The 57,671-nt window shown below is 62.0% G+C and carries 48 protein-coding genes and 6 pseudogenes (1 of these 54 running past the window's edge); 20 read left to right on the forward strand and 34 right to left on the reverse strand.

Translation table 11 applies throughout. The annotated features are described in order from the left end of the window. Positions 1-403 precede the first annotated feature (403 nt). From MHJ63_RS06490 to MHJ63_RS06495, 3 genes and pseudogenes are all read right to left on the reverse strand, one after another. Positions 404-805 (reverse strand): annotated as a pseudogene (locus tag MHJ63_RS06490) (GNAT family N-acetyltransferase); the annotation flags it as partial. A gap of 21 nt (positions 806-826) precedes the next feature. Then, on the reverse strand, positions 827-955 hold the full coding sequence (locus MHJ63_RS09950) for a hypothetical protein (protein ID WP_275436061.1): 129 nt from the start codon (positions 953-955) through the stop codon (positions 827-829). Between the two features lie 49 nt (positions 956-1,004). Next, complete coding sequence (locus tag MHJ63_RS06495; RefSeq protein ID WP_070507745.1) at positions 1,005-1,238, reverse strand: FitA-like ribbon-helix-helix domain-containing protein; 234 nt, start codon at positions 1,236-1,238, stop codon at positions 1,005-1,007. Between the two features lie 135 nt (positions 1,239-1,373). Here MHJ63_RS06495 and MHJ63_RS06500 point away from each other — a divergent pair, with 135 nt between their 5' ends. Next, entirely contained in the window at positions 1,374-1,619 is a 246-nt protein-coding gene (locus MHJ63_RS06500) for a ribbon-helix-helix domain-containing protein (RefSeq protein WP_035755593.1), read from the forward strand. Positions 1,620-1,724: 105 nt separating this feature from the next. On the opposite strand, the gene MHJ63_RS06505 is transcribed toward MHJ63_RS06500, so the two are convergent. The 8 genes and pseudogenes from MHJ63_RS06505 to MHJ63_RS06540 all read right to left on the reverse strand — a co-directional run bounded on the left by MHJ63_RS06505 (position 1,725) and on the right by MHJ63_RS06540 (position 7,908). Continuing rightward, complete coding sequence (locus MHJ63_RS06505) at positions 1,725-2,012, reverse strand: HigA family addiction module antitoxin (RefSeq protein ID WP_070507747.1); 288 nt, start codon at positions 2,010-2,012, stop codon at positions 1,725-1,727. Then, positions 2,009-2,308: a HigA family addiction module antitoxin gene (locus tag MHJ63_RS06510; protein WP_035755514.1), complete on the reverse strand. Its 300-nt coding sequence runs from the start codon at positions 2,306-2,308 to the stop codon at positions 2,009-2,011. The genes MHJ63_RS06505 and MHJ63_RS06510 overlap by 4 nt, the downstream gene beginning before the upstream one ends. Positions 2,309-2,316: 8 nt before the next feature. After that, positions 2,317-2,598 (reverse strand): type II toxin-antitoxin system RelE/ParE family toxin, encoded by a 282-nt coding sequence (locus MHJ63_RS06515; protein ID WP_239446555.1) that lies wholly within the window; start codon positions 2,596-2,598, stop codon positions 2,317-2,319. Positions 2,599-3,099: 501 nt separating this feature from the next. Further along, positions 3,100-3,716: pseudogene (locus tag MHJ63_RS06520) on the reverse strand (DUF305 domain-containing protein). A gap of 48 nt (positions 3,717-3,764) precedes the next feature. Further along, positions 3,765-5,987 carry a copper-translocating P-type ATPase gene (locus tag MHJ63_RS06525; protein WP_420876140.1) on the reverse strand — a complete coding sequence of 741 codons (2,223 nt, stop codon included), beginning with the start codon at positions 5,985-5,987 and terminating at the stop codon, positions 3,765-3,767. A gap of 51 nt (positions 5,988-6,038) precedes the next feature. Then, on the reverse strand, positions 6,039-6,365 hold the full coding sequence (locus MHJ63_RS06530; RefSeq protein WP_070507752.1) for a heavy-metal-associated domain-containing protein: 327 nt from the start codon (positions 6,363-6,365) through the stop codon (positions 6,039-6,041). Positions 6,366-6,479: 114 nt separating this feature from the next. Continuing rightward, positions 6,480-7,190, reverse strand: a pseudogene (locus MHJ63_RS06535) (sensor histidine kinase). Beyond that, a pseudogene (locus MHJ63_RS06540) lies at positions 7,187-7,908 on the reverse strand (response regulator transcription factor). Before MHJ63_RS06540 ends, MHJ63_RS06535 begins: the two co-directional pseudogenes overlap by 4 nt. A 403-nt stretch (positions 7,909-8,311) precedes the next feature. Here MHJ63_RS06540 and MHJ63_RS06545 point away from each other — a divergent pair. Together MHJ63_RS06545 and MHJ63_RS06550 are read left to right on the forward strand one after the other, a co-directional pair. Continuing rightward, entirely contained in the window at positions 8,312-8,887 is a 576-nt protein-coding gene (locus MHJ63_RS06545; protein ID WP_239446556.1) for a CueP family metal-binding protein, read from the forward strand. A gap of 70 nt (positions 8,888-8,957) precedes the next feature. Next, positions 8,958-10,439: a multicopper oxidase family protein gene (locus MHJ63_RS06550; RefSeq protein ID WP_239446557.1), complete on the forward strand. Its 1,482-nt coding sequence runs from the start codon at positions 8,958-8,960 to the stop codon at positions 10,437-10,439. A 457-nt stretch (positions 10,440-10,896) separates the two neighbouring features. Here the strand turns inward: MHJ63_RS06550 and MHJ63_RS10130 are convergent. Both MHJ63_RS10130 and MHJ63_RS06560 read right to left on the reverse strand, forming a co-directional pair. Beyond that, a pseudogene (locus MHJ63_RS10130) lies at positions 10,897-11,376 on the reverse strand (recombinase family protein). A 20-nt stretch (positions 11,377-11,396) separates the two neighbouring features. After that, positions 11,397-11,849: pseudogene (locus tag MHJ63_RS06560) on the reverse strand (DUF933 domain-containing protein); the annotation flags it as partial. Positions 11,850-11,918: 69 nt separating this feature from the next. Here MHJ63_RS06560 and MHJ63_RS10110 point away from each other — a divergent pair. Continuing rightward, positions 11,919-12,047: a monooxygenase gene (locus tag MHJ63_RS10110; RefSeq protein WP_239446558.1), complete on the forward strand. Its 129-nt coding sequence runs from the start codon at positions 11,919-11,921 to the stop codon at positions 12,045-12,047. 42 nt (positions 12,048-12,089) lie between these two features. Here the strand turns inward: MHJ63_RS10110 and MHJ63_RS06570 are convergent, their stop codons facing one another. Beyond that, on the reverse strand, positions 12,090-12,479 hold the full coding sequence (locus tag MHJ63_RS06570) for a heavy metal-responsive transcriptional regulator (RefSeq protein WP_070514614.1): 390 nt from the start codon (positions 12,477-12,479) through the stop codon (positions 12,090-12,092). Positions 12,480-12,586: 107 nt separating this feature from the next. On the opposite strand from MHJ63_RS06570, the gene merA reads away from it, so the two are divergent. Both merA and MHJ63_RS06580 read left to right on the forward strand, forming a co-directional pair. Then, complete coding sequence (merA, locus tag MHJ63_RS06575) at positions 12,587-14,011, forward strand: mercury(II) reductase (RefSeq protein ID WP_239446559.1); 1,425 nt, start codon at positions 12,587-12,589, stop codon at positions 14,009-14,011. After that, positions 14,008-14,358, forward strand: coding sequence for a hypothetical protein (locus MHJ63_RS06580; RefSeq protein WP_239446560.1), 351 nt, complete (start codon positions 14,008-14,010; stop codon positions 14,356-14,358). The genes merA and MHJ63_RS06580 overlap by 4 nt, the downstream gene beginning before the upstream one ends. An 803-nt stretch (positions 14,359-15,161) precedes the next feature. On the opposite strand, the gene MHJ63_RS06585 is transcribed toward MHJ63_RS06580, so the two are convergent. Then, positions 15,162-15,896, reverse strand: a complete 735-nt coding sequence (locus tag MHJ63_RS06585; protein ID WP_070507791.1) for a TIGR02391 family protein — start codon at positions 15,894-15,896, stop codon at positions 15,162-15,164. A gap of 105 nt (positions 15,897-16,001) precedes the next feature. Here MHJ63_RS06585 and MHJ63_RS06590 point away from each other — a divergent pair, with 105 nt between their 5' ends. Further along, positions 16,002-16,352 (forward strand): VOC family protein, encoded by a 351-nt coding sequence (locus MHJ63_RS06590; protein ID WP_035757359.1) that lies wholly within the window; start codon positions 16,002-16,004, stop codon positions 16,350-16,352. On the opposite strand, the gene ychF is transcribed toward MHJ63_RS06590, so the two are convergent. Then, on the reverse strand, positions 16,353-17,432 hold the full coding sequence (gene ychF / locus MHJ63_RS06595) for a redox-regulated ATPase YchF (protein ID WP_239446572.1): 1,080 nt from the start codon (positions 17,430-17,432) through the stop codon (positions 16,353-16,355). A gap of 249 nt (positions 17,433-17,681) precedes the next feature. Here ychF and MHJ63_RS06605 point away from each other — a divergent pair, with 249 nt between their 5' ends. Both MHJ63_RS06605 and MHJ63_RS06610 read left to right on the forward strand, forming a co-directional pair. Further along, a complete protein-coding gene (locus MHJ63_RS06605; RefSeq protein ID WP_275436068.1) occupies positions 17,682-22,418 on the forward strand; it encodes a lamin tail domain-containing protein in 4,737 nt (1,578 codons plus the stop codon). A gap of 187 nt (positions 22,419-22,605) precedes the next feature. Beyond that, positions 22,606-23,817, forward strand: a complete 1,212-nt coding sequence (locus tag MHJ63_RS06610) for a DNA recombination protein RmuC (RefSeq protein WP_239446587.1) — start codon at positions 22,606-22,608, stop codon at positions 23,815-23,817. An 80-nt stretch (positions 23,818-23,897) separates the two neighbouring features. Here the strand turns inward: MHJ63_RS06610 and MHJ63_RS06615 are convergent, their stop codons facing one another. Both MHJ63_RS06615 and MHJ63_RS06620 read right to left on the reverse strand, forming a co-directional pair. Next, a complete protein-coding gene (locus MHJ63_RS06615) occupies positions 23,898-24,983 on the reverse strand; it encodes a 4-hydroxy-3-methylbut-2-enyl diphosphate reductase (protein WP_239446588.1) in 1,086 nt (361 codons plus the stop codon). A gap of 3 nt (positions 24,984-24,986) precedes the next feature. Further along, positions 24,987-25,886: a hypothetical protein gene (locus tag MHJ63_RS06620; RefSeq protein ID WP_239446590.1), complete on the reverse strand. Its 900-nt coding sequence runs from the start codon at positions 25,884-25,886 to the stop codon at positions 24,987-24,989. A 126-nt stretch (positions 25,887-26,012) separates the two neighbouring features. On the opposite strand from MHJ63_RS06620, the gene xseA reads away from it, so the two are divergent. Together xseA and MHJ63_RS06630 are read left to right on the forward strand one after the other, a co-directional pair. Next, entirely contained in the window at positions 26,013-27,386 is a 1,374-nt protein-coding gene (gene xseA, locus MHJ63_RS06625) for an exodeoxyribonuclease VII large subunit (RefSeq protein ID WP_083285525.1), read from the forward strand. Between the two features lie 34 nt (positions 27,387-27,420). After that, positions 27,421-27,699, forward strand: a complete 279-nt coding sequence (locus MHJ63_RS06630; protein ID WP_035754326.1) for an exodeoxyribonuclease VII small subunit — start codon at positions 27,421-27,423, stop codon at positions 27,697-27,699. A gap of 9 nt (positions 27,700-27,708) precedes the next feature. Here MHJ63_RS06630 and MHJ63_RS06635 read toward each other — a convergent pair whose 3' ends face one another. Both MHJ63_RS06635 and MHJ63_RS06640 read right to left on the reverse strand, forming a co-directional pair. After that, positions 27,709-28,938, reverse strand: coding sequence for a pyridoxal phosphate-dependent aminotransferase (locus MHJ63_RS06635; protein ID WP_239446592.1), 1,230 nt, complete (start codon positions 28,936-28,938; stop codon positions 27,709-27,711). A gap of 112 nt (positions 28,939-29,050) precedes the next feature. Then, positions 29,051-30,028, reverse strand: a complete 978-nt coding sequence (locus tag MHJ63_RS06640; RefSeq protein ID WP_239446594.1) for a UbiA family prenyltransferase — start codon at positions 30,026-30,028, stop codon at positions 29,051-29,053. A 203-nt stretch (positions 30,029-30,231) separates the two neighbouring features. Here MHJ63_RS06640 and MHJ63_RS06645 point away from each other — a divergent pair, with 203 nt between their 5' ends. Both MHJ63_RS06645 and cpaB read left to right on the forward strand, forming a co-directional pair. Further along, complete coding sequence (locus tag MHJ63_RS06645) at positions 30,232-30,813, forward strand: 5-formyltetrahydrofolate cyclo-ligase (protein ID WP_239446603.1); 582 nt, start codon at positions 30,232-30,234, stop codon at positions 30,811-30,813. Between the two features lie 170 nt (positions 30,814-30,983). Next, positions 30,984-31,721: a Flp pilus assembly protein CpaB gene (gene cpaB, locus MHJ63_RS06650; RefSeq protein WP_239446604.1), complete on the forward strand. Its 738-nt coding sequence runs from the start codon at positions 30,984-30,986 to the stop codon at positions 31,719-31,721. 292 nt (positions 31,722-32,013) lie between these two features. Here the strand turns inward: cpaB and MHJ63_RS06655 are convergent, their stop codons facing one another. From MHJ63_RS06655 to MHJ63_RS06670, 4 genes are all read right to left on the reverse strand, one after another. Further along, positions 32,014-35,961 (reverse strand): DUF4011 domain-containing protein, encoded by a 3,948-nt coding sequence (locus MHJ63_RS06655; RefSeq protein WP_239446612.1) that lies wholly within the window; start codon positions 35,959-35,961, stop codon positions 32,014-32,016. Between the two features lie 171 nt (positions 35,962-36,132). Next, complete coding sequence (gene guaA, locus MHJ63_RS06660; protein WP_420876141.1) at positions 36,133-37,722, reverse strand: glutamine-hydrolyzing GMP synthase; 1,590 nt, start codon at positions 37,720-37,722, stop codon at positions 36,133-36,135. 34 nt (positions 37,723-37,756) lie between these two features. Next, on the reverse strand, positions 37,757-38,269 hold the full coding sequence (locus tag MHJ63_RS06665) for a DUF3817 domain-containing protein (protein WP_083285529.1): 513 nt from the start codon (positions 38,267-38,269) through the stop codon (positions 37,757-37,759). Between the two features lie 2 nt (positions 38,270-38,271). Further along, positions 38,272-39,180 (reverse strand): SURF1 family protein, encoded by a 909-nt coding sequence (locus MHJ63_RS06670; RefSeq protein ID WP_239446614.1) that lies wholly within the window; start codon positions 39,178-39,180, stop codon positions 38,272-38,274. A 113-nt stretch (positions 39,181-39,293) separates the two neighbouring features. On the opposite strand from MHJ63_RS06670, the gene MHJ63_RS06675 reads away from it, so the two are divergent. Next, on the forward strand, positions 39,294-39,530 hold the full coding sequence (locus MHJ63_RS06675) for a DUF1275 family protein (protein ID WP_035754336.1): 237 nt from the start codon (positions 39,294-39,296) through the stop codon (positions 39,528-39,530). 106 nt (positions 39,531-39,636) lie between these two features. Here MHJ63_RS06675 and MHJ63_RS06680 read toward each other — a convergent pair whose 3' ends face one another. The 4 genes from MHJ63_RS06680 to groES all read right to left on the reverse strand — a co-directional run bounded on the left by MHJ63_RS06680 (position 39,637) and on the right by groES (position 44,589). After that, the gene (locus MHJ63_RS06680; protein WP_070491053.1) at positions 39,637-40,779 is read right to left on the reverse strand and encodes a GuaB3 family IMP dehydrogenase-related protein; all 1,143 of its coding nucleotides are present in this window, start codon (positions 40,777-40,779) and stop codon (positions 39,637-39,639) included. Positions 40,780-40,901: 122 nt separating this feature from the next. Continuing rightward, positions 40,902-42,416 (reverse strand): IMP dehydrogenase, encoded by a 1,515-nt coding sequence (gene guaB, locus MHJ63_RS06685; protein ID WP_370977523.1) that lies wholly within the window; start codon positions 42,414-42,416, stop codon positions 40,902-40,904. Positions 42,417-42,621: 205 nt separating this feature from the next. After that, entirely contained in the window at positions 42,622-44,217 is a 1,596-nt protein-coding gene (groL, locus tag MHJ63_RS06690; protein ID WP_070508137.1) for a chaperonin GroEL, read from the reverse strand. A gap of 75 nt (positions 44,218-44,292) precedes the next feature. Continuing rightward, complete coding sequence (groES, locus tag MHJ63_RS06695; protein WP_070508138.1) at positions 44,293-44,589, reverse strand: co-chaperone GroES; 297 nt, start codon at positions 44,587-44,589, stop codon at positions 44,293-44,295. Between the two features lie 329 nt (positions 44,590-44,918). Here groES and MHJ63_RS06700 point away from each other — a divergent pair, with 329 nt between their 5' ends. Next, entirely contained in the window at positions 44,919-46,250 is a 1,332-nt protein-coding gene (locus tag MHJ63_RS06700) for a class I SAM-dependent methyltransferase (RefSeq protein ID WP_070508139.1), read from the forward strand. A gap of 35 nt (positions 46,251-46,285) precedes the next feature. Continuing rightward, positions 46,286-47,434 (forward strand): glutamate--cysteine ligase, encoded by a 1,149-nt coding sequence (locus tag MHJ63_RS06705; protein WP_035754344.1) that lies wholly within the window; start codon positions 46,286-46,288, stop codon positions 47,432-47,434. A 31-nt stretch (positions 47,435-47,465) separates the two neighbouring features. Here MHJ63_RS06705 and tsaD read toward each other — a convergent pair whose 3' ends face one another. From tsaD to alr, 4 genes are read right to left on the reverse strand one after another with little or no spacing between them, the layout of a single operon-like run. Next, positions 47,466-48,638, reverse strand: coding sequence for a tRNA (adenosine(37)-N6)-threonylcarbamoyltransferase complex transferase subunit TsaD (tsaD, locus tag MHJ63_RS06710; RefSeq protein ID WP_239446622.1), 1,173 nt, complete (start codon positions 48,636-48,638; stop codon positions 47,466-47,468). After that, complete coding sequence (rimI, locus tag MHJ63_RS06715; RefSeq protein WP_239446650.1) at positions 48,635-49,189, reverse strand: ribosomal protein S18-alanine N-acetyltransferase; 555 nt, start codon at positions 49,187-49,189, stop codon at positions 48,635-48,637. Before rimI ends, tsaD begins: the two co-directional genes overlap by 4 nt. Then, the gene (gene tsaB / locus MHJ63_RS06720) at positions 49,186-50,013 is read right to left on the reverse strand and encodes a tRNA (adenosine(37)-N6)-threonylcarbamoyltransferase complex dimerization subunit type 1 TsaB (protein WP_239446662.1); all 828 of its coding nucleotides are present in this window, start codon (positions 50,011-50,013) and stop codon (positions 49,186-49,188) included. The genes rimI and tsaB overlap by 4 nt, the downstream gene beginning before the upstream one ends. 1 nt (position 50,014) lies before the next feature. Then, positions 50,015-51,868, reverse strand: coding sequence for an alanine racemase (gene alr / locus MHJ63_RS06725; protein WP_239446664.1), 1,854 nt, complete (start codon positions 51,866-51,868; stop codon positions 50,015-50,017). A gap of 89 nt (positions 51,869-51,957) precedes the next feature. On the opposite strand from alr, the gene MHJ63_RS06730 reads away from it, so the two are divergent. The 3 genes from MHJ63_RS06730 to sufU are packed head-to-tail and all read left to right on the forward strand — an operon-like array spanning position 51,958 to position 55,150. After that, positions 51,958-53,316 carry a UDP-glucose dehydrogenase family protein gene (locus MHJ63_RS06730; protein WP_338110382.1) on the forward strand — a complete coding sequence of 453 codons (1,359 nt, stop codon included), beginning with the start codon at positions 51,958-51,960 and terminating at the stop codon, positions 53,314-53,316. 17 nt (positions 53,317-53,333) lie between these two features. Next, positions 53,334-54,695: an aminotransferase class V-fold PLP-dependent enzyme gene (locus MHJ63_RS06735; protein WP_239446672.1), complete on the forward strand. Its 1,362-nt coding sequence runs from the start codon at positions 53,334-53,336 to the stop codon at positions 54,693-54,695. Between the two features lie 2 nt (positions 54,696-54,697). Further along, complete coding sequence (gene sufU, locus MHJ63_RS06740; RefSeq protein WP_035754349.1) at positions 54,698-55,150, forward strand: Fe-S cluster assembly sulfur transfer protein SufU; 453 nt, start codon at positions 54,698-54,700, stop codon at positions 55,148-55,150. 53 nt (positions 55,151-55,203) lie between these two features. Here sufU and MHJ63_RS06745 read toward each other — a convergent pair whose 3' ends face one another. Beyond that, entirely contained in the window at positions 55,204-56,889 is a 1,686-nt protein-coding gene (locus tag MHJ63_RS06745) for a bifunctional ADP-dependent NAD(P)H-hydrate dehydratase/NAD(P)H-hydrate epimerase (protein WP_239446674.1), read from the reverse strand. Positions 56,890-56,947: 58 nt separating this feature from the next. Then, a complete protein-coding gene (locus tag MHJ63_RS06750; RefSeq protein ID WP_035754353.1) occupies positions 56,948-57,298 on the reverse strand; it encodes a holo-ACP synthase in 351 nt (116 codons plus the stop codon). Positions 57,299-57,459: 161 nt separating this feature from the next. Between MHJ63_RS06750 and galU the strand changes: the two genes are divergently transcribed. Next, positions 57,460-57,671, forward strand: partial view of a UTP--glucose-1-phosphate uridylyltransferase GalU gene (gene galU / locus MHJ63_RS06755; protein WP_141742476.1) — the 5' portion only. The gene runs 682 nt beyond the window's last position; the window shows 212 of its 894 coding nt (coding positions 1-212); it begins with the start codon at positions 57,460-57,462; its stop codon lies off the right edge, out of view.

Here is a 57,671-nt window from a genome sequence, read left to right on the forward strand (position 1 = left end):
GAACCGACGGAAACGACAAACCGGTGGGGTGAAACTCCATACTGCCTAAGCAGGGCTACGCGATCAATCTCTGTGAGGCACGATTAAGGCTACGCGATCAACTTGACATGAGGCACTACGGCCCCCCGAACAGCTGGAACCCAGCGACGGCGGAGCGTCTGGCGTCGGGTTGACTACGACATCGTGCTCCGCTTGATACAGGCAGCTGTAAACCTGCTCTCCTCCCTTGTTCGCCGTATTACCTGACCTACCTGACGCAGGAAGGCCACACACGCCGCAAAACTTGTTATGTGACTCCGGTCGATGGCACTAAGAACCACAGTTCATCTCTTGCCTCCAGCAACTACACGTTAAACCGGAAGTCCACCGTGCTCCGGCACTGAGAACCACCTGCAGTCAGCGGCTACCAAGCCCGCCCGCGCAGGTCGATGTCTCCATCGGGCCACATCTCGAATGGGGCGATGGGCAGGACAAGGATCGGCGGGCCTGGCTCTTGCTCGACGGGTTCGCCATCACACCCGACCGACCTCTCGCGCGCACGGATCTTTTTCCACCCGCATGACGCGTAGAACGGGACGACCTGATCTCGACACCCCAAGTAACCGAACGCGACGCGGCCGCCATCGCGCATCGACTGCGCTGCCCAGCTCATGAGTTCGCTCCCGAGACGCGTCCCTCGTGCGTCAGCGGAGATCAGAACACCGCCGACTCCCGCGATCGCGAGGATCTGGGTGCCGACAGCGATCTCGCGGCGCGCCCATCCCACATGGCCGATGACGCGACCTTCGTTCCACGCCATGATGTGGACATCATGTGGCGCATAGCCTTAGGGCTGCTGTGGATCCCACTCCCCGAACTCCTCGAGATATTCGCTGTCGAAGAGTTGCCGAAGCCCACGCAGATCGGCTTCAGTGAGCTCTTGGTGGGCGATGATCTCGATCGAATGACGCTTCACACTTCCACCTTCCACAGGTCTACGAGTTTGCCGCTGGTGTCGAGGACGATCATTCGAAGTCCACAGCTCGTGCGATACCATCTCGCGCAGGAACCGGAAGCTCATCCACTCCACCTACGTCCCGCGCCATGCTCAGAAGGGCCATGTCGATGGTGGGCCTCAGCGCCGCTTTGGTCAGAATGTCACGAACCTCGGCTTCCATGGAGCGTCCGTTCGCTTTCGCCTGAGAGGCGAGCTGTTGCTTCACGTGGTCATCGAGACCACGCCCGATAATAGATGCCATCAGTGCCACCCCCTTTTACTATCAACAGTCCTGGCGTGAATGGGGCACCATGGAAAGAAAGAAGCGAGGCGACTGATGCTGAAGAAGCGACGTCTCGCTGGCCGCCACACTCAATTCCGTATTACGATTAAGGGTATGAGGACGATTAATGGGCAACAGGTTAGCGAAGAACAAATCGATGAGTGGGTAGCGGAAGCCGAGGACGGCTACGATGTGGAGACGCTTCGCCGTCGAGGCAGGAAACCTCGCCACGAAAATGCGGCTAAAGTTATCTCCATTCGCCTTTCACCCAGCGAAATTTCAGACCTGGATAAATACGCGGCCACTCACGGATGGTCGAGGTCCCAGGCAATCCGAGAAGCTTTACGGAATGCCGTCTAAATGGAAGTTCGCTCAAGCGCCACAAAACACGGGATCAAACCAGAACTGAACCAAGGTCAGCTACCACGCTCGAGATACCATCGGGGCAATGGACCCTGCGGTTGGTCACGCAACCTGCAACGGAGAAATACTAGCGACAGTGTTCTTCAGAGCGCGACGCTGCAACCGTAGCTCGTAGTTCGACTGAAGATTCATCCAAAACTCCTCGGACGTCCCGAAATACCGCGCCAGCCGTATCGCCATATCTGCAGTGATACCTCGCTTGCCATGCACGATCTCGTTGATCCGCCTCGGAGGAACACCGATAGACACAGCGACCTTATGCTGCGTGATCCCGAAACCTTGGATGAAGTCCTCCATCAGGATCTCTCCTGGGTGGATCGGCTTGATCACGCAACTTGCAGTGGCGTGATCTTAGTTATCTGATCGGCCACACGCTCCTGCGCCATCTCAAGCTCATAACGGCTCTGAAGATTGAGCCAGAACTGCGGTTCCACTCCGAAATACCGCCCCAGACGCAACGCCGTGTCGGCAGTGATGGCGCGCTTGCCGTGCACGATCTCGTTGATCCTCCGCGGAGGGACACCGATAGACACAGCGAGCTTGTGCTGCGTGATGCCGAATCCCTCAATGAAGTCCTCCATCAGAACCTCGCCAGGGTGAATCGGCTCGTAGAGCTTCTCAGTCATCATGCACCTCAGTGGTAATCCTCGATAATCACGTTCTCCGGGCCAGCTTCAGTCCACACGAAGCAGATCCGCCACTGACTGTTGATACGAATGCTGTGCTGACCCTTACGGTCACCCTTCAACGCTTCAAGCCGGTTCCCCGGTGGAATGCGAAGAGAGTTAAGCGACACCGCAGCATCGAGCAGATGCAGCTTCCTGTTCGCGGACTTATGAATCCGCGGATCTATCCGAGGCGCCGCTTCACGCAACCACACAAGCTCCGTGTCACGGTCACCGAAAGATCTGATCACGAAGTCAGTTTATAACGCAAAGCGTCAATAACGCTACACGTTAAACCGGAAGTCCACGACGTGTCGTTGCTAAATACCCTTACCCTATGGACATACAGCAGAAGCTGCTAGAGATTGAGTAGATACAAGAAGTAAAAAGCGATAGCTAGGATCACAGTACGGTCTTCGAGACCGCGACGACGGCTGCTACCGCAGGCCTCGTTGCCTAACTGACACCAACGCCGTGTCCATTACTCGGGGAACGCCCCCAACATTAATGCTGCCCTGCCGGCAAACCAGGGCGGCCGCGTGAGTATCGGACAATAATGCGTAGTCCTCCAAGGGTCTGGACACAAGAGCTTTCCCCTTTCCTCAGTGGCGCGACCAGAGGGAGAAGAAACATCCATCCCGGTGCACCCGCTGCGGTGATAACGACCCATCGCCCGCAGCAGGTGACAATCGTCACGGTTATCCCTCTTTTTCAGATTCCTGTCCTCGGGATCAGAAAAAGACGAGGACCTGTCATAGGTCAGTGAGCATCTGCTGCATCTGGGCGATCTCGGCCTCCTGGTCGTTGATAATTTGTTCGGCCAGGGTGATCGCATGCGGGTTCTGGCCGTCAGCAACCTCGTCACGGGCCATATCGACCGCACCCTCATGGTGGGCGGTCATCTGCTCAAGGTAGAGCCAGCAGCCTCGGTGCCCTTGGCGTCCTCGAGGGCTGTCATGTCCTCCTCGCTCATCATTCCACTCATCCCGCCATGGTCCATCTCACCCATATCACCGGTGACCGGTTGCTGACCCCAGGCCTCGAGCATGGCGTTCATCCGGTCAATCTCCGGTCCTTGGGCGTCAATAACCCTCTGGGCAAACTCCACGACCTCGGCCGGGATATCGTCCTTGGCCAGGAGGATTTCACTCATCTCCACGGCCTGCTGGTGATGGGGGATCATCATCTGGGCAAACATGATGTCCGCGTCGTTGTGATCGGCGGAGATCTCCCTGTCCGCCTCAGTCGTCGCAGTGCTGGTGGCCGAGGTGGTGGCGTCGGTGTTGCCTGACTCGGTGGCCTCACCGCAGGCGGCCAGCGCCAGGGTGGAGGCCACGGCGAGAGCGGAAAGAACAAGGGTACGCTTCATCGTGGAGCCTTTCAGGGTATATGGGGGGCAGTCGAGAGAAGTAGTGGATCAGTGGACGGCGGTGGATGCCGGAGTGGGCGTGGTGTGTTCCTCCTTCGACTCAGTCGGAGCCAGGTGAGCCGGATCCAGATCAATGCGGCGCAACAGTTGGGCGTTCAGGGCCACCACGATGGTCGAGGCAGACATCAAGATCGCGCCCACGCCCGGGGACAGCACGAACCCGATCGAGGCGAGCACTCCGGCGGCCAGCGGCACGGCGAGGATGTTGTAGCCAGAGGCCCAGATCAGGTTCTGGATCATCTTGCGGTAGCTGGCCCGGGACAGCTCAATCATCGACAGCACTGCCCGCGGGTCATCACTGGCTAGGACCACCCCGGCAGATTCCATGGCCACATCCGTGCCGGCACCGATGGCGATACCGACCTCCGCGCGGGTCAGAGCGGGTGCGTCATTGACACCGTCACCGACCATGGCCACGCTCAAACCTCGGTCCTGCAACTGCGTGACCTTGGTGTCTTTGTCCTGTGGCAGGACCTCGGCGAAGACCTCATCAATGCCTAAGACCTGACCGACCGCGTGGGCCACCTGCTGGGCGTCGCCGGTGATCATTGCAACTTTCACCCCGCGGTCCTGCAAGGCTTTCACGGCGGCGTGGGATTCGGGGCGGATCTTGTCCTCGACGGCCACCGCACCGATGATCTGACCGTCGCGGACAATATGGAGCACACCAGCCCCACGCCCGGTCCAGGCGCTGGTGGTGTCGGTGAGCTCGGCCGGGATGGTGAGGTTGAACTCGCGCAGCATGTTCGGCCCGCCCACGAGGATCTCAGCGCCATCGACAGTGGCCCGGACCCCTCGACCGGAGGCGGCGCTGAAACCAGTTGCACGGATTCGCCGACGGGAGGCCTCGGGGTGGGCGGCCGCGGCCTCCACGATGGCGCGGGCCACGGGGTGCTCGCTGTCGGCCTCCGCGGCGGCGGCCAGGGCCAGCAACTCGCCCTCGGTGACGCCGACAGCTGCCGCGACACCGGTGACCGCGTGCGCACCCTCGGTCAGGGTGCCGGTTTTGTCGAAGAGCACCACGTCGATGGTGCGCATCCGCTCGAGCGTCATTCGGTCCTTGATGAGCACCCCGGCTTTCGCGGCCCGCTCGCTGGAGATCGCAATGACCAGCGGAATCGCCAGGCCCAGGGCGTGCGGACAAGCGATGACCAGCACCGTGACCGTGCGCACCACGGCATCGTCCGGGCTGCCGATGATAGTCCACACCACCGCGGTGATCAGAGCGGAGATCAGCGCGAACCAGAACAACAACGCCGCCGCCCGATCCGCCAGGGCCTGGGCCCGGGAGGAGGACTCCTGGGCATCGGCAACCATGCGTTGGATCCCGGCCAGGGCGGTGTCCCCGCCGGTAGCCTCCACCCGGATGCGGACGGTGTTGTCGGTGGCCACGGTACCGGCGACCACCTTGTCACCGGTGTCGCGGAAGACGGGACGGGATTCGCCGGTGATCATCGCCTCATCGAATTCGGCGGCTCCGTCGAGGATGGTTCCGTCGGCCGGCACCCGTGCACCGGCCCTCACCAACACGACGTCGTCGACGACCAGCTCGGAGATGGCCACGGTGCGGGTGGTCCCGTCGATGACTTTCTCGGCCTCATCCGGCAGCAGAGCAGCCAGCGCGTCAAGCGCTGAGGACGCGGCCCCGAGAGCGCGCATCTCCAGCCAGTGGCCCAGCAGCATGATGGTCACCAGCAGAGCCAGCTCCCACCAGAAGTCCAGCTCAAAACCGCCCAGCCCCAGAGTGGTGACCCAGGAGGCAACAAACGCCACGGTGATGGCCATGGCGATCAGAAGCATCATCCCGGGTTGGCGGGATTTCAGTTCTTTCCATCCGCCCTTGAGGAAAGGCGTTCCGCCGTAGACGAAGATGATCGTGCCCAGCACCGGGGGGATCCAAATGGATCCGGGGAATGCCGGGAGGTGGTAGCCGAGCAGGTGGGCGACCATGGGGCTGAAAATAACGACGGGAATGGACAGAAACAGCGACCACCAGAAGCGGTCCCGAAACATTGCGGTGCTGTGTCCGGCGTGTTCGCCGTGACCATGAACGTGGTGGTCTTCATCCAGGGCAGAGTGCGGGTGATCGTGGGGCATCGACTGGCTGTGGGTGTCGGCATCTGCGTGGTGTTCGTGCCTGGCATGATCCGGGTGGTGGGTGTGGTCTATTTCCGGAGCGGGGTGATCACCGGAATGGTGGGGAGTGCTCATGACGTTCCTTCCGCTCAACCCGGTCAGGGTCGAGATGATGGGTAAAACCGATCAGGATAAGACGGTGTAGCCGGCCTCCTCGATGGTCCGGCGAACCATCTCCGGAGGTACGACACCGGTGACCGTGACGGTGGAAACACCACCAGCAGCGAGATCAACCTGGACGTCGTCAACCTGGGGGAGGGCCTGAAGGGCCTGGGTCACGCTTTTCGCGCAGTGCCCGCAGGTCAGGCCAGTGACCTGGTAGCTAGGGGAGGCCCCTCCTGCTGACGAGTCGCTGGCGGCAGGGATGGAGGCGGTGCCGGCATCTGAGGCAGGTCCGCAACAGCTGCAGCCGTGGTTGGCCATCGGCAAGAGGCGGGGCGGGGAGGTGATCATGGGAAAGCTCCTACGGGTCGGTGGGATGCGACGATGTCACTCCCTAGCGTATACCCCCCTGGGGTATTTTTTCAAGGGGTGGAGGGCACGACCCTAAGGCGGGGCAGGGTGTGGTCACCGAGCAGCCCCCTCACTGTCGGGAGCGGACAGCGGGAGGCGGAGGGCAAACACCGCTCCGCGACCGGGTCCGGGGGAGGTGGCAGTGAGAGTGCCGCCGTGGGCCTCGATCAATGCCCTGGAGACGGTCAGACCGATACCGGACCCGCCGTTGTCCCGGCTGCGGGCGGCATCCCCCCCGGTAGAAGCGTTCGAAGATGTGTCCGAGCTGGCCAGGTGGGATGCCCTCGCCGTCATCGGCGACGTGGATGAGCGCGGTGGACGCCCCCTGGCGGTGGACGCTGATCCGGACCTGCCCGCCGGCCGGGGTGTGCCGTAGCGCGTTCGACAGGAGATTGCTCATCACCTGGCCGAAGCGTTGCCGGTCCACGACCCCGTCCTGGAGACCATCGAGGTAGACCGTGAGCACCGATAAGGGGGTGCCCATTTCGTGGGCCAGATCAGAGAGCATCTGGCGGCGGACCTGTTCGGTGTGTTCCAGCCGGTCGGCCATGGTGTTGAAGGCATGCGCCAGGGTGGCGACCTCGGGGCCTGCTCGGCATGGAATAGCTCCAGCGAGGGGTCCTCCCGGCCGGCCATCAACATATGATCATGGAACAGGGTCGGGCCCACCGTCGTGGCCACGGCCGCGGCCACCAGCAGGCTAATCACCACGACCAACACCTGGGCGACCAGGAAGCGGAAGGTCAGGCCGGGTCCGTGATTCATGCCTGCCCCACCCGGTAGCCCACGCCACGCACGGTGTCGATAAACCCCCGACCCCGGGTGTCGGTGCCGAGCTTGCGACGCAAGTTGCCGATGTGGACATCGACGATGCGTTCATCACCGACCCAGGTGGTGTCCCAGACCTCGGTGACCAGATCGTGGCGGGTCAGCGCCTGGCCGGGGCGCAGGGCCAGGGCAACCAGCAGCTCGAACTCCGTGCGGGTGAGCTCCACGGTCCTCTCCCCCACCCGCACCTGATGGGCAACGGGGTCAAGGATGAGGTCACCAACGATCAAGGGGGTGGTCACCTGCGGTGGGGTGGTGCTGGTGCGCGGGCGGCGCTACACCGCATGCACCCGGGTCACCAGTTCCCGGATGCTAAAAGGTTTGGTGATGTAGTCATCCGCCCCCAGGGTCAAAGCGCTGATCTTGTCGTCCTCGCTGCCACGCGCGATGAGCATGAGGATGTAGCAGTCCGAGAAGGTGCGGATCCGTCGGCATACCTCCAGACCGTCGAGTTCGGGCAGCCCCAGATCCAGCACCACAACATCGGGGGAAAGCGACGGGCCTCGTCCACGGCCTGGGTGCCGGTGTGCGCCTGGCGGGTATCGAAGCCGGCCCGGATGAGGTAGGAGGCCACCATCTGAGCCAGGGGTTGTTCATCATCGACGACCAGCACCCGCCCCAGGGGCGTGGCGGTGGTCGGTGTGCGGTCAGCCATAGACCCCAGTATCGCTCGGGGCAGGGGAATACCACCCTCGCTCAGTGCCCGGCGGGGAAATCTTCAATCAAATCTTCAAACATCACCCTTCAACCGCCGTCACCCCTGTGCCCCACCCCGGGCCGGCGGCATCGCCTCTCCTCGTCGGTTCAGCAGGCGCCACCAGGGATTTCATTGCCTGCACCGCATACCTGAGGCGGGTAGAAGGACATCGCCCACGGCTGTGGAGTGGTGTCCCGGTGGTGACCCAGCCCACCGAACTCATCCCCTTTTCACCCTGTTATAAGGCTGTGAGCAGGGTTTTTGATTTCTACTCCGTCAGGCGCCCGTGCAAGATAAAGGTATGGCACCGACCTTGAGGCGGTGTCTTCTCACAGAGTTACCACGGTCCAAGGAGATTGACGTGAAACGAGCAGCGATCGCAGCCGCCGCCCTTGCCCTCGCCCTCACGGGGTGTTCGGCCGCCGACCCGGAACCCACGGCCGACGGGACGGTGTCCCAAGATACATTCCTGACTACCCATGGCCTGGCCGACATGGACGCGGTGGAGATCATTGATCGCCTCGACCGGCAGAAGGTCACTGAGCGTCCCACAGATCTGATCGCCTCAGTACGTGCCGATGAACTGCTGCTCTCGAGCGGTGACCAGGAAGTCGTGGTCGATCTTCCCGACAATCAGACGTATGTCTCGATCGCACCCTATCTCAACTCCACCCACGACTGCTTCTACCACAGCCTCACGACCTGCGTGGGGGAACTCAGCAATGAGGATATCCAGGTCACGATCACCGATGAGGCGACCGGTGAGGTGCTGGTGGACGAGGCGACAACCACCTTCGACAACGGGTTTATTGGCTTCTGGCTTCCCGATGATGTCACCGGTCTGATTGAGGTCAGCTACCAGGGGCGTACCGGCACCACGGAGTTTTCCACCACCGACGACGGTGCCACCTGTGTCACAGACCTGCGCCTGACGTGATGGTTCAGCAGAGTCCTCACCTGCGCCTGCCTCCCGTGTCACTGAAGTCCTACACCAGGAAGGTTAAATCATGACGAACGCATTTTCCCGACGACAGTTTCTGCTCGGCGGGCTCGTCCTCGCCGGCACCGGGGCCGTGGCCGCCTGCACCAGCGACCCTGGACCCGCTGCCTCGGCACCAGGTCCCTCCCTTCGCCCCACTCCCACCCCCACTGCGCTCGGTGAGCCGACGGTGCGCCGGACACTGACCGCCCGGCCCCTCTCCCTGGATATCGGCGGCATCGAAGCCAACACGTGGGGATACGTCTCTGACACCGGGGATGCGGCCATTCAGGCCACCGCCGGCGATGTCCTCCAGGTCGATATCACCAATGAACTGCCTGAGAGTACCTCCATCCACTGGCATGGCATCGCACTCCACAACGCAGCCGACGGTGTGCCCGGCATGACCCAGGCCCCCATTGAACCTGGCGAGTCTTTCTCCTATGTTTTTGAAGTCCCCCACGGTGGCACCTACTTCTACCATTCCCACACCGGCCTGCAGCTTGATCGCGGCCTCCACGCCCCACTGATCATCCGTGACCCGCAAGACGCTGAAGACCAGGACGTCGAGTGGACCATCGTGCTCGACGACTGGGTCGATGGCATTCAGGGCACTCCCGACGATGAGCTCGACAAGCTCACCGGAATGGGTTCGGGCGACCATAACGGGAGGATGGGAATGGGAGGTCACGGCCAGATGATGCACGGCACCCCGGACCGGGTACTGGGCGGGGATGCCGGCGATGTGATGTATCCGCACTACCTCATCAACGGACGTATCCCCCGTGCTCACCGGACCTTCGAAGCTCGCCCGGGCGACAAGGCCCGCCTGCGGTTTATCAACTCCGGCGGTGACACCATCTTCAAGGTGGCCCTCGGTGGTCACCGCATGACTGTCACCCACACCGACGGCTTCCCTGTCCAGCCCTGGGAGACCGAATCGATCTACCTGTCGATGGGCGAACGTGTCGACGTCGAGGTCATCCTCGGCGACGGCATCTTCCCGCTCACGGCTTTGGCGGTGGGTAAGGACGACCGCGCCTTCGCCGTCATCCGCACCGCCGACGGCCAGGCCCCCCGCCCCGATGTCGACTTCCCCGAGTTGTCATCCACCGGACTGCTTCTGTCCTCCCTAAAGCCAGCAGACCGTGCACTCCTGCCCGAGGGCACACCAGACCGAGAAGTCAGCATCGACCTGGGCGGGCAGATGATGCCGTATGAATGGAGCATTTTCACCGACGGCCAATCCTCCTCCGCGACCGTGCAGGAGAGCCAGCGCCTGCGGATGGTCATGCGCAACAGGACCATGATGCCCCATCCAATGCACATCCACGGCCACACGTGGGCGCTGCCCGGCAGCGGCGGGCTACGCAAGGACACCGTCCTTCTCCGCCACGGTGAAACCATGATCGCCGACCTGATTGCTGACAACCCCGGTGAGTGGGCATTTCACTGCCATAACGCCTATCACATGGAAACCGGGATGCTCAGCTCGCTTCGCTACGAGTAACCCCCACAGCAGGGTTGAGTGCCGAGGTGGGCAGAGTCGCTGCAGACCACCCACCGGGCAGCACGATGACCTTCCTCGGTGTTGTGGTCTTCCGGGACAACCAAAACACCGTCTTCTTCCCCACCGCCCCGGAATATGGAGATCTAATCCATGCCGAGCACACCCCCGCAGAGCCGCCATCGCGGTTGCCGCGGTGCTCATCGCCGTGACCCTGGTGGCCTGTTCCTCAGGCGACGGCGAAACGCCGTCGCCGTCGGGGGCACCTTCCAGTTCCACTCACCAGGAGGCCAAACCGAGATTATCTACGCAGAGGAGGAACGTGCCCCGCTGCCGGACTTCTCCGACCCGTCGCTGATGGAGGAGGGTCTACCTGTCACCGGTGATGGACCTGTTCGACCGTTCAATCGTTGCCCACACCGTGGCTACATCGCCGACGACAGCGTTGACCGCCGAATCCTTAGCTCAGGCGATTAAAACGTGTGCGCCTGAACCTGGGTGAATGATGCACACCGATCAACCTAGCCCCTTTACGCTCGACTTCACCGCGTGCCACGGCCGCCTTGATGCGCGCGAACATCCGGCCTCCGTCAGTACTGAGGTCCGCATCACCATTCGCGGTAACAAGCTTCAACCCGTGCTCTTCCGCTCTGTCGATCCACCCTTCGAGCTGCGAGGGCTGCCGCGTTAGACGATCCAAGTCCCAGCAGATAATCGCGTCTAGCTCGCCTCACTGAAGACTAGCCACCATCGCGTCGTAATCGGGACGTTCCACGTCTTTCTTAGAGGCCGAGATCGACTAATCCACATAGGTGTACACGACCATCCAGCCACGCTGCTTTGCAATGGCTTCACAGTCTTCGCGCTGACGCTCGATGGCAAGACCGTCCATTGCAGCATCGAGCGAGATGCGAAGGTAAATGGCAGCACGTGTTGTCATACGACTAACACTGGCGCGCCTTAAGTTACATTGAACTTGAACTCGACGACGTCGCCGTCCTGCATAATGTATTCCTTGCCTTCAAGACGCACACGGCCCGCGGCCTTCGCGGCCTGCATCGAGCCCGCCGCGATCAGGTCGTCGAACGAAACAACCTCGGCACGGATGAATCCACGCTGGAAATCCGTGTGAATCACGCCAGCTGCCTCAGGCGCGGTAGCACCCTGCTTGATCGTCCACGCACGCGTCTCCTTCGGGCCCGCCGTCAAATACGACTGCAAACCAAGCGCCTCATAGCCAGCCTTCGCAAGCTACTCCAGACCAGACTCCTCAATGCCAGCGTCAGCGAGCATCTCTGCCGCATCGTCCTCATCAACCTCAATGAGTTCAGCTTCGAACTTCACATCGAGGAAAATCGCCTCGGCTGGCGCTACGAGTTCGCGCATCTTCGCCTGCATGGCTCCGTCGGCCAGCGCGGGCCATCTGCGGAAAAGATCGCCAAGACTCATCTGGAGGTCGCCCAGGCCGCGGACGAAATCGGCGTGAACAACGCGCCCTTCCGTGTCCACCACTTCGTGCCGCGGGCCTCCGCCCCGATGCCGCTGCTGGGTGCTGTCGCGGCCACCACCAATCACATCGAGGTGGGCACCGGGGTCGTCGTCATGCGCTAGCGCATGTCGGGGTTGTGGCGTTGGTACGACCGGCTCTGCTGTTTACAGGTACCGGCAGACCTGGTCCGCGCTGCACGAGTCGGGGTCGGGCTGCGCGGCGTCGCGTCTGAGCTCGGTGATGGTGTCGCGCAGCGCGGCGAGCTGGGCGATCTGCTGCTCGATCTCGGCGAGGCGCGCGTCGAGGAGGTCGCGCACGTGCTCGCAGGGAGCAGCGCCGCCGTCGCGGATTTCGAGGATCTGGCGGATCTGGGCGAGGGTGAGGCCCGCGGCCTGGCCGCGGTGGACGAAGTCGATCCGGGCGGCCGTCTCGGGCGCGTAGTCGCGGTATCCGGACGGCGTGCGCTCGGCCGGCGGCAACAGGCCCTGCTCCTCGTAGAACCGCAGCGTCTTCGCCGTCGTTCCCGCCCGCTCGGCGAGTTCCCCGATGCGCATCGCAGGCCCCCTCTTCTTTCGGCAGAAGTCCTCTTGACCTTCCCCTGCACTGGAAGGTCCAGTATGGCTGAGACAGACCGGAAGACCAAGTATTGACAGGAGCTGCGATGCCCACGAAGTACGACCTCGCCATCATCGGATCGGGCGGTGGTGCGTTCGCCGCCGCGATCCGCGCGACCACGCTCGGCAAGTCGGTGGTGATGATCGAGCGCGGGACGCTGGGCGGCACCTGCGTGAACACCGGCTGCGTGCCGTCGAAGGCCCTGATCGCCGCGGCCGACGCACGGCACTCCGCGGCCGACGCCGCCGACCGGTTCCCGGGGATCGAGACGACGGCGGGGCCGGTGGACATGCCCGCCCTGATCGCCGGGAAGCAGGCGCTGGTCGAGTCGCTGCGGGGCGAGAAGTACGCCGACGTCGCCGACTCCTACGGGTGGGCCGTCCGCCGCGGCGACGCCGCGTTCGCCGGCACCCCCGACGCTCCGGTCCTCCAGGTCGCCGGGGACGACGGCAGCACCGAGACGATCGAGGCCGCGCACTTCTTGGTGGCGACTGGTTCTCGGCCGTGGGCACCGCCGATCGACGGCCTGGACGAGACCGGATACCTGACCTCGACCACGGCGATGGAGCTGACCGAACTCCCTGAGTCCCTGCTCGTGCTCGGCGGCGGCTACGTCGCACTGGAGCAGGCGCAGCTGTTCGCCCGGCTCGGCTCCCAGGTCACCGTGCTGGTCCGGTCCCGGCTCGCGTCGAAGGAGGAGCCGGAGGTGTCCAGGACGCTGCAGGAGGTGTTCGCCGACGAGGGCATCCGGGTGGTCCGCCGCGCGCTGCCGACGCGGGTGTCCCGCGACGCCGCGACCGGGCAGGCCGTCGTCACCGCGGACGTCGCCGGGGGGCGGGAGGAGTTCCGCGCCGACCAGGTCCTGGTCGCCCTCGGACGACGACCGGTCACCGACGGGCTCGGCCTCGACAGGGTCGGGGTCGAGACCGGGGACCTCGGCGAGGCGGTCGTCTCCGACCGGCTGCAGTCCTCGAACCCGCGGGTCTGGGCCGCGGGCGACGTGACCGGGCACCCCGAGTTCGTCTACGTCGCCGCCCACCACGGCACCCTCGTCGCTGAGAACGCGTTCGCCGACGCCGACCGGTCCGTCGACTACGCCCGCCTGCCGCGGGTGACGTTCACCGGGCCGGCGATCGGCGCGGTCGGGATGACCGAGAAGGACGTCCTCGCCGCCGGGATCCGCTGCGACTGCCGCGTCCTGCCCCTGCACCACGTGCCCCGCGCCTTGGTGAACCGCGACACCCGCGGCTTCGTCAAGATCGTCGTGAACGCCGAGACGAAAGAGATCCTCGGCCTGACCGCCGTCGCCAAGGACGCCGGCGAGCTCGCCGCCGCAGGCGTCCACGTGCTCGGCAAGACCGTCGCCGAGGTCGCCAACGCCTGGGCCCCCTACCTGACCATGGCCGAGGGCATCCGGATCGCCGCCAAGGCCTTCACCACCGACCCGTCGCTGCTGTCGTGCTGCGCATGAACGGCAACGCAGGCAATCGGGGAGATCTCATCCTGAAGCAGACGATGAGCGCCGATCAGGACCACGACGAACGGCGCGCCAGTCCCGTCGTCGCTGCAGGGACCGGGCTGCTCTTGCTGGCATGCTGCGCACTTCCGTCGCTGCTCTGCTGCGGCCTGCCGTTCATCGCGGCGGGCGGAGCACTCGCAGGCGTCGGTGGGCTCCTCGGTAATCCCTGGATCATCGGTGCCGGGACCGCCGTCGTGATGGCCGTCATGGCGGGGATGCTCGTCAGGCTACGGCGGCGGCACCGGCGCCGCAGGTCCGGCTGCTGCGAAAATCCTTCGACCGCTGATCGGAACCGGTAGTTCGAGCGGATCCAGCGATCACTGCCACCTGCGGAGGCCGCTGAAATCGAAGCCCGACGGGAGAAGGAGGAGCAAAAAGCGTTCGAATCAACCGGTGACGAGGATAATACTGAGGCTGGATCCCGGCCGTCGCGACGCGGTCTCCGCTTCCGCCGAGACGAGAAAGGGTTGTGGGCACCTAGGCTGGGCGGCATGAACGACATGACCATAGCGCCCGGCCCGGGGATCCCCGACAGTGCGGTCATCGCCGCCGATCTCGCGGAGCGTTTCGCGAAATCGTCGACTCCAGGCGGCCAGGGCGTCAACACGACGGACGGCAAAGTCCAGCTTTCCATCGATGTCGCCGAATGCGCATCGCTTACCGACGCCCAGCGTCACCGTATCTCGCGCAACCTCGAGCACCGCCTAGACGGCTCCGTCTTTACCGTGACTGCGTCGACTCAGCGGTCTGTGTTTCGCTCCTGGTCCTCTCGCTTGCACCTGCGACACAGCCTCGTGCCCCCGGGCCGTAGCGTTCGGGGGAGCACAATAGCCCCAGTCCTCATCACGTCCCGGGATCAAAGAGTTCATCGCAGAGGTTAAGCACTACACGTTGAACTTGAACTCGACGGAGTGTCGTCGCTGTTTAACGTGTGCGAGATTCATTCTTGGACCCAGCCCAGTCGCTGGCGTTAACCTTGCACACAACTATGGCGATGGTCCTGGACGGCCTTGCCGACTGAGCACCCGGCACCCTCATCACAGACGTTCGTGCTCCCCACATCCTTCGCTCAAGCGGACTGCTATTCCGTAAACCGATGTAGTCACCCCTCCAGGACGGTAGCCCCATCAACCCAGCGAGCCAATAGACTGAAAGCCGCGAACTGCTCCAACGCGACTTGCTCCTCACCACCGTCGTGTGGAACATGCATCCCGGGATTGCGGATAGCCGCGTACAAGCCCTCTGCAAAGGCGCGGGCGCCCCGATGCAGGTTCTCAAACGTCCTACTGCCATCATTTTCCATAAGCCGAAGGCGCGGCACATTACGCTTCGGATCGTGGAGTGAAAACGCCTCGTTGAAAAGTGCTGTTTCAGATATGTCTAGGCGGTTCAGTTTCGCTTGGGTCTCTGCATTGACGCGGATGGCAGCCTGCATCACTCCTTGATGGTAGTGCCCATGATTCCAGTAACCCTTGCCATTTTCCCACGCCCACGGATGCAGATTGGCTGCGTCTAAGTCTGGTGTGTTCTCTCCGAGCTTTTCAGCGAGTTCAGACCGACGTTCAAGCGCTGTCTTGGCCCGAGCCGCTTGACTCCTCAGCCAGCTATACTCCTTGTCCTGGACCGGGAGTCCTTGTCTCCACCCGGGAAGCACTCGGTCAAGGATCACTTCAACGACATGGGCGCGTGCCGCAGCCTCAGTCGGCGATCCGCTCATAACGGTTCCAAGGTAGGCGATGCCCGGGCCCATGTCGGGGACTACCTTCGCTGTGACTTGCAGGAACGTGTCTATCTCATTGATCGCCCCACTCGGGGTCCAGCTCGGCCATGCCTCCATTATGACGTATGGGGCTGACACGGCCGGAGAGAACTGGTCTGATACCCCAACCAGAAACACCCCGCATTGTTGCAGGCGCGCTGTCGCGCGCCCACAATGGAAACCATGAGCGATCCCAACTTCACGATCCGCCAGATCACCTTCGACTGCCACGATCCCTCAAAGCTCGCCAAGTTTTGGTCCGCCGCAACCGGCTGCGAAATCGTCGCGGATTACGGCGATTTCGTGATGGTTGATTCGACCCCGGCGCTAGGGTTTCAGCGCGTCGAGGATCCCACGCCTGGCAAGAACCGCATGCATATCGACGTTGGCACGTCGGAGCGAGAAACCTTAGTAGAGCGTCTCAAAGGCTTGGGCGCTGCCGAACTAGACACCCACGAAGCACCGGGATTGGTGTGGACCATCATGCAGGACCCAGAGGGCAACGAGTTCTGTGTGGGCAGACCCAAGGCCTAGCTACACATTGAACCTAAATTCAACGACGTCGCCGTCCTGCATAATGTATTCCTTACCTTCAAGACGCACACGGCCCGCGGCCTTCGCGGCCTGCATCGAGCCCGCCGCGATCAGGTCGTCGAACGAAACAACCTCGGCACGGATGAACCCGCGCTGGAAATCCGTGTGAATCACGCCGGCCGCCTCAGGCGCGGTAGCACCCTGCTTGATCGTCCACGCACGCGTCTCCTTCGGGCCCGCCGTCAAATACGACTGCAAACCAAGCGCCTCATAGCCAGCCTTCGCAAGCTGCTCCAGACCAGACTCCTCGATGCCAGCGTCAGCGAGCATCTCTGCCGCATCGTCCTCATCAAGTTCCGCGAGCTCCGCCTCAAACTGAGCGTTCAAGAACACCGAAACCGCCGGCGCAACCGACTCCGCAAGCGAAGCCTTCAGTTCCTCATCGGCAAGCCCATCGTCATCCAGGTTGAACACGTAAATGAACGGCTTAGCGGTCAGCAACTGCAGTGGCTTCAGCTCGTCCAGATCCACCTCATCGCGGGCAGAGAACAGCGTGCGGCCATCAGAGAGGATCTTCTCAGCCTGCTCTACAGCCTCAACATAAGCCTTACTGACCTTCTTGTTCGTCAGCTCCTTCTGCAGCCGCGGCAACGCCTTCTCCACAGACTGCAGGTCCGCCAGGGCAAGCTCAGTGGTGATGACGTCAATGTCCGATGCCGGATCAACTTCCCCAGCGACGTGGACAACATCGGAATCCTGGAAGCCGCGGGTCACCTGGCAGATCGCGTCCGCCTCACGAATGTTCGCGAGGAACTGGTTACCGAGCCCCTCGCCCTCAGACGCGCCCTTCACAATGCCCGCGATATCAACGAAAGACACGGTTGCCGGCAGGATCTTCTCCGAACCGAAAATCTCTGCGAGCTGCGGCAAACGCGAATCCGGAAGGGGCACCACACCCACGTTCGGTTCGATCGTCGCGAACGGATAGTTCGCCGCCAAAACATCAGCACGGGTCAAAGCGTTAAACATAGTGGACTTGCCCACATTCGGGAGCCCAACGATTCCAATAGTAAGAGCCACGCCCACCATTCTACGTGGCGCCGGACAGATAGACGCCGGACGCGTACCGGCGGGTGCGGGCTGCGTTGCGGCGGACAAGCTCCGGCGGTTGCACCTCGGCGAGCGCAGGTTGCGTTCACGTTAAAACCCTGTGACCGGCGGGGATACTCGTGTTCCCTAACCATCACGGCCGATTCACTGAACTGTTGCGTTGGTTCTGTAGAGCTTGGAGTGTCCCTGACCTTGACACTCCACCCGAAAGTGAAGGACATGAAACCTTCGAGGTTCACCTCTCGCCGCAACAGCAACACCAACAAGGTCCTTGCTGCAGCGGTCTTAAGTTTCTCGCTCGCATCCGCACCCATCCTCGCGCCGGCCACCGCATCGGCCGCAAGCAACGCCGCACACTCGCTCCGGGCTGATCAGCCCGTCCAGCCAGACGCAGATACTGCGCCGCTCACCGTGACCGAACTCAATAGCGGCAACGACAACACCACGACGCGCGACTACCCTTTCGTTGAGCTGACCAACCCCGGCTCTAAGCCAGTCACGATCGGTAAAGACGGCCTCAGCCTCAGCTACATCACCGAAGACACCACAAAGACGGCCAACGATGTTGAGCTTGAGGTCGATGCGCCCGTCACCATCAAACCCAACGAGAAGGTTGTGCTGTGGCTGACCCCGCAACGCGAGAACGCCTCCGAAGCGGCTGGCGAGGCATCCGCTGAGGCGCGCGACGAAACCGAGACCTCCGGCAAGCCACAGGAAACGCAGGAAGACATCGCGGCTTTCAAGAAAGCGTGGAAGCTCAATGACTCGACCCGTGTTGAGATCGCGCACGGCCTGGAAAGCAAGGTAGAGAAGACGTTCGGCCTTCGCGTCTCCGACTCGCAAGGTAAAGAACTCACCCGAGCGTTCACCTCAACAGAAACCGCTCAACCGAGCGATGTTGCAGAACCCGGCGAGACCGCAGAGCCGAGCCAGCCAGCAGAGCCGAACGAATCGGCAGCACCAACGGATGCTGAAACCCCAGCTGAGACCACGGAACCAACCGAGTCTGCGTCCGAGCAACCATCCGAGTCCTCTTCCGATAGCCCGTCTGAGATGCCGTCGGATTCGGAGTCGCCATCGGAATCCCCTTCAGAGTCGGCGGGCCCTTCAGAATCGGAGTCCCCGTCTGACTCGGCATCACCATCCGAATCTGCTGACCCGAGCAAGGAACCTGCCCCAGCCGCAGGTAACCTCGGCAAGCTGCTGATCACAGAGCTTGTCCCGGATTCGACCAACGTTGGTGGCTCGGACGGATACGAGTTCATCGAGATCTACAACCCAACCAACACCGCGATCAACCTGCGCGACTACCAGCTCCACTACCTCTACATCCTCAACGACCTCACCATCACTAACTCCGCTGAATGGCCGATGGAACCGCACGATGCGGTGGTTGAGCCGGGCAAGACCGTGGTCGTGTGGATCAAAAACGGGCCTAACGACAACCTGAGCGCGGAAGACTTCGCGAAACATTACGGGGTCAATCTCGAAGACTTCACCCTGGTTGAGAACAAGTCCGCCGGCATGGCCAACGGAAGCCCCCGCGGTATGGAACTGCGCACCCGCACGGGTGAGAAAGTCCACCGCGTCAACTACAACGTGACAGGCGAGAAAGACCCAGCCAAAGACATCGGGATCCACTACGCCGCCAACCCTGATGATCCGGGTAACGCGAACATCCTCGAAAAGAGCGCAGCAACCCCGGGCTCCATCAAGCCAGAACAAGCTCCCGGCAGCGTCATCGACATCCCGGAAGATGCTGAAGCCCCGGTCATCAAAGACCAGAGCCCTAAGTCACTGGACCCCAACAAGAACGGTGAACTGAAGTTCAAGATCACCGACAACGTCCAGGTACGCCGAGTAGAGCTCACCCTCTCCTCCAACGCCGATCCCGAACCGCAGGTCCACAACGTCACCAACAACGGCGACGGAAGCTATACGTTCACCATCCCGAAAGCAGACCTGCTCGGTAAGCGCTACTTCGAATACACCGTCACCGCAAGCGACGGAACCAACGAAACCACCACCGAAAAGGTGCGTATCCCGCTCGATGGCGTCAACACGGATCCGTTGCGGCTCAACGTCAAAGATGGTGAGTTCGTGCGCGGGACCGTCCCCCTCTCGGTGGCATCAGACACCCCGGGCGAAAAACTCGGGGTCTGCGTCAACGACAAGCCACTCACCGATACCCACGCTTCACTCGAAAAAGCACCGACCTTCGCGTTCGAAACCTCCCAAACTGACACCTTCTTCCGCAACGGCGTGCTCATTAACGGCGACGTCCTCCACATCTTCGACGAAGGCACCTACGCCGAATGGGCCACCGTCTCAACCGATGTGCCACTCAACTACGTGACCGCCGGAAAACCACTCCAGGTCGACATCGCCGCCGGCACGAAAGCCGCACCAGGCCCAGACCCAAACGAAAACAACGACGACTTCGTGGTCCGCAACGTCCGGCTCGTCCTCCCCGACGGCCGCACCCTCCGCGCACCAGGTTGGGAAGACCCCACCCAAATCATCCAGATGGGTGACTCCACCGGCAAAGTCGAAGTCCTCGAAGCGCCCTTCACCATCCCAGAAGACGCCTACAACGCCCAGGCCGCCCAATGGGACTCCACCACCGTGGCCGACGGCGAACACACCGTGTGCGGAACCAGCCCCGACGGCGCCCGCACCGAACGAACCATCAAAGTCGACAACACCGCCCCCGCCATCACCACATCCGTAAAGGACGGAGAAGAGAAACGCGGCGGCTTCACCATCGACTTCGACGCAACCGATAAAGGCTCGGGACTCGACACGATCGAAGCCACCCTCAACGGCGAGAAAATCGACAACGGAACCAAACTCTCCAGCGTGACCATGCCAGCCGGCACCCACACCCTGGAAATCACTGCCAAAGACAAGATCGGCAACGTCTCCAAACGGACCCTGACCTTCACCACCCCCGTTGAACAACCCAACGGAACCATCTCCAACCAAGCCGGCGCCATCCTCAACGTCTGCACCCCAGGCTCACTGACAGCCCGCGTATCTGACCCGAGCGGTGACCCACTCACCGTGTCCTTCCGCGAAGGCCACACCTCAAGCCTCGAAAGCGAGACCCTCACAGCCGTGAGCGGAACCGTCAACAACGCCAACCAAACCGAACGGAACGGCGACACGCTCACGGCCGGGGGCACCACCACATCGGACACTGAGCTTCCATTCCACGCGTTCACCACCGCGGTACCGGAAGACGCCGGCGAGGACGCCCTCGTACGTCTCGCTTGGGAAGGCACAACCGACCCCGGCGCCCGCATCCGCCTGCTCGTGTGGAACACGGCAACCAACGCCTACCAAGAAGTCGATGTGGCACTCACCGACAAGAAAACCGGCGAAGCCACACTCGAGACGATGGTGCCGCTAGGTGAACACGCCGTAGATGGCGAAATCCGCGCCGTAGTCCAACACTCCGAAGGCTGGGCCGGACCTAACCTCTCCGGACGCGACAGCGCCGTAGAGCCATACCACCCAGACGACACCCCACGCAGCGAATACGACTTCACCTTCGCGTGGGAAACCGACACCCAGTACTACAACGAATCCTTCTACGACCACCAGATCGCCATCCACAACTATCTGCTGGAACGCCGCGAACCACTCAACCTGCAGTACCTCTTCCACACCGGCGACATCGTCGATAAAGCCGAGCAACAGTTCCAGTGGGACAACGCCAACAAGGCCTACAAGATGCTCGATGACGCCGGCCTCCCCTACGGCGTGCTCGCCGGTAACCACGACGTCGGGCACATGAGCAACGACTTCACCGAATACTCCAAGAACTTCGGTGCCCACCGCTTTGCACACAACCCGTGGTACGGCGGCTCATACCAGAACAACCGCGGCCACTACGACCTCATCACCGCAGGCGGCCACGACTTCATCATGCTCTACATGGGTTGGGCCCCAGGCGATGAAGAGATCGCGTGGATGAACGAAGTGCTCAAGGCATACCCTGAACGCACCGCGATCATCAACCTCCACGAATACATGCTCACCACCGGCGGGCTCGGCCCGATCCCGCAAAGGATCTACGACGAGGTGATCACCCCGAACCCGAACGTCCGCGCCGTGATGAGCGGCCACTACCACGACGCCTACACGCGAGTGGACCGCTTCGATGACAACGGCGACGGCGAAGCCGAACGCACCGTAACCCAGATGCTGTTCGACTACCAGGCACTACCCGAAGGCGGCCAAGGCTTCCTACGGCTCATGCACTTCGACAACAAGGGCCAGCACGTGAAAGTCCGCACCTTCTCGCCATCGCTGAAGCAATACAACGCCGAAGACGCGACGCTGGAGCCAGAACACCAAGAGTTCACGCTCAGCTACGACGCCTTAGGCCTCGAAGCGAGAACCAAGTCCCTCACCACAGCCAAGGCACGCGTGGACGTGCTCACCGCGAAGGAACTCGGGTCGGTAGAAAACGTCGAATCCGACACCGAAGCCAAGGTTTCCGTTGAAAACCTCAGCGACGGCGACCACACCATCTACGTTCTAACAACCGACCCATACGGCGCCAAGCACTACTCCGCGCTGCAACGCGTCACCATCCAAGGCGGCGACTGCGACATCGAGAAACCAGACAACCCAGGCACCGACGTCGAACCCGAAAAGCCGGGCAAGCCGGGCGAACCGGGGAAGCCAGGCGAACCGGGGAAGCCAGGTAAGCCTGGCGGGCCAGGCGGTCCGGGTAAGGCACCGGATGGTGACTCCGCGGGCGTCGGGGCTACGGGTAACGGGGCTACGGGTGCCGGCGAGGCCAGCCCTCGACAGCACCAACCGAACCGCCCCGCTGTGGCTCTCGCGGCAACCGGCGCTGATGTCACAGCCCTCGGCCTGGCAGCCGTAGCCCTCACGATGGGCGGCGCAGCCATGGCATGGATGTTGCGGCGACGCACACGCTGACCTAGCCACACAAGCTAGGCACAACCAGCCGGCTCCAGCTAGTAGCTAAGGCTGGCTACATAACCGATGCGGTGGTTCCCTCTAAATGGAGGGAACCACCGCTGCATTGCAGGAAAGCTCATGCCACGTTTCCGCAAAAACCTGTGCCGCGTTTCAAACTGTCAGGGGGTCTTGAGAAGCTAGAGGCATGGAGGCTATTTCAATTCTTTTGGCGGTTCTCGCGCTCATTATCGGACTTGTTCTTGGCGCGTTCGCCGCACTTCGTTGGGGCCCGGGTTCCGCGGAGCGAGGCGAGATCGAGCGGTTACGCTCCACCGTGGATCAGTTGCGCTCCGGGCTCGAACAAGCACATGAAGCCGAATCCCGTGCCCGCGCAGAGGCCGCGGGAGCACTCGGGCGAGCCGACGTTCTAGAACGCACCCAAGCTGAGTACGAAGCGCAGAAGGCCGAGCAGGAGAACACCGAGAACCAGATCCTGCGCACGCTGGCACCCATGACGACCAAGCTCCACGAGCTCGGGATCACCGTCAACAGCATGGAAAAGCAACGCAACCGGCACGACGCAACCCTCCAAGAACAGCTACGCCACCTGATAGAGCACGATCAGAAACTGCTCACCACAACCACAGCGCTCGCCGGGGCGCTCAAGGACACCTCCAAACGCGGCTCGTGGGGCGAGATTCAGCTGCGCCGCATCGTCGAACTAGCCGGGATGACTCGCCACGTCGACTTCACGGAACAAGCCTCCGTCCGCTCCCGCGACGAAACACCAGGCGGCAGGCCAGACATGGTGGTGCACCTGCCAGGCAACGGCAACATCGCCGTGGACGCTAAAGCTCCATTCCCAGACGCCGAAACCTTCAGTGACCAACGCGAATACGAGCTCACCACGGCCAAAGTGCTCGAAGACCGCATCAAAGAGCTCAGCAAACGCTCCTACCAGACCGTGCTCGAGGGTAGCCCAGATGTCGTCGTGTGCTTCGTGCCCGCCGAATCGATGCTGTCGCGTGCCCTCGATGCCCGGCCGCAACTACTCGACACCGCGTTCGCGAACAACGTTGTGCTCGCATCCCCCAACACGTTGCTTGCGATCCTCAAAGGGCTCGCCGTGTCATGGCGTCAACACCAACTCACCGACAACGCCAACGCCCTCTACAAGGAAGCGAAAACACTGCACGAACGCATCGGGATCGTCCTCGGGCATTTCAACGAACACGGCAAAGCCCTCAACCACAGCGTTGAAAGCTACAACCGGATCCTCAGCTCCATGAACGTACGGCTACTACCGAGCCTGCGGCGCATCCAAGAACTCGACCCAGCCATCGGGCCAACCAACGCCGAAAACAACCTCGCCGCCCTCGACGCCAGTGCCAACCCGACCCCGCACATCGCCGACTAGAGCAAGACAGCTAGCCCAGCACGTGACCGGCTAGAGCGCCTGGCCCCGCATAACAATGTCTAGCCCTTGTGGTGCAAAGGCTATGTGGTTGGGCGTGCGCCGCGGCCACCTAGCACGCGGGAATCGTCGCCGTCCTCACGCAACTTCACGCGAAGCTCCTTCGGCAGCGAGAACAAGATGTCCTCCTCCGCCGTCACAACCGGCTCAACAACGCCATAACCGTACTCAGCCAGAAGATCAAGAACCTCCTGAACCAAGACATCAGGAACAGAAGCACCCGAAGAAACGCCTACCGTGGCAACGCCCTCAAACCAGGACTCATCCACTTCACGCGCAAAATCCACCAACTCCGCACGCTTAGCGCCATACTGCAACGCGACCTCAACCAGCCGGACCGAGTTCGACGAGTTCGTCGACCCAACCACAATCACCAAATCAGCGCGCGGCGCCAACTCCTTAATGGCAGACTGCCGGTTCGTGGTCGCATAACAAATATCGTCCGATGGCGGGTCCTGAAGATTAGGGAAACGCTCACGCAGAATCTCCACGATCTCCATCGTCTCGTCAACCGACAACGTTGTCTGAGACAGCCACCGCACCGAATCAGGGTTCTTCACCTGAACCGTACGGGCCTCCTCAACGTCGTTCACGATCGTGGTCACCTCAGGCGCCTCACCGTAGGTGCCCTCAACCTCTTCGTGTCCATCATGACCAATCAAGAGAATCTCTTGACCAGCCTTCGCGAAACGCACCGCCTCACGGTGAACCTTCGTCACCAAAGGGCACGTCGCATCAATCGTGCGCAAATTCCTCTGTGCCGCTTCCTCGTGCACAGCAGGGGAAACACCATGCGCAGAGAAAATCACCATCGCGCCCTCAGGCACCTCGTCGGTCTCCTCCACGAAGATCGCGCCGCGTTCCTCCAACGTCTCAACAACGTGGCGGTTATGCACGATCTGCTTACGCACATAGATCGGCGGGCCAAAATGTTCCAAAGCCTTCTCAACCGTGATCACCGCACGGTCAACACCCGCGCAATAACCACGCGGATCAGCCAAAAGCACACGCTTAGGCCCACTCACCTCAGCCGCAGCCTCAACCTCTTCACGAGAACGACGCACACGCGGAACCGGAGGTAACCCCAAAGAAACAGCAGCACTCGACATACTTCAGTATTCTACCGACCGCCGCCGAGCACGGCCCACCGCCAAACCAATCAGCCCCAACACAAGCAGCCCACCGCCGGCCGCCGTCACGGGCAAACCAATCGAAGACGCAACGTCCCTAATACCCAGAATGAACGGACGCGCCAACGGCTCCGAAACCACGCGAGCAGAGGTATCCAACATGCCCGTCAGCCCCAAAACCACTGCACCGAACGCCAACGCTACAACCCCGGCCGCCACGAACGGTACCGCTCGGCGCCTCGCAATCAGCAACGCAAGAATGAACGATGCGGCAGAAACCACCGCGTATACTTCCCAATGCGCGGACTGCTGCACCTGCATCGTCAACATCGGGATCCCGACCGCTGAAATCGGGATCTGCTCCGTAATACTGAACCGCATGCGCCACTGATCCCCGAACACAGCGCCAGACTTAGGGATCACCGAACGCAGACCCGGGACCTGTTCCGTCGACTGATCCAGCGCCTGCTCAACCTTGCGATTCACTTGCTTCGCAAACGGATCCAGAATCAACGGAATATCACCAGCGGAAGCATGCCCCGAACGCACCTGATCAACATAGGCTGCACGGGACTCATCCAGGCTTTGCAGCCACGCACTGTGTGCCTCCGGAGTATCCAAAACCGTATTGACAACCTTGCCCAACGGTTCTTCAAGCAGCCGTTCCAGCTCAGAGTTTTGCACGTTAATGTTCTGGAACAGTGTCTCGTTCGCGTTCTTCGTCAACCGTTCACGCACCTGCGGATCATCAATCACCGGCCCGTACAACTGCTTGATCTCGTCCGGATGCCCTAAGAACCCATCGACCCGGAAACCGGCCCACGCGAAAGCACCGCACACGGCAGCTACCGCCGCAAGGAAGACAGCCAAAACATTACGCACAGTTCAACATCCCATCTCAGGGTTCTACGGTGTGGATAAACAAGATCCTATCCACATGCTTAGCCGAACCCCCTCATAATCAGGTCTAATGGTGTGTATGCACCAACGGGAAGGAAACACACGGGCATGACCGAAACACCCGATGCGCCTCAACCATCCGGTGATCCTCAAGCACCTGGTGGGCCTCAAGCACCCGACGCGGCGCTGCAGCTTCCACATACCGAAGCCGTGCCCACCCCCGACCCGCAGCGCACCTTGGCACCCACCGCCGCGGAAACCACTGACGAAAATCCGTGGCCGCTCAGCTACTTTGCGCACAACCTTAAAACCCACATCGAACGTGTCTCCAATACGTGGGTCGAAGGCCAACTGATCGAGGTCAACCACAGGCGCGGTTCTGTCTTCGCGACCATGCGTGACCTCGAAGAGGAAGCGTCCCTATCGCTTGCGATCTGGGGTGACGTCGCACGTTCGCTGGAAACCCGGCCCGACGTTGGGCAGCGTGTCGTGGCACGCATCAAGCCGAACTTCTGGCTCAAGACCGGCCGCCTATCGATGCGGGTCACCGACATGAAGCCCGTGGGCGAAGGCGAGCTCTTGCTCCGGCTTGAAAAGCTCCGTCGCTCACTCGCCGCAGAGGGCCTGTTCGATCCCGACCGTAAGAAACCGATCCCGTTCCTTCCGCAACGCATCGGTCTGATCACAGGCGCACACTCCGATGCGGAGAAGGACGTGCTACGCAACGCTGAGCTGCGTTGGCCGGCCGTCGCGTTCGAGGTCCGGCACGTCGCGGTCCAAGGCACCCGCAACGTGCCCGAAGTGCTCGCAGCGCTTGAAGACCTCGATGCAGACCCGCAGGTGGACGTCATCGTGATCGCGCGCGGCGGCGGCTCACTCGAAGACCTCCTCGGTTTCAGCGATGAACGCATCATCCGAGCCGTCGCTTCCGCCCAGACCCCCGTGGTTTCCGCGATCGGGCACGAGAACGACCGCCCCATCCTCGATGACGTCGCAGACCTGCGCGCATCAACCCCCACGGATGCCGCCAAACGCATCATCCCGGACGTCGCGGTAGAGAAAGCGACCATCCTTGAAGGGCTCACGCGCATCAACGCGGCGATGAACACAATGCTGGCCCGTGCCCGCACCGACCTCGAGGACCGCCGTTCCCGCCCCGTGCTCAAACAGCCTGAACGGATGGTCGAGGAACGCCGTACCGAGCTGAGTCAGTGGGAGGGCCGCCTCGAAGTCTCGATGCGCACCGCACTCACCCATTCGCGTCAAGAAGTAACGCACTTACTCGACCGGGTCCGTTCGCTCTCCCCGCAGAAGACACTCGAGCGCGGCTACTCAGTGCTCCAAGACAGCACCACCGGGCGTGTCATCATGCACACCGAGCAAGCTCCCGAAGGTAGCGAACTCACCGCAAGGCTCAGCGATGGGACACTTCTGCTCACTTCCGCAGGCGCACGGATCGCTTCTGCCGATACACAGGACTAACCCAAACCAACTACAACCGATGTGAGGTCACCACATGACGGAAAACCCAACCGAACGCCCAGACGTCTCCACGTTGTCCTATGAACAGGCACGAGCCGAGCTCATCAACGTCGTGCAGCGGCTTGAAGCCGGCGGCGCAACGCTTGAGGAATCCCTCGAACTGTGGGAACGCGGCGAACAGCTCGCCCAACGCTGCCAAGCATGGCTCGACGGCGCGCAAGCGAAACTCGATGCCGCTAAAGCCCGCCGGGAGGAACAGGAAGAAACAGCGGCGCCGGCTGCCCCATCCGAAGATGGAACAACCGGCGCCTAAAGCCTGTACTTAGAAACGTATGCCGCGCTCGCGTAGGCCTTCGAGGTATTCCTCGATCCGGTCTAGAGCCTCGTTGAGCAGGTTCACGCCCGGCAAGAACACGAGCCGGAAGTGGTCCGGGTTCGGCCAATTGAAACCGGTGCCCTGCGTGACCAGGATGCGTTGCTGCCGCAACAGGTCCAGCGCGAACTGTTCGTCATCCTTGATCGGGTAGACCTCCGGGTCAAGACGAGGGAACAGATACAGCGAACCGCTGGCCTGCTGAACGGAGACACCCGGGATCGCTTTCAAACGGTGATAAGCCACATCGCGCTGATCCAAGAGGCGGCCACCGGGCAGAATCAGGTCATTGATCGACTGGTAACCGCCCAACGCGGTCTGGATCGCGTGCTGCGCTGGAACGTTGGCGCACAAACGCATGTTCGCGAGCAGGTCGAGGCCCTCGATGTAGTCGGAGGCGGTGTGTTTAGGGCCAGAAATAGCCATCCAACCGGACCGGTAGCCACACACGCGGTAGGCCTTCGAAAGCCCAGAGAATGACAACGTCACGACGTCATCAGACAGCGACGCCATGTTATGCATCTGGGCGCCGTCATAGGTGATCTTCTCGTAGATCTCGTCCGCGAAAACCACGAGTCCATGCTTGCGGGCAAGCTCCAAAATACCCTCAAGGGTGTGCTTTGGATAGACAGCACCGGTCGGGTTGTTCGGGTTGATCACCACGATGCCCTTGGTGCGTGGGGTGATCTTGTTCGCCATGTCCTCGAGGTCCGGCAGCCACCCTTCATCCTCGACGCACATGTAGTGGATGGGCTTACCACCCGCCAGCGAGGTCGCGGCGGTCCACAACGGATAGTCAGGGGCCGGGATCAGGACCTCGTCACCCTGATTCAGCAACGCGTTGAGGCTCACCTGGATCAGTTCAGAGACACCGTTGCCGAGGTAGATGTCATCCACTCCGATGCTCTGGATACCTTTGGTCTGGTAGTACTGGCTCACAGCGGTGCGGGCCGACAAAATGCCCTTAGAATCCGAGTAGCCTTGCGCGTGCGGAAGGTTGCGGATCATGTCAACCAACACCGCATCGGGCGCTTCAAAACCGAACGGCGCGGGGTTGCCGATGTTCAGTTTCAGGACCCGGTTGCCCTGCTCTTCGATGCGTTGCGCTTCCTTAAGCACAGGCCCGCGAATGTCGTAGAGAACATTGTTGAGCTTGGCTGACTGTTTGATTTCCGACATTCTTCCATCCAATCATGAAGAAAAAGACGCCGATCACGAACGTGATCGACGCCTCTCAAAGATTACCCCGATATGTCACACACCGGAATAACCCACGCGTGCGTGCTCTGCTTTATGCCCTGCGGCGACTCATGATGCCGTCCAAGTCCAGCGCTTCCTGGAGACGTTCACGCTCAGCACGTTCACGCTCAGACTTACGGATCGAGGTAACCTCTTCAGGCTTCTTCTCTTCCTCCGCCTGGAACGGTTCGGCCTTCTCGCGGTGAGCCTCAGGCTTAGACGCGTAGCCAGGGGCCGGAACCTTGTGCGGAACCCAGCCTTTACCGGCCTTAGTCGCTTCAGCCACGCGCTGTGCTTCCTCCGAGCCTTCTTCGGTCTCGGCGTCGGCTTCTGCCTCGGTATCGGCATCAGCGTCTAGTTCATCCTCAGCGGCGGCAGCAGCTTCTGCCGCCGCCTTTTCAGCCTCAGCTTTACGCAACGCCTCAGTGTCAGCGACGAAATCGAACGGAACTTCCGAGGCGGATACTTTCGGCGCCGGTTCCTCAACTACGTCCTGTTCCGCGCTTTTCTCGGCATCTGAACCAGTAGCAGACTGCCCCTGAGCGTCACTACCCTGTTCAGTCTTGTTGCCATGTTCAGTGTTGCTGTGTTGCTCAGGCGCGGCTGTTCCGCGCTGGGCTGACGTGTTCTCTGTGCCTGCGGCGGATGCGGAGCTTTCTACGTCCGTTTTGGACGCATCGGACGTATTCTGCTCGGTGGATTGTTTCTTATCTTCCGAAGACTCAGCCTTGATCGCGGCATCCGAGTTCTGCGCAGGTTTACCCTGCTCGTGCTGCGCGGCAACCTGTTTCGCTGCGCGCTTCCACGCTTCTTGACGGCGCTCCTGAACAGCCCACGTACGTAACGTGATCAACGTTCCGAAAGCGATCAGGAAGCAGACGAGCGGCCACCACCAGCTCATCGGCGTCAGTGCGGCGAGCCCCACGAAAACTGGCGCGCCCACCAAAGCTAGGGCACCAATCAGTGCTGCGCTAAATCGTCCCCAACGGATCTTGAGGCGTCCTTGCGAGCGCTGTGCATCTGCGGTCATGCGCCCTCCTCGGTAGATTGAAGATAGGTCGAAAAGCTTTTCTCAAATAACGCTAACGACATAGAACACAAGAACACGGGAGTTCTCCCGGTGTGTTGTTACTAAACTACAGCAATGTAAGTGCAATTCCGCAAGTTTGGCGACAAACTATTGTCCCAAGATGTTCCCGGAGCTTTCCTGTGAAAAAACACAGCAAAAGGGTGATGCGATCACTGATCCGCTCTGCGCGTCGCCTACGCGGCGGCGAAGCTAGGCGGTCAGCAGCCTCCGGTTTTGCGGCCCATGCCCCAGACGTGTTGCGGCTTGCTCGGTGCGTAACGCCGGGCGGAACAGCGCCAGTGGTCCTCGCCTACATTGCAGCTGATACCGAACCAGATGTCTCCCTCGCCATGCGCGAGTTATACGATGCAGGCGCTTGTGTTGCGGTTCCTCGCAGCCTGCCAGGCGCTCGCATGAGCTGGGTGCGTTGGGCGCCGGACCTCCCCATCACGACGGGAACGGTCGCACCTGTGCCGGAACCTGCCGGCGGGAAGGAACTGACACTCCCCCGGCATCCAATGCTGGTCATATTGCCCGCCTTAGCCGTTGATGCCGCAGGCGTACGGCTGGGGCAGGGCGGAGGATTCTATGACCGTTTCGTTGAAACCCTCCCACAAGGCTCAGTCTTGATCGCTGCTGTGTTCGAGGACGAGCTGTATCCGGCTGGCGATGTACCCGCCGAGCCGTGGGACGCGGTGGCCAACTACGCCTGGACCCCGGAAGGCCTTCACCAGCTGGGCCGCTGACCCATTGCGGCGAACCCAGCCGAATTCACGCTCCCGGTACCCAACCGTTTCCCGTACCGGTTCCTGTGTTTCTACTGTTCCAGTATTCACACCACATGCACCCCGGGGCTTCATCCACATTTTCGGCGCCACACCTACCCTGGCTAGCGGTGGCGGCCAGGCTGGTGTGCATGAAGCTGATTTCAAACCATCGGTCACCGCAGTCTGGCTCGCGAACCCACACCCCACGCACCTCTGCGGGGCGCCTAGCTAAGCCCCGCCGCACGCCGGCGGAGTGGTGGCATTCGCATCGGCGGCTCGTGGCCGCGGCGAGCGCTTTCGGCTTTGTTGGGCTTGGATTGAGCATTGTGTCGGATCACGCGCCGCAGCGGGTCAGTGTTGTTGCGCCGGCTCATGATGTTGCGGCAGGGAAAGCGCTGACTTCCGGGGATCTAACAACCGTGGAACTGCTGGGTTCTGCACCGGAGGGGGCGTTGACGCAAGCGTCTGTGATTGAGGGGCAGTCGCTTACGGTGGATTGGCCTGCTGGGGTGCCGTTGCACGAGGCGGCGATTGCTGGCTCTGAGATGTTGCGTGAGGTCTCCCCTGGGCATGCTGCTGTGGGTGTCTCGCTGTCGCACACGGTCTCCGCGGGCTTCTTGAGGCGTGGGGATCAAGTTGATGTTGTGTTGACGCGTGCAGATGAAGTGGGCGATGTGCACACCGAGGTGATCGCAGCACGCGCCAAGGTCTTGTGGGCGGGTTCACCGGATACCGCTGCCGATTGGCTCCCTTTGGGTAAACAGGACTCCGAGGGAGCGATTGTGGTGCTGGAGGTCAAAGAAGATCAAGCCCCGGTGGTTTCGGCGGCGCATCAGCGCGGAAGTGTCACGTTGGTCATTCGCCGTCCAGGAGGGAAGGGCGACTGACGTGAACGGAGTGATATACGGGTGCATCGAGGGTGCCAAGCGCGCCCGGGTCAGGCACGCCGAGTCTAGGTTCGCTTCTGACTCCAGTGCGGAGGCATCTCCGCTAACAACGCCGCGTCCCCAGGTTGAGGGTCTTCGTCCTGGCTACGTTGCGAAGGCGCCACGACGTGAGAAACTCCCTTACGTTGCGCGGGATCAGCGGGTAGGTCAGCATCCCAGGACCCCACAAGGTCGGCCGGTTTCCCACCCAACCGTGTGGGCGGGACTACCGCGACTCTACGGCGCCGAGCTGTCACGATTCCTGCCCGTCCGAGCCCGGCTCGTCCGATTCCTGCCAAGGAATGTGAACCTCAGGAACCTCAACTCCAGGCACGTCAACACCGAGTTGCGAGGCGATGTCGCGAGCCACCGCATCGGGGTCTTTGAACACGTCGATGGTCCACAGCTGGACCGGCTTCCACCCACGGTTCTCAAGCGCTTCGGGGACAATACGTGTGCGGCTACGCACCGACTGTTGCGCATACTCCGGGGAGGAATCCACGCTGATCGCAAGCGGCGCAGTCTTGAGCCACACCGGCCCATACACCGCCATGTCCACGCCGAAACCAGGGTGCTGGATCACGATGAGGTCATAGGCCTGGAGCCGTTGAGACAAGTCCGCCATCAACGCACCCACATGCCACTGCTGCCCCTGGACCTCATCGGCAGAATGCTGTTCCCAGCTTGCCGCGAGCGTTGGCGTTTCGGTCTGGGTAGCGGTCTTGAAGGCAGGCCGCAACAGTTGGTATGTGCGCGGCTCTTCAACCGAGCGCATCAAGCGAGTCAACAGCTCCATCCCGGAACGCGCCGGGGTCTTGTCTTCGAGCGGGCCGCTGTGGGCCACAACCATGCGCTCTTCAAGCTCCTCAAGCGGCAGAGCACACACCAGATACAGTCGCGAACGTGCAGCCGAAACGCTCGTCATCACATACCGCAAACCGTTACGGCTATTCAGCTCACCAAAATGCTGAGGCTGGCGCCCCTGCGGGCTGTTAGCGAAACCCAACGAGAAAATCACGCTATCGCGCCGCAAACCATCAACACGGTCAGCCGAGGTCACAATAAACGGCTCATACCGCCGCTGGAAAGCGGGCATCGCGTTCGGATGATGCGGAAGCGCATTGCTGATCCCACGAGCCAACTGCTGGGCATGCTCGGCGGTACCGGCGATCACGGCAAGGGAACGGTGAGGATGCTGAGTGAGTTGCTCAAACACCAGCCGAACAACCTTCTCTACCTCAGTCGGGGTCGAGGTCACGGTGCCGCGGCCCGCTGGGGCGTGCGGATGTTCAATCCGGATCAGCTCAACACTGGACTCGGCGGTAGCCGGAGTTGGATAAGCCTTCATTCCTTGCTCGTATTGAGCGCTCAACGTCTCGATGAAACGCTCATCCAGAACACGATTATTGCGTCTCAAACTACGGCGCAACGTCACCCGGTTCAAAGCCTCGAACGCGCTCAACGGGGTGTCTTCTCCCCTGCCTGCGTTGAGAGGCTTATCAACTTCGACGTTCAACCGCAGCGGCACACCCGTGTTCGGATCACCGATCGCCAAAACCTGATCAACGCGGCTGATGGTCGTCAACGAAGACTCAAGCGCCAGCGACTCCGCATCAAGCAAGATCGCGGCATCGAAACGCGACCAGCGCGGCAAAACGGTCGGCAAATACAGCGGAGCCCCCACCCAGACAGGGGTCGCCGAACCCACAACCGCCGGAGCGAGTGCCGCAAGTTGCTGCGGGGTCGGATCCCCCACCTTCAGCAACGCACGCATATCGCGGGCACCGACCCGGTGATCAGCGATCGCAGCCTTCCACCGGTACGCGAGTGCCGCAGCCACCCGATCCGCACCCTGAACAATATGGAGAGCATCCGCGCGCTCGAACTCCTCGCGGATCTTCTCCAGCTCCTCGGAGCTCTGCAACGCCAGATAGTCGTCTCCGGAAATCATCGCTTCCAGGACCGACTGCCACCACGCAAGCTCAACTTCTTGCTCCAGAGCATCAAACTTCACATGGCGTTGCGCGAAATCATCCAGGAGCTCACCCAGCCCCTTCTCGCGCAACGTCTCCATCAACAGTGTCCGCTCCGGCAAGGTTTCCAGGTCAGACTTCTTCTCTTGCAGCAACGCCAATCGCTGCTGCAACGCATCCGTGGGAAGGGAATCCAGCCGAGCCTCGTGATCAGGCAGCACCGACTGCAACTGGTTCAAGCTACTCAACACGTTGCGGAACGTCTGAAGAACCCGCTCAAGCCCCGCCGGGATCGAAGGGTACCGGTTGTCAGTGGCAAGGCTCTCCCACTCAACCCGTTGCTCACGCACCTGTGTCAGCGCCGTATGCAAGTCATCGATGTGCACGCCAGGGCGCACGTATTCCTTAGCGACGCGACGCAGACGAGAACGGGTCATCGCAGACATCTCAACGCCGCGTTCACGGCGCCACTGCGAAGGCGCTGTTGCAGCGATCAAGTCATCGACCGGTTTATCGAAAATATCCGGTTCGAACAGGTCCAAACTACGCCGCACCGCAACCAAAAGACGCAACGTATCGCCCCACTGAGCGAAAGACTCAACAGGCTTGATCCGCGTCGAAGCCGCGGTGTTCTCAAGAGTCTCACACAAGTCCGGGACCGAATCCGCAAGCTCATTGACCAAAGCAACCGCCGCCTCGGCCTCCCCACGGTTACGCAGCCGCGAGCCATACCAGGGGCTATCCAGCGACTCTTGAGAGAAGCCACCCAGCTCGGCCACACGCTGCAACTGCTCGACCACCGGCGCCCTGTCCGGCATCGCGTCCAAAACCGAGCGCTTCAAACGCACGGTGGTTGCCGGCGCGTTCTCACCGGAAGACAAACGCGCAAGCTCCTGCATCGCGTCCAACGGGGAGGCGCCCCACCGCGAACGCACCGAATGCAACGAACGGATATGCTCCACCAGATCGCCCCGGTAAGCGCGAGCCACGGAATCGTTCGCCGAAGAATCAGCTCCGTGCGTGCGTTCGTTACGCAAGATCGCGTCCGTGAGCCGTTCACGCAGCACTTCCGGATCGGCGTTACGGTCAAGCTTCACCAGCGTCGTGTCAAGGCTCACGCGGGCGAACCTCTCCGTGACCTGCTGGATCGTGGACTCCCGCTCAGCAACGATCAGAACTCGTTTACCGTCAGCCGCCAAACGTGCCGCAGCGTTGACAGCCAAGTTGATGCGTTCCGAACCCGGAGGCGCACTCACCGTGACCGACTTACCCTTAGACACCGCGTCCAAGACCGCGTAGGCGTCGTCATCCACGTCGGTAACCAGAAGCTCATCAGCTGGGTCCCGATCATCAGCGCCCGGGGTCAGGACATCATCCACGAGGCTCTGCGCCAGCTGGGGAGCAATCCCCTCGTGCTGGTCAGAAACAACCTCGTGATACCCGGTATCAGCCTCCTGAATGTCAGCGACCTTCGTTGCCAAATCGTACGAGGCGCCCGCGTCCTCATCGACAGGGGCGAACTCATCAAGCAGAGCCGCGATGATCGGGTGGTTCACCGAAACAACAGATGGGTCCACCGGATCGCTAGCGGTCGCGATCGTCGAAACGCACACGCGGTCTTCAATCACGATGTTCGTGTTGGCTTTCGCCGCGATGTCACGCAACAGGTTTACCGGCCCTGTTGGGTTGAAACGCGCGGTCCTGTACCCGGCGTTCAACACATCATCAGGATGGATATCAAGTCCGTAGGACGTATTCAGAAACCGCAGAAGAGTTTCATTGGGCACCGCACGGCCCATCAGCTGCAATTCTTCATCGTCAACACCGTCACGGCGCTGCAACGAAACACGGCCCAGCATCAGCGGCGAGGAGTAATACTCTGTGCGGCCCGAACGCAGCGTACGCCACGTGACCAAACCAGCCGCAACATAACCCACGTCAACGCCTCGGGACTCAGAAATTTCACGCACACGCGTAGCTATAGCCCGCACCGTGGAACGCGCTTGCTTGTACTGGACCGGGTCACGCAAAAGCGTGGACAAGCGGGTGCGGCGACCCGTGAGAAACTGCGCCAAACCAGAGCGGTGGGCATGCGTCAGCTCAACCGCGTTCTTCTCCGTGGGAACAAAACGCAACAGCGAATCCGTACCAGCCGAACCACTCAACGACTGAACCCAGTCACGAAAACGAGTCTCGGGGGTCTGCTGTACGCTCACCTGATTACTCACTCCATCCTCCATGGCACGTCAATACTCCACGGTAGTTCACGCGAGCCAGCAGAACGCGCAACGCCGCGGCAAACACATGCATCTACAACACATGTGGTTGCCGCGGCGAAACGCTCACAACCCCAACAAGCGGGCCCACAACCCGCCCGGTGGGGGCTTCTCAGGCGAGGATTACTCCCATTCGATAGTTCCCGGTGGCTTCGAAGTCACGTCGACCACCACGCGGTTGACCCCATCGACCTCGTTCGTGATGCGGTTAGAGATCTTCGCGATCAGCTCATACGGCAGGCGCGCCCAGTCCGCTGTCATCGCGTCCTCACTCGTGACAGGACGCAACACAATCGGGTGGCCGTACGTGCGGCTATCCCCCTGGACACCCACCGAACGAACATCCGCGAGCAGCACGACCGGCATCTGCCACACTTCACGATCCAGGCCGGCGTTCGTCATCTCCTCACGGACAATCGCATCGGCCTCCCGCAACAGATCCAGACGCTGCTTATCCACCGCACCAATGATGCGGATACCAAGACCTGGACCGGGGAACGGTTGACGGTGAACAATCTCATCCGGCAAACCAAGCTCAGTACCTACCGCACGGACCTCATCCTTGAACAGTTCACGCAGCGGCTCAACCAGCTCAAATTCAAGGTCTTCCGGCAAACCGCCCACGTTGTGGTGGCTCTTGATGTTGGCAGCACCTTCGCCGCCACCGGATTCAACAACGTCCGGGTACAGCGTGCCCTGGACCAAGAACGCGACGTCCTCACCCTCAGACTCAGCGATAATCTCCGCCTGGGCACGCTCAAACGTGCGGATGAACTGCTCACCGATGATCTTGCGTTTGGTCTCCGGGTCAGCAACACCCTTGAGTTTGTCCAAGAACACCTCGGAAGCGTCAACAACCTTCAGCACGGCCCCACCGTGAGCCTTACCGAACGCCTGCTCGATCGCTTCCGATTCACCAGCACGCATCAAACCGTGGTCAACATACACGCACGTGAGCTGATCCCCCACAGCGCGCTGAACCAAAGCCGCAGCAACCGCGGAATCAACGCCACCGGACAAACCACAGATAGCGCGCTTGGTGCCGATCTGTTCGCGGATCCGGGCAACCTGATCCTCGACCACAGACTGCGCAGTCCAGTCCGGGCTCAAGCCAGCCGATTCGTACAAGAAGTTCTTCAAAAGCTGCTGACCGTGCGTGGAATGCTGGACCTCTGGATGCCACTGGACACCGTAAAGTTTGCGGTCCTCGTCAGCGAAAGCAGCCACCGGTGTGCGCTCCGTGGACGCCAGAACTGCGAACCCCTCAGGCGCCTCGGTCACGGCGTCCCCGTGGCTCATCCACGCGATCTGCGCATCCGGCAAGCCATCAAAGAGCGTGCACGTCTCACCCTTCGAAGCAACGGCGGTCGAGCCATACTCGCGCTGGTTGGTGTGCGAAACCGTGCCGCCCAAAGCGTTCGCCATCGCCTGGAAGCCATAACAAATACCCAAGGTTGGCAAACCGGTCTCAAACAAGCCCTCAGGAACCTTCGGCGCGCCATCGGCATACACCGAAGACGGACCACCGGACAAGATCAGGGCAACAGGGTTCTTCGCCAGGATCTGCTCGGTCGAAAACGTGTGCGGAACAACTTCCGAATACACGTTAGCCTCACGTACACGCCGAGCAATCAGCTGCGCATACTGGGCCCCATAATCGATCACGAGCACCGGGCGCGGATGCGGGGGATTTACTGCAGAAGTCACGTTCAAAGCCTATCGCGTTTACAGTGCACGATGCGCACGTTCAGTACCGGCGCAGCTGTTGCGGATTCTTTTGAAGCTCCTCAACAACCTGCTGGTGAACCTTCTTCTCCATCACAAACGAAAGGAACGGAACCACCCCGCCCAACGCGATCAGGATCAACTGTTTCAAGTCCCACCGCATACGGGACCACAACATGAACGTCGCCAGCAAGTACACAACATAGAGCCAGCCGTGCACAATCAACACCGCAATCGAAACGTTGAACGCATCGACCACCATGCCAGGCTCAGCCAACGTGAACACGTTCGCCTCACCCGTGCGCAGCATCGTGCCGCCCGCATACGCGATCAAGTTGAACGCGTACTTCAGCACCATCTCAACAACCAACAGCAACAACATGACACCGGTCGCATACGCGGCGATACGGAAGAACACCGCCGCGCCACGGATCTGGGTCTCAGTCCCGCCGAACCCCTGCCTACGTTGCGGCATCGGGTCATCCTCTGGAATAGGAACATCCTCCGGACGTGGAATGCCATTCTGCTCAGTCATCTCTACCCGTTCTCTCTACTTTCCGGCCCAGCAACACCCGGCGCTGAATCATCGCCTGTCCCGGCCTCCGGCTGGGTTTCGGTTGCGAGCCGCTGCCGCGCTTCAGCCTGAGCCTGTGCAACGCGGGCATCCTGCCGCTTCTGCCAGGCAGCCATCTCGGCCTCAAACTTCAATTCGTTCTGATAATCATCGCGAACCAGGCGCCACCACACAAACAGTGAGAACAGAGCGAACACAACCCACTCAACGCCATAGAACACGTTGAGCCAGTTCAAACGGTTCTCCCGCAAATACCCCGGCGCAACATACACGTGTTTCAGCTCATCTACCCCGGCCTTGACATCGTCCGGGCTCTGTTCAAACACCACCACGAAACCGGCATAAGCATCCCGGTTCCACATGTTCGACAAACGGGCCGCCGAGACGTCCTTCAAGACCGGCAGACCATGCATATCTGCCGAGCGGCCGGAAGCGATCGGCGCTTCAGATGGCAATAAACGGCCCGTAATGGTCACCTCGGTTGCGTCCGTGGCAGGCGGCACCTCCGTCTCGCCAGGTTGCCACCCCCTCACAACCGGCATCACATCAGAGACACCGTCGACCTCGAAAGCCTGAACAACCCAGAACCCCTGCTCGCCCTCAAAGAGCCGGTCCCGAACATAAGCCTGCGTGCCTTCGATGTAGCGGCCCTTCATCGTCACGATTTGATCAGCGTCCGCGTGAGTCATGTCCTTGCCCGGCTCAAAATGGCTCTCAAGCGGGACCGCTGTCTCTGACTTCTCTTGCGTGGTCGGCGCGTAGTCCATGGCCCGTTCAAACTGCCATTTACTGAGCCAAACGAACCCGGTTGACACCACCAAACACGCAAGCAGCAGTGCCAGCCATTTAGGTTGAAGCGCAGTCTTGAACACGCCCCTTATCTTATCGAGCACCCCGTACGAGGCTTTAAACGCGCGCCCGCGCCCGTGTCTGCGCCACACCCCACAGCCGCCGAGAAACAAAGAACCATTGTTAGAATCCAGCCGTGCCCATCCCTATCCGCAGACGCCACATCGCGCACATGCTGATCCTCACGTTCAGCTCAGGAATCATCGACGCGATCGGGTTCCTCGCACTAGGGCGCGTCTTCCCCGGCAACATGACCGGCAACGTCGCGATCCTCGGCGTTACGCTCTCGGGAGCGTCCGAACTCTCCGCGCTACGGCCTGCACTGGCCTTCGGGTTCTTCCTCTTCGGCGCCGCTATCGCCGGCGCGCACTAGCCGTAGCCGACCGCGAGAAAGCCCACCAGCGAAATGTACTGACCAGTAGCTGTACTGACTGGCAGCTGTACTGACCAGTAGCTGTACGGACTGGCAACTTTACGGACTAAGAACTGTATGGGGCCAGCACCATGTCGACGTGCTGGAAGTGTTTGAGGTCCACGTAACCGGTCGTGGCCATCGAGGAGCGCAGCATTCCGGCGAGGTTCGAGGTTCCGTCCGTGTGATGCGATGGCCCGTAGACAACCTGTTCGAGCGGGCCAACCGTGCCAACAAACACGCGGTCTCCGCGCGGCAGACGTTCGTGGGCGGCCTCCATGCCCCAGTGCCAGCCGTGACCGGGCGCTTCCTCGGCACGAGCCAGGGCGGTACCCAACATCACGGCATCAGCACCACAGCCCAAAGCCTTGACGATGTCACCCGAGGTCGAGACGCCGCCATCAGCGATGACGTGCACGTAGCGGCCACCGGATTCATCCAGGTACGCGGTGCGTGCCGCAGCCACATCGGCGATTGCGGTCGCCATCGGTACGTGGATGCCCATCGCACGGCGGGTTGTGCCGGTAGCGCCGCCACCGAAACCAACCAGAACACCCGCCGCCCCGGTGCGCATCAAGTGCAACGCCGGGGTGTAGCCGGCAGCCCCACCCACGATCACCGGAACGTCGAGCTCGTAAATGAACTGCTTGAGGTTCAACGGTTCACGGCCCTCAGACACGTGCTCTGCCGAAACCGTGGTCCCGCGGATCACGAACAGATCCACGCCAGCTTCAAGCACCGTGCGGTAGTGCTCCTGGGTGCGCATCGGCGTCAAAGAACCAGCAACCACTACCCCGGCTTCACGGATCTCCGCTAGGCGCTCATGGATCAGCTCAGGACGGATCGGGGCCGCCAACAGTTCCTGCAGGCGGCGAGTCACCTTCGGGTTGGAGCCGCGTTGCTGAGCCGATTCAAGCGAGGCGATCTCCTCGAGCACCGCTTCAGGGTTCTCGTGGCGGGTCCAGATACCTTCCAGGTTCAGAACCCCTAGGCCGCCCAGCTTGCCCAAAGCGATCGCCGTCTTAGGTGACATCGCCGAATCCATCGGCGCCCCCATGAACGGCACATCGAACGTGAACGCGTCAATCTGCCACCTGGTCGACACGTCCTCCGGGTCACGTGTACGACGATTCGGCACAATTGCCACATCATCGAGGGAATACGCGCGGCGGGCGCGACGATAACGGCCGATCTCAATCTCGCTAGTCACGATCCAAGGCTATCAACAGCCCAGCGGGAAAGCCCTTAAATAACGGTGGCGGCCCCAGCTCAGGGGCCACCACCGGTAACAGGGTTGAAAGCGTGCGGTAACAAGCCCTGTGGGCTTGTTCCTTAGCCGCGGCGGTAGTTCGGGGCCTCGACCGTCATCGCGATGTCATGCGGGTGCGATTCCTTCAGGCCAGCTGCGGTGATGCGGACGAACTTGCCCTTCTCCTTCAGTTCAGCGATCGTGTGGCCGCCCACATAGAACATGGTCTGCCGCAGGCCACCCACAAGCTGATGCACAACCGCGGCGAGCGGGCCGCGGTACGGGACCTGACCTTCGATGCCTTCCGGGATGAGCTTCTCATCACTTGGCACATCGGCCTGGAAATAGCGGTCCTTCGAATACGAGGTGTTCTTCCCGCGGGTCTGCATCGCACCGAGCGAGCCCATGCCGCGATAGCTCTTGAACTGGCGGCCGTTGACGAACACCAGGTCGCCTGGGGATTCCTGGGTTCCGGCCAGTAGCGAGCCGAGCATGACCGAGTCAGCGCCAGCAACCAGCGCCTTGCCGATGTCACCGGAGTACTGCAGGCCGCCATCGGCGATCAACGGGACACCGGCCTTGCGTGCTGCCTTGGATGCCTCATAGATCGCGGTGACCTGCGGGACACCAACGCCGGCAACAACGCGGGTTGTGCAGATCGAGCCCGGGCCAACGCCCACCTTGATCGCGTCCGCGCCAGCGTCGATGAGCGCCTTCGCGCCCTCATAGGTTGCAGCCTGCCCGCCGATCACATCCACGTGAGCTGCGGCAGGGTCCTTCTTGAGGCGAGCGATCATGTCCAGAACACCCTGGGAATGCCCGTTCGCGGTATCCACCACCAGCGCGTCCACGCCGGCATCAACCAACGCCATCGCACGGTCATAGCCCTCGCCAAAGAAACCGACAGCCGCGCCAACACGCAAGCGGCCCTCGTCGTCCTTGGTTGCCAGCGGATAATCCTCGGCCTTATCGAAGTCCTTGACGGTGATGAGGCCCATGAGCTTATTGCGGTCATCAACCAACGGAAGCTTCTCGATGCGGTGCTGAGCCAGCAGCTCGAGCGTCTTCTCACGCGTGGTGCCCACAGGGGCCGTGACGAGCGGCATCGGGGTCATCTTCTCGGAGACCTTGATGCTTGGCCAATCAGCGCGCGGCACAAAACGGGTGTCACGGTTGGTGATGATGCCGAGCAAGGTGCGTTCCTCATCCACCACCGGCAGGCCGGAGACCCGGTAGCGGGCGCACAGCGCATCGAGGTCAGCGAGCGTGGCTTCAGGGCTGACGGTGACCGGGTCACTGATCATCCCGGATTCAGAACGCTTGACCGTATCGACCTGGCGTGCTTGATCGTCGATGGATACGTTGCGGTGGATGATCCCCATGCCGCCCTGACGCGCCATCGCGATCGCCATCCGCGCCTCGGTCACGGTGTCCATCGCGGCGGAGATGATCGGCACCTTGATGTCGATGCGGCGGGTCAGCTGTGTGGTCGTGTCCGCCTCGGAAGGGATCACATCGGTTGGCCCTGGCAACAGCAGGACGTCATCGTATGTGAGGCCTTCGAAGGCAAATGGGTTGAAGTCATCGCTTGAGCTCACGGACGCACCTTTCAACGGCAGGTGATGGTTTGTGTCCATCTTAGAGTGTCGCGCGTTGTTGCGGGCAAGGCCGTGATGTGTACAACTTAAACGGCGGTGGCCCGCCCGAGTTCGTCTCGGGCGGGCCACCAGATCTTTCGGCCGGCTTTCGCGCTGGTGTTGTGGCTAGCGCGATAGCCGGTTGCGCCGGGCCGGGAGGAAGAGTTTAGTCTTCGTCTTCCTCGGCTGGCTTATCCACAACCAGGGTTTCGGTGGTCAGCACGAGCGCTGCGATCGATGCCGCGTTGCGCAGTGCCGAGCGGGTCACCTTGACCGGGTCGATCACGCCAGCTGCCAGCAGGTCTTCATAGACGCCTGTCTTGGCGTTGAAACCGTGGTTGGCTGGGGATTCGGAGACCTTCGCTGCGATGACGGATCCATCGAAGCCTGCGTTGGCAGCGATCTGCTTGACCGGGGTCACCAGGGCGCGGCGGACGATGTCAACACCGGTTGCGGCGTCGCCTTCGAATGCCTTGAGCGCCTCGTCTTCATCGAGCACGTGGAGCGCATCGACCAGCGCGGTGCCGCCGCCGGCGACGATGCCTTCCTCGAGCGCTGCACGGGTCGAGGACACGGCGTCTTCGATGCGTGCCTTGCGTTCCTTGAGCTCAACCTCGGTTGCGGCACCAACCTTGATGACGCCAACACCGCCGGCGAGCTTAGCCAGACGCTCCTGGAGCTTCTCCTTATCCCATTCGGAGTCAGAGTTCTCATACTCTGCCTTGATCTGGGCTACGCGTGCGGCCACTTCTTCGTCATCGCCTGCACCATCGACCAGGGTCGTGTTGTCCTTGGTCACGGTCACGCGGCGGACCTTACCGAATACCTCTGGGCCAACCTGGTCCAGACGCAAGCCGAGGTCCTGGGAGACTACCTGGGCGCCGGTGAGGATCGCGATGTCCTGCAACATTGCCTTGCGGCGGTCACCAAAGCCCGGGGCCTTCACGGCAACAACGTTGAGGGTTCCGCGCAACTTGTTCACCACGAGGGTCGAAAGCGCTTCGCCTTCGATGTCTTCAGCGATGATAAACAGCGGCTTGGATTCCTTCAAGACATGCTCAAGCAACGGAACGATGTCCTGCAGAGCGGAGATCTTGCCGGAGTTGATCAGCACGTAAGCGTCTTCGAGGACTGCTTCCTGACGTTCAGCGTCGGTCACGAAGTGTGGCGAGAGGTAGCCCTTATCGAACTGCATACCCTCGGTCACATCCAGCACGGTCTGGGTCGTGTTGGATTCTTCGATGGTGATGACACCGTCGGTGCCGACCTTCTTGAACGCCTCTGCCAGGAGCTCGCCGACCTCATCGGACTGCGCGGAGATCGCGCCGACGTGGGCGACGTTCTCGTCCTGAACTTCACGCGCGTTCTCCAGCAGGCGGGCCTCAACGGCCTCGACTGCGGCTTCGATGCCGCGCTTGATTTCACCTGGTGCAGCACCTGCCGCTACGTTGCGTAGGCCTTCTTTGACCAGGGCCTGCGCCAGAACGGTTGCGGTGGTCGTGCCGTCACCGGCGATGTCGTTGGTCTTGGTGGCTACTTCTTTAGCCAACTGCGCGCCCAGGTTCTCGTATGGATCCTTGAGCTCGACGTCGCGGGCGATGGTCACGCCGTCGTTGGTGATGGTTGGTGCGCCCCACTGCTTGTCGAGGACCACGTTGCGCCCGCGCGGGCCGAGTGTGACCTTGACGGTGTCCGCCAGGCGATCCACGCCGGCTTCGAGGGCCTTGCGCGCCGCGTCATTGAACGCAAGCTGCTTTGCCATTCGTTTTACTCCTTCATAGCCTCAACCGGGTTACGGGAGGCCGCTAGATCAAGAGTTGTGAGAAACCGGGAAGGGTTACTTCTCGACTACTGCGAGCACGTCACGAGCGGACAGTACGAGGTATTCCTCGCCGCCGATCTTGACTTCGGTGCCGCCGTACTTGGAGTAGATCACGACGTCGCCTTCCTGGACGTCCACTGGGATGCGGTTGCCCTTGTCATCCACGCGGCCTGCACCAACGGCAACAACCTTGCCTTCCTGAGGCTTCTCCTTGGCGGTGTCTGGGATCACCAGGCCGGAAGCGGTGGTCTGCTCGGCTTCGAGCTGCTGGATGACGATGCGATCTTCGAGGGGCTTGATAGAGATCGGCATGGGACCTCTCCTTTGCGTAATAGACCTGTAGGTGTACGGGCCATACAACGCGTCCTCCGGGCGTCGTCGCGGGTGTCGACCGGAAGCAGCTGATGGCTTGCGCACTCGGATTTAGCACTCTCGGCTTCCGAGTGCTGATGTCTTCCACTTTAGGAAGTTATCTGGCACTCGGTCAAGATGAGTGCCAATTGTTCGCCTTGAGCGTGCTCGCCACGCCCTCTACTACCCCACCCGATGCTCTGCTACACCTCGCCCTGCCGCACCTCGCCGCCATCACCTCCTCGTTTCCCCTACGCCGCATTCCGGCACATTCGTGACAAGCTGGAGGCATGGCATCCAGCAAAAAAGAAGGCTCCATCACGTCTAACCCGGCGGAGCCGGTCGCCGCGGCCTTCACACCTGAAGGCCAAGAGCTGCTCTCCCAGCTGACCCCGGATCAGGCTGCGACCAAGAAGTTAGCAACCGAGCTGACCTTGAGCCTGCGCAAGGCCGGGCATCCAGCGGGCCTGGTTTCCGCCGTCGTGCATCAGCTTGCCTTACGTTTCAAGGCTCGGGCTAAGTTCGGGCCATTCGCTGAGCGGATGATTCTCACGCAGGCGGGCCTCGAACAGGCAACCCGCCTACCTGTTGCTGCGCGCCATGCGGGCCGGATGCGCGATGCCGGTGTGGGGCACGTTGCGGACCTCGGTTGCGGTTTGGGTGCGGACGCGATGGCGATGGCCGCGCTGGGAATCGATGTGACCGCGGTCGAGGCCGACGAGGTCACGGCAGCCGCGGCGACCGTGAACACCGCTCCGTTCCCTAACGTCACGGTGGTGCATGGACTCGCTGAGGAAGCCGATATTTCTGCCGCCGATGCGGTATGGATGGACCCTGCACGCCGCGAAACCACGACTTCGGGCACGCGCCGCCGCTGGAACCCTGAAGCGTTCTCTCCCCCGTTGTCTTTCGTGGAGACACTGGCTGACCGTGGGCTTCCGATGGGGGTCAAGCTCGGGCCTGGGATCCCGCACGAATCGATCCCTGAGACCGCGGAGGCGCAGTGGGTTGAGCACAACGGCAGCGTGGTCGAAGCCACGCTGTGGTTTAACGAGGCGCGGCGGGCGCAGGTGCGGAGGGCCGCGCTGGTGTTGAAGGACGATCAGACTGCAGAACTGACCTCGAGTGCCGCCCACCCCGACCTGGATTCAGATGCTCTCGCGCTCGGCGAGGATGTGCCCATAATCGAAACCGACAGCAACCTGTCACTTCCCGTCCTCTCAGACACAGCCACGTACGGAACCTATCTTCACGAACCTGCCGGCGCAGTCATCCGCGCCGGGCTCGTAGCCGATCTGGCCGTACAGCTTGAGGCGACCGGGCTTGACCCGCACATCGCCTACCTCACCGGCGACACCGCCTCCGCGACCCCGCTGGCCAACAGCTACCGCATCGACATGGTCATGCCCTACAAGATCAAGGCGCTGCGCAGCTGGGTACGCGACAACCGCATCGGGCAGCTCACCATCAAAAAGCGCGGCCTGGACGTCACACCGGAAGAGTTGCGCACGATTCTGCTGGGCAAAGGCCACGGCGACGGCTCAGCAACGCTTGTGCTCACGCGCATCGGGAAGCAACGAATCGTCTTCGGATGTGAGCTCATCCCCGGCTCCGCCGTATGATCGTCTAATTGCACGCCACCGATGCGAGGAGACCTATGGGCATCGAATTCACCCCGTCAGAGCCCTCGACCCTGGGGATCGAATGGGAGATCGCGCTCGTAGATCGCGACACCGGGGATTTGCGCCCGGAAGCCCCACGCATCCTTGACGAGCTTGGTCAGCAGGGCCGCATCAACCACCCGGACGGCGCGCCGCGGCTCACGCGCGAGCTGCTACAGAACACGGTCGAGTGCGTGACCGGCGTGCACCACACGGTATCCGATGCAGTCGCGGATCTCGCTTCCACGGCGCGTGACGTGAGCGATATTTTGGATCCGCTCAACACTTCACTGTATTGCGCAGGTTCCCACCCTTTCGCGGAACCGACCCTGCAAGAGGTTTCCGATAAGGACCGCTACGCGACCCTGATTGATCGCACCCAGTGGTGGGGCCGGCAGATGGTCATTTACGGCGTGCACGTGCATGTTGGGATCGATCACCGGGATAAGGTCCTGCCGATCGTTGATGGTCTGATCAATAAGCAGCCGCACCTTTTAGCGTTGACGTCCTCTTCGCCGTTCTGGGGTGGGGCTGACACCGGCTACGGTTCGCAACGATCGTTAATGTTCCAGCAGTTGCCCACCGCGGGGCTGCCGTTCCATTTCTCTCAGTGGTTCGAATATGAGTCCTATGTTGCGGATATGCTGCACACGGGCGTGGTGGATGTTTTGGATGAGATCCGGTGGGATGCCCGCCCGGTCCCTAAATACGGGACCGTTGAGATGCGGATTTGCGATGGGCTCCCGGATTTGGATGACATAGCCGCGGTCGCCGCCTACACCCAGTGCCTCGTCACGGAGATGTCGGACGCCCTGGATGCCGGATGGGACATCCCGGTCATGACGCCGTGGTTCCGCGTCGAGAACAAGTGGCGTGCGGCCCGCTACGGCCGTGAAGCGATCATCATCCTGAATTCGGCCGGTGATGAGCTGCTGGTGACCGATCAGATCGCTCAGGATGTTGAACGGCTCGCCCCGATCGCTGAACGCCTCGGTTGCGCTGAGGAACTCAACCACATCACGACGATGATGCAGCAGGCGTGCGAATACGAACAGCAACGCAATGTGGCTGAGGCCAACGGCGGCGACTTAGCTGCGGTTGTGCAGGATAACTCGCAACGCCTGCACGCCTCACTTGATCGCTAACGCGCCGGTGGCGCTGACAGGACGGCGCGGCCTAGTCGGCCTGGCCGCCCGCCCGCATCGACGCTGTACCTTTCATGGACGCCGCACTTTTCATCGACACCGTGCTGACGGGTAGTGAGGTGTCGGTTCCGAAGTCGGTTCCGGTGGGTTCTACGCCGTTCATCACGAGTTGGGCGCCGAGTGCGGCGATCATCGCGCCGTTGTCGGTGCACAGGGAGAACGGTGGGATGCGTAACTGGATTCCGGCGGAGGCGCAGCGGGCGGCGAGCAGTTCGCGCAGGCGTGAGTTCGCGGCGACCCCGCCGCCTAGAAGCAGTGTTGTGAGCCCGTGTTCTCGGCACGCCATGACGGCTTTGGATGTGATGACGTCCACGACGGCTTCTTGGAACGAGGCGCATACGTCTTCGATGACGAGTTCTTCCCCGGTTGCTTCGCAGTGCTCAACATAGCGTGCTACGGCGGTCTTCAGTCCGGAGAAGCTGAAGTCGTAGCGGCGCGGCCCCGGTTCTTCCGCGGCTCCCATGAACTTGCCCGTTGTGAGTCCGCGCGGGAAGCGGATCGCTTTCCGGTTGCCTTGGGCCGCCAGCTTGTCGATCACGGGGCCGCCCGGATAGCTCAACCCCAGCAGGCGGGCGACTTTATCGTAGGCTTCGCCCGCGGCGTCGTCGATGGTCGAGCCCAGCATCGTGATGTCAGAGGTCAGCGAATCCACTTTGAGGATCTCGGTGTGGCCGCCCGAAACTAACACGGCTCCGAGGTTCGGCGGCAGCTCGCCACCATCGAGCACACCGACCCCAACGTGCGCAACCAAATGGTTGACCGCGTACAGCGGCTTGCCGGTAGCTAACGCGAGCGCTTTCGCGGCAGAAACACCCACCATCAACGCACCAGCCAGGCCAGGTCCAGCTGTCACGGCGATCGCATCAACATCATCGAGCCTAAGCTGCGCGGTCTCTAAAGCAGCACGCAGCGTCGGGACCATCGCTTCAACGTGGGCGCGCGAAGCGATCTCCGGGATCACTCCGCCGAAACGCACGTGCTCATCCACCGAGGATGCAACCGCATTAGCAAGTAGCGTGGTTCCGCGGACGATGCCCACGCCCGTCTCATCGCAACTGGTCTCAATACCCAGAACGACCGGGCCTGAAACTGCAGCGGCAGAGGCCGCCGGGGCGTCGAGGGTCTCAGGTTTCACGGTGTTCATAGCTTCCCTCGGATGTCTTTCTGCATAATCAGGGCGTCTTCGCCGGCACTCGGCTTGCCGGGTGCACTCGGGTGGCCGGGCGCGCCACCTGGATAGTATCCGCGGCGGCGGGCGATCTCTTCAAACCCGTTGCGGTGATACAGGTGGATCGCGCGCTCATTCGAGGCGCGCACTTCAAGCATCATGTGGGTCGCACCCCAGTCTCGCGCTCGGGACTCCATGAGCCACATCAGGTACTTCGCGACCCCGCGGCCAGCATGCTCCGGCACAACCCCGATGGTCTGAATATCCGCGATGTGCGGGCTGTACTGCAGACCCGCATACGCGATCAGCGCGCCAGCACCCATCTCAGCCACGCCCCAGTATTGCCGCCATTCGGGGTGGGAAAGCTCCTCGCGCATCATGCGTTCATCCCAGCGGTCCAGCGGGAAAAGCTCGGCTTCAAGCGGCATGAGTTCCGCGACATCGCCCGCATCCAGCTGTCGCACGATATAGCTTTCCGGGGCTTGCGCAAGCTCAGTTTCGGTCGCGGCGGATAGCGCGGCGTTCATCGTTGGCGGCCTTGCATCGCAGCCGGGACCACCGCGTCAGATTCGCGCAAATACCGCGCGACGGGCGGGGCGGTTGGCATGCCAGCGGCGTACCAGGCACGGGCCAGATAGGCCGCGGATACCGGCATGGTTTCGGTTCCGGAGAGCACCGGGATACCCACCTCGGCTAGCTCTTCCCCGCGAACACCCGCCCCGGCTCCACCTACCGGATAAGCGGCCGGTAGCTCGTCCGGCTTGGTCACGTGCGGGCCGTCGACGCGCGCACCATTACGTGCATAGCTCGCCCAGTACAGCTCACGACGGCGGGCATCCAGCGCCGCTGTCAGCACCGGGCCGCTTCCTGCCGTAGCGTCCTCGCCCGGCTCTTCCCCTGTTGCGGCAGCGGTTGCTGGCTCTTGCCCTGCCGCGGCAACGGCGGCTGACCCCTCCCCTGCCGCGGCAACGGTTGCTTCAGCAGGGCTGGACTCAGCAACGCTAGCGAGGTTGCCTTCAGCCAGCAGTTGGGCGGCGAGCCCGTCGAGCGAGCACACGCCGTAGGCTTCTATACCCCACGCGAAGGCGAGGGTCTGGCCGGCGGCGATCCCGACCCGCAGACCCGTGAAGGGGCCTGGCCCCTCCCCGACTAGGACGGCGTCTGGGCGTTCCCACCCGGCCTGGGCGAGCAACTGTTTGCACACGGGGATGAGGTCTTCGGCGTGCCGGGTCGTGGAATCCGTGACGGCCTCCGCAACAACCGCAACGCCTTCAGTACTCACAGTCACGCACGCGACGGAAACCACCGATGAGGTATCCAACGCCAGGATCTTCTTGATGTCGTCGCGCATTTCAGCCCTCCTTCACGGTGTCAGTGAATTCGGCGAGCGCGGCGCGCAGGCTGGTGGTTGCCGCCTCGTTCCAGCGTGGCCCTACCCAGCGCAGGGTCACGATGCGTGGTGCGGCGGCTTCTTCTTCGTCTTCGACTTCCCACGGGGCCGGGGTCTCGCTGTCGGGTTGTGCGGCTGTGTTGCCGCCGATGGGGCGGTCGAGTGTGATCTCGAGGCGGGATTCGGAGAGGCCTTCGGCGCGGTCGCGGCCCCATTCGACGACGGTCACGGATTTCTCCACGGTGTCGATGAGGTCGAGGTCTTCGAGTTCTTCTGCGGATCCGAGCCGGTAGGCATCCACGTGGACGAGTGCGGGGCCGTCGCTGAGTGAGGGGTAGATGCGGGAGAGCACGAATGTTGGCGATGTGATGCCTTCGCGCACGCCGAGGCCTTCGCCGAGGCCTTGGGTGAAGGTTGTTTTTCCGGCGCCGAGTTCCCCGGTCAGGATGAGAACATCGCCTGCTTGCAGTTCGCTTGCGAGTGTGCGGGCTAAGCACTGCATCGCCGCTGGGGTTGGAATAGTCAACGACAGTGAGCTGTCGTCTGCTGTCTCCGCACGGCCGCCGCAAGCACCGGCTGTGTCATCGCCAACAGCATCGCCCGCGGCCGCACCATCTGCGGGGATCATGCGGCGTGGGACGCGGTCGGAGATCCCGGTGACGGTCTCGTAGTTGATGGTGTGGGCGGCTTCCGCCCATTCTTCAACGCCGGGTTCACCATGTGCTGGGTCACCGAACACCACGGCGTCTTTACCGACAAATTCCGCTGGGTCTGCTTCCCCGCCGAGGTCGATCACGAACTGATCCATTGCGATCCGGCCCACCACCGGATACCGCACACTTTCGATCGTCACGTGGGTGCCTTCGGCGATCCGTGGGATGCCGTCGGCGTAACCGACGGGAACCAGGCCCAGCGTCGTCGGTTTCTCTGCCCGCCAACGCAGGCCGTAGGACACACCTTGGCCCGCATCGACCCGTTTAGCTGCGGCCACATGCGCAACCAGGCGCATGACCGGCCGCAACCCCAGCTCGGCCGAGGACACCCCTTCAAAAGGAGATAAACCATAGAGGCCCAGACCGACCCGGACCATGTCATAGATCGCATCCGGGCGCGTGAACGTCGCCGGGGTGTTCGCGATGTGACGCACTTCAGGTTTCAACCCGGCGTCCGCGACCACCGCGAGCGCGTCCTCGAAAGCCTGGGTCTGCACGTCGTTGGCGGGGTGTTCTGGCTCATCAGCCATCGCGAAGTGGGAGAACACACCCACCACGCGGATGTCCCCGACGCGTTCGGCCGCGGCGGCGCGCTCCACAAGATGTGGCCATTCGGCTGCGGTGCACCCGTTGCGGCCTAAGCCGGTATCGATTTTCAGGTGAATCCGTGCCGTGCGCCCCACCGCGCGTGCCGCCTCGATCATCGGGTCCAGTTCCCAACCGGATACCCCCACGTCAATGCCCTGTGCCACGGCCGCCTCGAAGTCGGTGTCCGATGTGTGGAGCCAGCACACCATCGGCGCCTCGATGCCCGCGGCACGCAGCTCAAGCGCCTCGCTCACGTGCGCGGTCCCTACCCATGTGGCGCCGGCATCCAGCGCGGCGCGCGCGCACTCGATCGCGCCGTGCCCGTAGGCTTGCGCTTTGACGATCGCCATGATGTGCGCTTTCCCCACCTGTTGACGGATCCTGGCGACGTTGGCCGCCAACGCGCCAAGGTCGATCTCGGCGCAGCGTTCAGGGGCAGCCGCTACCGCATCGTGGGCGTGCAGCCATTGCGCTGCCGCAGGGCTGGAAGTGGAGGAAAAACTGTGGGAACACACCCTTCTAGCGTAGACCTTCACCAGGTTCGGGCTTGGGTATGCGACTCAACGCCTAAGATCATAGGTAGCCAACTGTGAGGAGAACATTCGTGCAGGATGTAGCACAGCCGCGGAAGATTTCAGTGATCGGTGCGGGATATTTGGGGGCTACGCATGCCGCTTGCATGGCGGAGCTCGGCTTCGAGGTGGTCGGCGTTGATGTTGAGGTTGAACGTGTTGAACGTCTCAACGCCGGGGTGCTTCCGTTTCATGAGCCGGGCCTGGATGAGATGCTGGCCCGCCACGTACGTGAAGGGCGTTTGCGTTTCACTACGGATTATCAAGAGGTCGCCGATGCTGATGTTCACTTCATCGGTGTTGGTACCCCGCAGCGGGAGAACGATCACGGCGCGGACATGCGTTATGTCGATGCCGCGATTGATTCGCTGGGTGCCGTGGTTTCGAAGGACACTCTCATTGCTGGTAAGTCCACGGTCCCTGTAGGTACTGCGGCGCGTTTGGCGAAACGGTTGAAGAAGCTGGTCGCTAAACGCGGCTTGTACATCAACGCGGAGTTGTGTTGGAACCCTGAGTTTCTGCGTGAAGGGTTCGCTGTTGAGGACACGCTGACCCCTGATCGGTTGGTGTTCGGTGTGCGTTCCCAGCGGGCTGAAGACATCCTGCGTGCGGTGTACGCGAAGCCGTTGGCCGACGGCACGCCTCTGGTGGTGACTGACTTCGAGACTTCCGAGCTGGTGAAGGTCGCCGCGAACGCGTTCTTGGCTACCAAGATCTCCTTCATCAACGCGTTCTCTGAGATCACAGAGACCGTGGGTGGGGACATCAAGACGCTCGCGGATGCGATCGGGATGGACCCGCGCATCGGGCGTAAGTTCCTCAACGCCGGCATCGGTTTCGGTGGCGGTTGCCTACCGAAAGACATCCGTGCTCTCCAGGCGCGCGTGTCCGAGCTCGGCCTTCCGCACACCATGCGGTTCCTCGACCACATGGACGAGATCAACCTGCGCCGCCGCGAACGCGCAATCTATCTTGCCGAGCGTGCGGTGGGAGGCGACCTGCACGGGGCACACATCACAGTGCTAGGTGCGGCGTTCAAACCGAATTCGGACGACGTGCGTGACTCCCCCGCCTTGGATGTTGCCGCCCGCCTGTATTCAGCTGGCGCAGACGTGTCTGTATATGACCCGCAAGGTATGGAGAACGCGGCTAAACGCTTCCCACGCTTGCGGTACGCGGACTCCGCCGAAGATGCCGCACGCGGCGCGAACGTTGTGCTGTTGCTAACCGAATGGGATGAATTCAAGAACCTCGATCCGGCTTCCTTCGGTGAGGTTGTTGCGGATCGTTACATGATCGATGGCCGCAACGTGCTCGATCCGCAAGCATGGACTTCCGCAGGGTGGACCCTGGACCGCATGGGGCACAAGAGCGAAGGCCACAGCGAGTAGAAGTAGCGAGGAGCGTCATGACTGAACATGATGTCAACACCGGATTCGATGTCAGCACCGGATCTGATGTCAACACTGGATTCGACGTCAATGCGATTCGGGCGGATTTCCCGATCCTGAACCGTAAGGCCGCGGATGGTTCCGGTTTGATCTATCTGGATTCTGGGGCGACCTCCCAGCGCCCACAACAGGTCATGGACGCTGAGACTGATTTCGTGTTGGGGTCTAACGCTGCGGTCAAGCGTGGCGCGCATCAGCTCGCTGAAGCCGCAACGAACGCGTACGAAGACGCACGTGAGACCATCGCCGACTTCATCGGCGCTGCATCAGCCAACGAGGTCGTCTTCACCAAGAACGCGACCGAGGCCCTCAACCTCGTCGCCTACGCGTTAGGCAACGGAGACGACTCGACCCCGCCCCGGCTCCGCGTTGGCCCCGGGGACGAGATCCTCATCACCGAGATGGAACACCACGCGAACCTCGTACCGTGGCAAGAGCTCGCCCGCCGGACCGGCGCCACCTTGCGTTGGATACCACTCACGGATGACTTCCAACTGGATCTGACAGACCTTGAAACGCTACTGACCGAACGCACCAAAGTGCTCGCTTTCACGCACCAGTCCAACGTCACCGGAACCATCACCCCGGTAGCGAAACTGGTTGCCGCGGCGAAGAAGATCGGCGCGCTCACGGTGCTCGATGCGTGCCAGTCCGTCCCTCACATGCCCGTGGATGTTCAGCAGCTCGATGTTGATTTCCTCGCGTTCTCCGGCCATAAGATGCTCGCCCCCACCGGCATCGGTGTTTTGTGGGGCCGTTACGAACTCCTCAAAGACCTGCCTCCGTTCATGCTTGGTGGTTCGATGATCGAGATCGTCACGATGGAGCACACCACATATGCTGAGCCTCCGGCACGCTTCGAAGCAGGAACCCCACCCACAGCGCAAGCCGTTGCGCTCGCCGCCGCGTGCGATTACCTCAACGCGCTGGGCATGGATAACGTCGCCGCGCATCAAGCCCAGCTCGTGGAGCGCGCGCTCACGGGTTTGAGCCGCATCGACGGCCTCCGCATCATCGGCGCGGGGCTGAGCGTGCCGGGCGACGGCGAGGACGGCACGGGCAACCAATCCGAGCGGCACCGTACTGGTGCGGTCGCGTTCAGCATCGAGGGTTTGCACCCGCACGATGTGGGGCAGGCTCTCGATTCCCAGGGTGTGCTGGTGCGTGTGGGGCATCATTGCGCGTGGCCGCTGCACCGCCGTTACGGGATCCACGGGAGCACGCGCGCGAGCTTCAGCGTCTACAACACGGTGGCTGAGGTGGACGCTTTCGTTGAGGCCGTGCAGAAAGCCATCGACTACTTCAACAGTTTCCGGTGACCATGAACCTCAATACGCTGTATTCAGAGCTGATATTCGAACACGATAAGCACCCCAAACACGCGGGCTTACGTGAGCCTTTCGACGCCGATGTACACCACGTGAACCCGGTGTGCGGCGACGAGATCCAGCTGCGTCTGAAACTCTCCGAAGACGGCGCAACAGTCGAGGACATCTCCTATGAGGCGGCTGGTTGCGCGATGAGCCGCGCTTCCGCCTCAATGATGGCGGACCTGTTCATAGGCGAGCCGGTCAGCGACATCGAGGAGATGACCGCTCATTTCGATGAGGTGCTTCACTCCCGCGGGAAGGTTGAGGCCGAAGAGGAGATCATCGGCGATGCGGTCGCGTTAGCTGGTGCCGCGAAGTTCCCCAACCGGGTCAAGTGCGTGCTCATGAGCTGGAAGGCGTTCCAGGCCGCCTACGCAGAAGCGCTCCTATTCCGTCAGCAGTGATCCCCCGGGCGCTGTAGTTCACGGCGCTGCGTGAGTTCACGGCGCTGGAAAGGCTATGCGGCGCTGTATTTCAGGCCGTGCACGACCGCGGCTGCGGCACACAACTGTGCAATGCGTTCCAGGCTGAGTTCTTCGCCGCGGGCCGAGGCCCGAGCGGCGTGGGTTGCGAGCATCGCGCCCAGGACACCGGCGAGCTTATCTCCCGAACCTGCGCGAGCGAGCGTCGCAGCCGCGGATGCCGCGAGGAACGTGACGCCGCTCGGCGCAGCAACCACCGTCGCTGAGCCTTTGAGCAACACGACCGCGCCAACAGCTGCCGCCAGATCCCGCGCTGCGGAGACCGGGTCTTCAGCCGGGTCCGCGGCGTCTATACCCAACCGTTGCACAAGCGCTAGAAACTCTCCCGCGTGAGGCGTCAACACGTGGACCTTAGTGCTGACTTCAGCTCCGGCATCCGTGTCAGTCCGAGCCGCTATCGAGGGTTCCCATACCGCGAGCGCTGAGGCGTCCACGATCACAGGGCCCTGGGTGCCCCGCATCACGGCGAGCGCCGGTTCGAGGTCTTCGGGCTCTTCCCCGAGCCCCGGGCCTACGACCCACGCGTTCACCTTAGAGGTCACCGCAGGCCACCCGTTCGATGCTGATTCTGCCGAGCCGGCCGGCGAAGCAAGCTCAGCCCTGTCGATGTTGACGACCTCCGGCAGAGTCTGCACCACAGCCTGGCCAGCAGCCCCACGCCCTGCGGTTACGAGCATCCCGATCCCGCCGCGCCCGGCATCGTGCGCTCCGATGGCGGCCGCTGCTGTAGAGCACAGGACCGCGGCCCCGGGATAGGCGGGCGAACCTGCGACCATGCCGAGGACTCCACGCGAATATTTGTGGTCGCCGGGGCGTGGCGCCAGGAACTCGCTCTCAGCGTCGGTGGGGGTCACAAGCCGCGGCATGAGGTGAGTATCCTGCGGAGGCTGTAGCCCGATCTCCACGAGGTAGATGTCGCCGGTTTTCTCACGCGCCGCCCCGGCCACGAGCCCGCGTTTGAGTGCGCCGAACGTGACCGTGATGTCCGCGAGCGGCACCATTTCATCCGCGTTGCCGGTGCGCGTGTTGAGCCCTGAGGGGCAGTCGGCTGCGACAACCAGCGCGTCCAGGGTTTCCCCGTGCACCGCCCAGGTCTGCGCATCCGCGTCCCAGCCGGGAATCGGCATCCCGCCTTTCGCGCCGATCCCCAGTACTGCGTCCACGATCACATCCGCGTAAGCTAGATGCTGAAGCACCTCGTTATGCTTCGTCGCGCCAGAGCCCTGCCCTGCCTCATGTTTGTGGTGCTTCACGACCTCGACCCCGGCGGCGGTTGCCGCGGCTGCAGCGCGTTCGTGCCAGCGGTCCGCGACCATCACGGCCACACATCGTGCCCCGCGGCCGGAGAGCTCAGCGAGCGCATAGAGTCCGTCACCGCCGTTGTTGCCGGGGCCGATCAAACCCACGATGCGCGCCCCACGCAACTGAAAACCCGCCCCGGGCATGGACGGTGCCGGCTTTGTGAGCGCGGCTAACGTTTCAGGCCCGGCCACGGTCGGTTCCGGAAGGGCGGGCCGGTTGGTGACGGCCCGAGCGATGTGCGCGGCAAGCCCGTAGGCGGCCTGTCGCATGAGCTGATCGGGGTTGCCTGCGGCTTCGCATGCGGCGAGCATCGGAGCTTCTGCCGCTCGGACCTCGTCGGGGCTATAGAGCAGGTGCATCGGTGTACCTTCCGGGCTGGGAGCCTGTCTCGGGGCCTGTCTCGCGGGCCTGTTTGTTCTAGCCTTCGGCGATCACGTACGCGATCGCTACGTCGCCGTCGTGGGTGAGGGATATGTGCCAGTTCTTGACACCGAGCTGGTCTGCGACCTCTTTCACGCTACCGCGCACATCGAGCACCGGGGCGCCGGAGTCCAGTGTGCACACTTCGCAGTCATGCCACACCATTCCCCCGGGGGAGCCGAGAGCTTTCGCGACCGCTTCCTTCGCGGCGAAACGCGCGGCAAGCGAGCGGGTCCGCACCTCACGCTCACTGGGGCAAAACAGGCGTTCAGCCAGTGCCGGGGTGCGCTGGATCAGCTTCTCGAAACGCGGAACGTCCACAACGTCAACACCGATGCCCACAATCATGTTTCGATGCTATCGCTGTTCACGCACGCTTTGCTCGCGCGCCATCGCATCCGAGGCTCGCGGTCGCTAAGCAAGCTGGCCCCTGCTGAATGCCTGTGAATACCGCCACGCATACAGGTTTCATTTACCTGCCGCTAACCTTCGCTGGTTTAATGCGGAACATGAACCAGTTCAAAGTCCGCAAAGCTGTCTTCCCTGTGGCAGGCCTTGGAACCCGTTTCCTCCCGGCTACGAAAGCGATGCCTAAAGAGATGCTGCCGGTTGTTGACCGGCCAGCTATCCAGTACGTCGTTGAAGAGGCAGTGAACGCGGGGCTCGATGATCTCCTCATGATTACTGGGGCGCCTAAGCGTTCGCTTGAGGATCATTTCGA

The sequence above is a fragment of the Pseudoglutamicibacter albus genome, from assembly GCF_022346425.1.
GTDB lineage: Bacteria > Actinomycetota > Actinomycetes > Actinomycetales > Micrococcaceae > Pseudoglutamicibacter > Pseudoglutamicibacter albus.

Coding starts and splice junctions, on each gene's coding strand:
- MHJ63_RS06495 (WP_070507745.1), bottom strand. CDS start 1,238: ATGGCATCTATTATCGGGCGTGGTCTCGATGACCACGTGAAGCAACAG.
- MHJ63_RS06500 (WP_035755593.1), top strand. CDS start 1,374: ATGAGGACGATTAATGGGCAACAGGTTAGCGAAGAACAAATCGATGAG.
- MHJ63_RS06510 (WP_035755514.1), bottom strand. CDS start 2,308: ATGACTGAGAAGCTCTACGAGCCGATTCACCCTGGCGAGGTTCTGATG.
- MHJ63_RS06525 (WP_420876140.1), bottom strand. CDS start 5,987: ATGAGCACTCCCCACCATTCCGGTGATCACCCCGCTCCGGAAATAGAC.
- MHJ63_RS06530 (WP_070507752.1), bottom strand. CDS start 6,365: ATGATCACCTCCCCGCCCCGCCTCTTGCCGATGGCCAACCACGGCTGC.
- MHJ63_RS06550 (WP_239446557.1), top strand. CDS start 8,958: ATGACGAACGCATTTTCCCGACGACAGTTTCTGCTCGGCGGGCTCGTC.
- MHJ63_RS06570 (WP_070514614.1), bottom strand. CDS start 12,479: ATGCGCATCGGGGAACTCGCCGAGCGGGCGGGAACGACGGCGAAGACG.
- merA (WP_239446559.1), top strand. CDS start 12,587: ATGCCCACGAAGTACGACCTCGCCATCATCGGATCGGGCGGTGGTGCG.
- MHJ63_RS06580 (WP_239446560.1), top strand. CDS start 14,008: ATGAACGGCAACGCAGGCAATCGGGGAGATCTCATCCTGAAGCAGACG.
- MHJ63_RS06585 (WP_070507791.1), bottom strand. CDS start 15,896: ATGGAGGCATGGCCGAGCTGGACCCCGAGTGGGGCGATCAATGAGATA.
- MHJ63_RS06590 (WP_035757359.1), top strand. CDS start 16,002: ATGAGCGATCCCAACTTCACGATCCGCCAGATCACCTTCGACTGCCAC.
- MHJ63_RS06605 (WP_275436068.1), top strand. CDS start 17,682: ATGAAACCTTCGAGGTTCACCTCTCGCCGCAACAGCAACACCAACAAG.
- MHJ63_RS06610 (WP_239446587.1), top strand. CDS start 22,606: ATGGAGGCTATTTCAATTCTTTTGGCGGTTCTCGCGCTCATTATCGGA.
- MHJ63_RS06615 (WP_239446588.1), bottom strand. CDS start 24,983: ATGTCGAGTGCTGCTGTTTCTTTGGGGTTACCTCCGGTTCCGCGTGTG.
- xseA (WP_083285525.1), top strand. CDS start 26,013: ATGACCGAAACACCCGATGCGCCTCAACCATCCGGTGATCCTCAAGCA.
- MHJ63_RS06630 (WP_035754326.1), top strand. CDS start 27,421: ATGACGGAAAACCCAACCGAACGCCCAGACGTCTCCACGTTGTCCTAT.
- MHJ63_RS06635 (WP_239446592.1), bottom strand. CDS start 28,938: ATGTCGGAAATCAAACAGTCAGCCAAGCTCAACAATGTTCTCTACGAC.
- MHJ63_RS06640 (WP_239446594.1), bottom strand. CDS start 30,028: ATGACCGCAGATGCACAGCGCTCGCAAGGACGCCTCAAGATCCGTTGG.
- MHJ63_RS06645 (WP_239446603.1), top strand. CDS start 30,232: ATGCGATCACTGATCCGCTCTGCGCGTCGCCTACGCGGCGGCGAAGCT.
- cpaB (WP_239446604.1), top strand. CDS start 30,984: ATGAAGCTGATTTCAAACCATCGGTCACCGCAGTCTGGCTCGCGAACC.
- MHJ63_RS06665 (WP_083285529.1), bottom strand. CDS start 38,269: ATGACTGAGCAGAATGGCATTCCACGTCCGGAGGATGTTCCTATTCCA.
- groL (WP_070508137.1), bottom strand. CDS start 44,217: ATGGCAAAGCAGCTTGCGTTCAATGACGCGGCGCGCAAGGCCCTCGAA.
- groES (WP_070508138.1), bottom strand. CDS start 44,589: ATGCCGATCTCTATCAAGCCCCTCGAAGATCGCATCGTCATCCAGCAG.
- MHJ63_RS06700 (WP_070508139.1), top strand. CDS start 44,919: ATGGCATCCAGCAAAAAAGAAGGCTCCATCACGTCTAACCCGGCGGAG.
- MHJ63_RS06705 (WP_035754344.1), top strand. CDS start 46,286: ATGGGCATCGAATTCACCCCGTCAGAGCCCTCGACCCTGGGGATCGAA.
- tsaD (WP_239446622.1), bottom strand. CDS start 48,638: ATGAACACCGTGAAACCTGAGACCCTCGACGCCCCGGCGGCCTCTGCC.
- rimI (WP_239446650.1), bottom strand. CDS start 49,189: ATGAACGCCGCGCTATCCGCCGCGACCGAAACTGAGCTTGCGCAAGCC.
- tsaB (WP_239446662.1), bottom strand. CDS start 50,013: ATGCGCGACGACATCAAGAAGATCCTGGCGTTGGATACCTCATCGGTG.
- MHJ63_RS06735 (WP_239446672.1), top strand. CDS start 53,334: ATGACTGAACATGATGTCAACACCGGATTCGATGTCAGCACCGGATCT.
- sufU (WP_035754349.1), top strand. CDS start 54,698: ATGAACCTCAATACGCTGTATTCAGAGCTGATATTCGAACACGATAAG.
- MHJ63_RS06745 (WP_239446674.1), bottom strand. CDS start 56,889: ATGCACCTGCTCTATAGCCCCGACGAGGTCCGAGCGGCAGAAGCTCCG.
- MHJ63_RS06750 (WP_035754353.1), bottom strand. CDS start 57,298: ATGATTGTGGGCATCGGTGTTGACGTTGTGGACGTTCCGCGTTTCGAG.